This window comes from Desulfurellaceae bacterium (assembly GCA_021296095.1).
Taxonomy (GTDB): Bacteria; Desulfobacterota; Binatia; order Bin18; family Bin18; genus JAAXHF01.
The window spans coordinates 1-50,824 of record JAGWBB010000007.1 but is presented as its reverse complement, the minus strand read 5'-3'; the positions used below and the strand labels follow the sequence as shown (position 1 = coordinate 50,824).

Here is a 50,824-nt window from a genome sequence, read left to right as displayed (position 1 = left end):
GGTTCAGCACTAGAGTTCGCCCAGCGCCTGGACTGCGGCGCCGATTCCACACCCGACAAGGAGCCACGCAATGACGACATCCGCCCCAGGGCGCAGCGCGCTGATGGCCGGCTACCGGGTTCTCGACCTGAGCGACGAAAAAGGCATGCTGTGCGGGAAAATGTTTGCCGATATGGGCGCCGAGGTGATTAAGATAGAGCCGCCGGGCGGGGACGCGGCGCGGAGCCTGCCGCCCTTTTATCACGACGAGGCGGACCCCGAGAAAAGCCTGTTCTGGTTCGCCTATAACGCCGGCAAAAAAGGCGTCACCCTCGACCTGGAAACGGCCGACGGGCGGGCCGTGTTGCGCGATCTGGTCGCGGTCTCGGACTTTGTGATCGAGACCTTTCCGGTCGGCTATCTGGACGAGCTGGGTCTCGGCTACGCAGCCCTGTCGCAGTGCAACCCGCGCATCATCCTGACCTCGATTACCCCGTTTGGCGATACCGAAGCCGGGCGCGACCAGCAGGCTGACGACCTGATCGCCTGGGCAACCGGCGGAGCCATGGCCATCATGGGCGAGAAGGACCGCGGGCCGGCCCGCATCAACCTGTTGCAGAGCTATTTTCACGCCAGCGCCGAAGCGGCGGTCGGCTCGATGACCGCCCACTATCCGCGTGAGATTAGCGGCGAGGGCCAACACGTTGTGGTCAACATGCAGGCCTGCGTGGTCTGGACGCTGATGAACGAGCAGGCGTTTCCGATCCTGCACGGCAACTCGGTCGAGCGTAACGGCGTGTTTGCCGGCTCTGAGGGCATGCGCCAACGCCTCGTCTTTCCGTGCAAGGACGGCTATATCACGCTGCTGGTCGCCGGCGGCCCCCTCACCCCGTCGCTCACGGCATTCATCGGCTGGATGGACGAAAAAGGCCTGGCCCCGCAGTGGATGCTCGACAAAGACTGGACCCAGTGGGGACCGGCCACCTTCATGAACGCCAGGGGCGACGAGGTCCAGAAGGAGATTGACGAGATTGAGGCGGCGATTACCGCGTTTCTGAAGACCCTGACCAAGGCCGAGATCTACGCCGGCGCCCTGAAGCGGCGCATTCTGCTCGCCCCGGTCGCCACCGCGGAAGACATCACCGCCAGCGAGCAGCTGGCCGCCCGCGAATTTTTCGTGCCGGTCGAGCACGAAGATCTGGGCGCGACAATTCCCTATCCGGGGCCGTTTGCCAAACTCAGCCACACCCCGCTGTCGGTCGCCGGGCGCGCCCCGCACATCGGGGAGCACAATGCCGAGGTCTACGGCGAACTGCTGGGCTATGGCCGGGAAAAGCTGGCCGTCCTGCGGACGGTCGGAGCCGTCTGAGCCGCCACCGCTTTTGAGGAGACACCGCATGGAGCGCCGTTACGCATTCGAAGGCATCAAAGTCGCTGACTTCGCCTGGGTCGGCGTTGGCCCCATTACCGCCAAATACCTGGCCGACCATGGGGCGACAGTCGTCAGGGTCGAGTCCCACGCCCGGCCCGACATTCTGCGCCAAGCCCCGCCCTGGACGGACGGCCAGCCCGGCCTCGACCGCAGCCAGTTCTTTGCCAGTTTCAACACCAGCAAGCACGGCATCACCCTCGACCTCAGCAAGCCCAAGGCGCAGGAACTGGCCAAGCAGCTGATCGCCTGGGCCGATGTTGTGCTGGAGAGCTTTACCCCCAAGGCGATGCGCAACTGGGGACTGGATTATGAGAACCTGCGCAAGCTCAATCCCGAGCTGATCATGCTGTCTACCTGTCAGCAGGGTCAGACCGGACCCCACGCGCTCTACCCCGGCTTCGGCAATCTGATGGCCTCGCTGACCGGCTACTACCATATCTCGGGCTGGCCCGACCGTGACCCGGCCCCGCCCTACGGCGCCTACACCGACTTCATCGCCCCCCGTTTTGGCGCGACCGCGCTCATGGCGGCGCTCGACTACCGGCGACGGACCGGCAAGGGCCAGTACATCGACATGGCCCAGTACGAGGCCGCCCTCCACTTTTTATCACCCGCCCTGCTCGACTACCGGGTCAACGGTCGGGTGCTGAACCGCGAGGGCAATCGCTCGGTTCGTGCCGCCCCGCACGGGGTGTACCAATGTCAGGGAGAAGACCGCTGGCTGGCCGTCTCGGTCAGCACCGACGCTCAGTGGCAGGGCCTGCTCGACGTGCTGGGCAAGCCCGACTGGGGCGATGAGGTGCGCTTTGCCACCCAGACCGAGCGCCTCGAAAACGCCGAGGCGCTCGACGAGGTGCTCGGCGCCTGGGCGGCCGAGCAGGAAGCCGAGGCTGCGGCGGACCGCTTGCAGCAGGCCGGCGTTCCGGCCGGGGTGGTCCAGAACTGCCTGGATTTGCACCAGGACCCGCGCCTGGCCGCCTGGAACATGTTCCAGTATCTCGATCACAAGGAGATGGGGCCGTCTCCCTATGAGGGCCATCAGTTTCACCTGTCCAAGACTCCGGGTGAACTACGCTGGCCCGCCCCGGTCATGGGCCAGCACAACGCCTATGTGTTTGGAGAAATCCTGGGCCTGAGCGAGTCGGAGATCGCCCAACTGACCGAGGAGAAGGTCATTTACTGAATGCCGAGCCAGGGTCCGCTGACTGTGCATCTGGTCCGTCACGGCGAGACCGAGTGGAACCGTGACGGACGCTGCCAGGGCATCACCGATATTCCGCTGACGCCAAAAGGCTTGAGCCAGGCCGAGGCGGTCGCCGCCACCTTTGCCGCCAAGCGTCCCGGCCTGATTCTGTCCAGCCCCCTGCAGCGCGCCTTGGAAACCGCGCGCCGGATTGCCGAGCCGCACGGCCTGGGCTGTGAGACCGTCGCCGCCCTGCGGGAGTGGGATCAGGGCGAGCTTGAGGGCCTGACCGGCGCGCAGCTGCTGGGCGAACACACCGAGTTCTTCCACCGCTGGCAACAAGACCCGGCCCACACCCCACCGCCGGGCGGCGAGACCTTGGAAACCTTGCAGAGCCGCGCCTGGCCGGTTGTTGATCGGCTGCGCGAGCAGGCGTGTGACGGCTCGGTGGTAGTGGTGAGTCACACGATGACGATTGCCACGATTCTGTGCGCGGCGCTCGGCCTCGACCTGGGCAACATCCACCACCTCAAGATCGACCTGGCGTCACGCAGCACCATCGTCTTCAGTCAGTTTGGCTTATTTTCGCTGTGGCGCCTGGCCTCGCTGAACGACCGGCATCATCTAGCGGACCGGCTGCGCTGAGCCAGGATTTGTCCCCGCAACCGGACCATGTCAAGGTAACCTTGACAATCTTCAAACGTCAAGATATCCTTGACTCATCAACTGCGAGGAGGCCACTATGCCAGCAAGCGCAAAAAAGGAAGCGCTGCTTTACTGCTCCTTCTGCCAAAAAGACTCAGAGACCGTGAACAAGCTCATTGGCGGACCAGGGGTCTATATCTGTGACGCCTGCGTCGAGGTGTGCAACAACATCCTGGACAGCGAGGCAGCCCCACCCCAGCCGAGCGACGCTCATGGCAACCACTGAGACGAACCTTCTGTTCTGCTCCTTCTGCCGAAAAGATTCAGAGACCGTGAGCAAGCTCATTGGCGGGCCAGGGGTCTATATCTGCGACGTCTGCGTGGCGGTGTGTAACAACATCCTGGACGGCGAGGCAGCCCCGGTCTTTCCGGGCTGGGATTCTCTCACCGATGCTGAACTCCTGCGTACTCTAGGCCCGGCGGCCGTCACTGTTCGCTCGGTGGCAGACACCCTCAAGCAGCATGTCCACACCCTCCGTAAGAGAGGGGTCACCTGGACACAAATCGGAAAGGCTCTGGGTGTGAGTCGGCAAGCCGCCTGGGAGCGATTTTCGTGAGCTGTTCCAAGCCTCGTCTTGGCGAATTTTAGACGGCATGAACGCAGGTCATGGGGCGAGTTAGCGGGGCACAACCCGCCTTCCTCTCTCAATAGCCGTGCGATTCGCTGCCTTCTATGCGGCAAAGTCGAGCATCTCAAGGGCGACGCCGCGTCTTGCTTCCTCTTGAGCTTGGCGAAGAAGGGCTTCATTCACCGCAGCGGAAACGTATTCTTCCCCGCAAGTGCTACAGATTTTTGCCGGGACTTTCTTGAAGACTACGGTTGTCTGGGCGCGTTCCAGGACGATGGTCGTGTAGCCATCCGCAGTCCGTCCATGCTGGCAAATAGCGCATTTCATAACGTGAATTTTCTATTTCAGAGATAACTTGATATATGGATATCCTTGATCAAATTTCGCATCGTAGAGGGGATTATCACGATGGTAGTAAGGGTGAGCCTCTCCTACGTAAGAGAACAAAAAGTACACCTCATCAATCTGATCAACTGGTCCGAATGATTGTTCTGAGAAAAGCTTCTTGTATTCAAAGCGCCCACTGATGAGAGCGTCTTCGTCAGTGAAGATAAGAAGAATTTTCTTTGCGTAGGGTCCACCCTTGAATGTCTTACCGTCCTTCTTTCGGATGATACGCTTGATCTTCTCGATTACCTCATTCGGCTCCCAGCGTCGATAGATGGAGTCCCGCCACGTCTTTTGCGGATCTCTCTTTATCCTCCAATTTCTCTTAATCGCCTCTTCCGACACAAATTCTGTAACTTCGACAGCTACCGGCTTACCGTCGCCGTCAGAAACCACGCAGTCTGGTGGATCACCGAGGGATGGAGGTCGAACGGGGCCAAAATATTGTTCCTCGCCCCTCGATTTCATTGAGCGTAACAATTCCTGCACGATGAATTTCTCAACGATGAACCGCTCCTCAGGAGTGTCTTTGGGCCCTTCGAAGTGTGTCGCATATCCCCGCTGAAGCGACCGACGAATTTTTTCAAGACGTTCTACACTCATAAAAGATTTTCCTTAGAAAGCCGAGCAGACGGGGTCAGCTGAGGCAGTTGATAGTAGTCGGCCGTAGCGTGTGGCTGCTCCACATCAAAGAGCAAAGCCCTCGGAGAAAGCTCAGAGCCGAAGCACTTCTTTGCGAACTGGCCAACTACTTGACAAGCTATTGCGTCAACCGTTCCACCAACAAGCCCTCCGATGATCGGGACTGCCTTAGTAAAATTGACGACTCCCCGTTCCCCGGCCTTGGTCAGTAATCGAAAACCAACTTTTTTGTTGATTTCGATCAACACCCGTCCAGGAATCTTTTTTATCAGCGCAAGAGTCACGCGCCGGCCGATTTTGATTCCGGCCTGTCGCATAACCTCTTTGCCGGCATCGCCCAGCAATGTCAAAAGAACGAAGGTCCGAACGCGATCTTCGTGGACATCATAACCATGGATCACTGCGGTCGCAGCGCTCATACGAGCCTGAATGGCCCATGAGGCTCCCAGCGCTGCTGGGACGCTGGCGGGCAGTGTTGTGAGACCGCCAAGACCAGTTAAGAAGCCTGAGCCGAAATTTTTACTTGTTTCCCAACGGATAAGAGCGTCCACCCGCTCATCGTTGCTGGAGTAGGAGCTATCATTAAGATATTCCTGGGCAAGCTCCTTCGCTGAACTCAGTGGTCCTACGCCATCTATACCGTAAGCCGCGATTGTCTGGACAACTTGCAGCGCCTTCATGTTGACACCTCCTCCTTTGCGTGCCAGATTGCACTTTTCATAGTTATATACATCCCATAGGGAGCTTCCAATGGGAGGATATTAGGAGATGCCTCTCTTCTTGTCAAGACTCAAATTTAAATTTTTGATCCACGCCTTACGAGCCGTCCCCCTCCAGCAGAGCGATTGTCCTGCACCGTGGGAGCGCGTAGTATCTGAGGCGTTGCAGTCGAAGCGATGAGAAGACACGTTGCCCGAGACGGTTGATTACCGGATGCGGTACGTCTCTTTGAACTTTCTACCGTTGACCTTGCCCTGGTGCCTGACAGTGCTACCGGGAAATCGCTCAATTGTCCCCTTGTGGCGATTGCCGAGACTGTCTTTGTACTTGTACGTATGCCGCTGGTAACGGCCGATATGGTAGCTCTTACTCTGCGACTTGTACGTGTAGTCCGGCCACAATCGGCTTCTAGGCGAACTGCGGTATTTGCCCTTGGTCGCGGTCGTACCACCGGGCAGCACCCGTGTCCTGCTCTTATGGCGGTTACCAAAACTGTCTCTGTATTTATAGGTGTATCGACCGTAACCGTCTGGGCGAGAGCCATCGCTGTACGATTTGTACGTGTAGTCCGGCAATGCTGGGCTCGTGTACAAGGGGCTACTGTAGAGCCTGGAGTACGGCAGATAGTAAGGGTCGGCCAACGCTAGCCCAGGAACAATTACGAATGCAGCCACAACTATCTGCGCCACAATCTTCACTGGGGCCTCCCTTCTCAGTTCCTCCGAATCGGCTGGTACCGTTTGCCGGCTGCGGCGAGACACTGCCGTCTTCCTCGCATTATTGTACATACCGCCGGGTGCTGGACTTGTCAGTGATTTGCGAGACACTGCCGTCTTCCTCGCGGCTGTCATCTGTCCCCTGGATATCAGCGTCTTCCTCGTCGGCAAGCAGCCAACCTAGCCCGGCTGCGGCGACCGCACCAACCAGACCTAAACTTAATAGGCTCGCACCGGTGGCGACCGCACCAACTCCCAAACCCATCATTGGCCTCGGCTTGACGAGATTTTTCAGGATTCTCTCAGCTCCCTCAGTTCCAGCTTCTACTTCACGGGCTGTCCGGTACAATAGATCAATGCGTTTCGCTTGCTTCCCTCTCGGCTGGACCTCATCGTTCAGCCAGCGAAATATCGAGGACTGAGCAACTCCGAAAATTCTGGCTAAGTTGGCTGGCCCAGATTCCACACCCAGCCTTGCTAGCGTCTTCTGAATTGCCTCCAGCTTCGCTTTCACTGACGTTTCCTTCTTTTTCACATCATCATCCTATATAGACATTGCATTGGGAGCATCAAGGCACGGCCATGGACAAATTGCAACACCCCTCAGGGCGATTGTCCTGCACCGTGGGAGCACGTAGTATTCAGGGCGTTGCGGCCGAAGCATTGGGAGACACGTTCACAGGCAGGAGAGAGGCGAGCTATGGCGACTTCTTCACAGACCACGCAGGCGGCCGACACGGGGCCGGACGAGCAGTTTGACGCGATCATTATTGGCGCCGGTATTGCCGGGCTGTATCAGCTGTACCGGCTGCGGGAGCTGGGGCTGTCGGTGCGGGTGTATGAGAGCGGCACCGGGGTGGGCGGCACCTGGTACTGGAACCGCTATCCTGGCGCGCGTTTCGATTCCGAGAGCTACAGCTACGGCTACTCGTTCTCCGAAGAACTCTTGCAGGAGTGGGACTGGAGCGAGCACTTCTCCCCCCAGCCGGAGACCGAGCGCTATCTCAACTACGTGGCGGATAAATTCGACCTGCGCCGCGACATCCGGTTCAGCACCCGCGTTGCCGCCGCCACGTATGACGAGGCCACCACCTGCTGGCAGGTCCAGACCGACGATGGCCGGCAGGCACGGGCGCGCTTTCTCATCACCGCCATCGGGGTCTTGTCTGCGCCGTATATCCCGGATTTTGCCGGACGCGACAGCTTCGAGGGCGAGAGCTTTCACACCGCCCAGTGGCCCAAGGAAGGTCGGGACTTCAGCGGCAAGCGGGTGGCGGTCATCGGCACCGGGGCAACTGCGGTCCAACTCATCACCGAAGTCGCCAAGCAGGTCGGCCAGCTGACCGTCTTTCAGCGCACGGCCAACTACTGCGCACCCTTACGAAACGGCCCGATAGACCCGCACACCCAGCAGCAGATCAAAAAGAGCTATCCTGAAATCTTCCAGAAATGCCGCGCGTCCTTTGGTGGCTTCATCCACGACTTTGACCCGCGCTCGGCGCTTGAACTCTCGGAGGAAGAGCGGCTGGCCCGCTATGAGGAACTGTGGTCCCAGCCCGGTTTCGGCAAATGGCTGGGCAACTTTGGCGATATCATGACCGATCTTGAGGCCAACGCCACGTTCAGCGAGTTCGTCCGCAACAAGATCCGCGAGCGGGTCACAGACCCGGCGGTGGCGGAAAAGCTGGTGCCCAAAGACCACCCGTTCGGCACCAAGCGGGTGCCCCTGGAGAGCGGCTACTACGAGGCTTACAACCGGGACAACGTCTCGCTGGTCGATCTCCACGAGACACCGATTGAGCGCATCACCCCGCAGGGGATCAAGACCAGCGCTGCCGAGTACGCCTTTGACACGATCATTTACGCCACGGGCTTCGACGCCGTGACCGGCGCCTTTGACAGGATCGACATTCGCGGGCAGGACGGACACACGCTCAAGGACAAGTGGGCCGAGGGACCGCGCACCTATCTGGGCTTGCAGAGCGCGGGCTTCCCCAACCTGTTCACCCTGGTCGGCCCCCACAACGGCGCCACCTTTTGCAATATCCCGCGCTGTATAGAGCAGAACGTCGAGTGGGTGACCGACTGCCTGCGCCATATGCGCGAGCACGACTATCGCCGCATCGTGGCCACGCCCGAGGCCGAAGACGTGTGGACCGCCCACGTCAACGAGGTGGCGGCCGACACCCTTTTGTTGCATACTGACTCGTGGTTTGTCGGGGCGAATATTCCCGGTAAGAAGCGGACTTTCCTGATGTACGCCGGCGGTTCGCCCGCCTATCGGGACAAGTGCGACGAGGTAGCGACCAGGGGCTATGCAGGGTTTCGGCTGAGTCAGTAGGCTAGCTCGGAGACAGCGCTCCTCCCCTCAGACACAAGGAGAGACGGGATGATTGAGACAGGCGGGGCAATACGTGACCTGCTGGCCAAGCCAGTCGGCACCGCAGTCGAGGCCCGGGGCTGGGTCAGAACCCACCGCCGCAGCAAGCGGGTCCACTTTCTCCAGCTGAACGACGGCTCGTGTTTTGAGACGCTTCAGGTCGTGGCCGACGCCGACCGGATTGCCGATGACACGCTCGACCGGGCGACCACCGGCGCTTGCGTCCGGGTGACGGGTGAGTTGGTCGCCTCTCCCGGCAAGGGCCAGGCGGTCGAGCTGCAAGCCCACGCCATCCAGGTCTATGGGTCTGCCGACGCGGCCAGCTATCCGCTCCAGAAAAAGGGCCACAGCATGGAGTTTCTGCGCGAGATCGCCCATCTGCGGCCGCGCAGCAATACCTTCGGCGCTGTCTTTCGGGTGCGCAACGCGCTGTCGTTTGCCATTCATCGCTTTTTTCAGGAGCGGGGCTTTTTGTATATTCACACCCCGGTCATCACCGGCTCGGACGCCGAGGGCGCGGGCGAAATGTTCGGCGTCACCACCCTCGACCTGCTCAACCTGCCCCGTACGCCGTCGGGGGAGATCGATCACAGCCAGGACTTTTTTGGCCAGCCGGTCTTTCTGACGGTCAGCGGTCAGCTCGAAGCCGAGATCTTCGCCCTGGCCTTCTCCAACGTGTATACCTTTGGGCCGACGTTTCGGGCCGAGAACTCCAACACCCCGCGCCACCTGGCCGAGTTCTGGATGGTCGAACCGGAGATTGCGTTTTGCGATCTTGACGACAACTGCCGGGTCGCCGAAGATTTCTTGAAATACGTCATCGGCGCGGTGCTCGACAGCTGCCAGTCCGACCTGGAATTCTTCAACCAGCGCATCGACAACAGCGTGCTGGAAACCCTGGAACATGTGGTCGGCAGCCCGTTTGAGCGGGTGGCCTACACTGAGGCGATCCGGCTGCTGGAGCGGGCGACCGACCAGGGCCGGAGTTGGGAGTTTCCCGTTTCGTGGGGCGTGGATCTCCATGCCGAGCACGAGCGCTACCTGACCGAGGAGGTGTTCAAGCGGCCGATCATCGTGACCGACTACCCGCAGGACATCAAAGCCTTTTATATGCGTAGAAATGACGACGGCCGCACCGTCCGGGCCATGGATGTCCTGGTGCCGCGGATCGGCGAAATCATCGGCGGCAGCCAGCGCGAGGAGCGCCACGATGTCCTGCTCAACACCATCCGTGAACAGGGCCTCCAGGAGGACCACTACTGGTGGTATCTGGAGCTGCGCAAATACGGTACCGTGCCCCACGCGGGTTTCGGCCTCGGCCTGGAGCGGATGATGATGTATCTGACGGGCATGAAGAACATCCGCGACGTGATTCCGTTTCCCCGCACCCCGGGTTCAGCGGCGTTTTGATGAGAACCTGAATTCTCAGGCGTGGCGGTCTTTGGGGTTCCGAATCCCCCGTTGTTTCAACTCGAGGAGGAGAAACCAGAAGAAGACGGGCGTTGCCAGCACGAAAAGGACGAGTCCGAGCCACTCCAAGGTGTTAGTCGGCATCATGACGGTGCCCCTCCAGCAAATAGGCGGCAGCAAACGTGTATCCGGCCAAGAGCAAATACAGCGCAATGTACGTTAATCGGAGTCTGTCCGTTGCCGCTCCAACCGCGACGGCAAGTAAGAGCCCCTTGCTCACGTCAGACAAATATTTGGAGACGAATTCCCTCTGACGTGCGTTCATGATGGGGAGTCTAGCATGGGGAGAGCAACAACAACAGCTGCGGCGCTTGCCTCGTTCCTGTGGTGGGGCTGGACGGCCGCACTTGAGGCCGCGCCCTTCGCCTATATCCCGAACCGAACGACCGCAAACGTATCGGTCATCGACCTGGCCACCAACAGCGTACACGGCAACCCGATTCCGGTCGGTCGAGGCCCAACCGGGGTGGCGGTCAGCCCGGACGGCAGCCGGATATACGTGACCAATCAGTTCGACGGCACGCTGTCGATTATTGACGCCGCGACCCACACCACGCTTGGCCCGGCGGTCCGGGTCGGTGACCAGCCGTTCGGGGTGGGTGTTCATCCCACGGGTCGCTTTGTGTACGTCGCCAACAACGCCTCGGCCAGCGTGTCGGTTGTCGATACCGCGGCCCAGCCTCCGGTCAGCACCCGGCTGCGGGTCGGCCGAGCCCCGACCGGCCTGGTGGTCCATCCCGACGGCGAGACCGTCTACGTGACCAACAGCAGCGACGACACGCTGTCGGTCATTGACACCCGCAGCCACACCGTCCGGCCCCAGACCGTCCCGGTCGGACGCGCTCCTTTCGGCATCGCCATTCATCCCGACGGCTCTCACCTGTATGTAGCGAACCGGATTGACGACAGCGTATCGGTCATTGACACTGCAAACCACAGTCCTGTCGGCAGCCCGATTGCGGTTCAGAACCGGCCGTTTGGACTGAGCGTCCATCCCAGCGGCGCCTACGTCTACGTCACCAATAATACCAGCCGGTCGGTGTCCGTGATTGGCACCACCCGCCACGCCGAGTTCGGTCCTCCGATCCCGACCGCCCACGCCCCGGCCGGCATCAGCGTCCATCCCGACGGTTCACAGGTCTACGTCACCCAGGCCAGCAACGCGCTGGCCATCATCGAGGTCAGGACCCACCAGGTGCTGGAAACGCTGATTCCGGTCGCCGGCGCACCTATCGCGCTCGGACACTTCATCGGCCCGGCCGCGCCGCCGCGCTGAAGCGGCACGGGCTGCCTGCGGCGAATCCGCTCCAGACCGCAAGCGCCTTCCCTCCCCCCCGCTCTTTCTGGTAAGCTACCGGCCAGACCCGCAACGGGAGGCGTACACATGGGCGGAACAAAGATTGGAATCGGCTTCGGGCTCTGGGAACTCGGCATGCCAGACCCGGATACAGTCATCAATTATGCGGTCAGCGCCGAAGCGGTCGGTATTGATTCAATCTGGCTGTCCGATCATGTGGTGTCGCGCAACCCTTCGCTCGATACCAGCTGTGTGATGGCGGCCTGGTCGGCCAGAACCAAGAAGATCAAGATGGGCCCGAGCGTTCTCACCCTGCCCGCCCGCGACCCCGTTCAGGTTGCCAAAACCTACGCCACCCTGGACTATATCTCGGGCGGCAAGAACCGGGTCATCATGGCGGTCGGCATCGGGGCCAACCCCAAGGACTGTCTGGCTAGCGGGATCGACCCGTCCGAGCGCGCCAGACGCATGGAAGAAGGCGTACAGGTCATGCGCAAGCTGTGGGCCGAGCCCAACGTCAGCTTTGAGGGCCAGTACTATCAGTTCGAGGATGTCACTATCGAGCCCCGGCCCAAAAAAGGCACGCTCGACGTGTGGATTGGCGGCAAGACCGATCAGGCTCTGAAACGCACCGCCCGCTACGGCGACGGCTGGTTTCCCTCGTTTGTCAGCCCGGACGAATTCCGGGCTGGGATGGACAAACTGCACGCCTACGGCGACCAGTACGGACGCGAGATCGACCCCCGCGAGGCCGGGGTGCTGATCCTGACCTGTGTCGATACCGACCGCAAACGCGCCCAGGACATTGCCGGTCGGTTTCTCCAGGGCTTTCCCCTGCCCCAGGAAGCCATGGTTGCCCGGTGTGCGATCGGGACGCCGGAAGAGTGTATTGACAAGGTCCAGTCCTACGTCGATGTCGGCTGCTCCAAGTTTGTCCTGTGGCCGATCGTGCCGCCGGACGAACTCATCCCGCAGGTTGAGCTGTACGGGAAAGACGTGATTCCCCACTTTGCATAAGCGGATGGATACCCTCGACTGCATTCGGACCCGCCCGGCGGTACGTGGTTTTCTGCCCGACCCGATTCCGCACGCGGTGGTGCGCACCATCCTTGAGGCCGGACGGCAGGCGCACTCGCAGCGCAACCGTCAGCCGTGGCGGTTCATCGTCATTCAGGACAAACAGACGCTGACCCAACTCGGCGCCCTGGCCTCGTCCGGGTCTTTTCTCGCCCAGGCGCCGCTGGCGATTGCCGTCGCTGTAGAGGGCGCCAAGAACCCACCGGTGGACGGCACCCGGGCGGTCGAATGCCTGATGCTGGCCGCCTGGAGTGAGGGGGTCGGGTCGTGTTGGGTGGGCGGGCTGAACCGACCCCAGGCCAAGGCCCTGCTCGGCATTCCGGACGCGGCCGAACTCATCACGGTGGTGCCGTTCGGCTATCCAACAGCCGAGGAGCAGGCGCACAAGAAAGTCCGCAAACGGCTGAGTCGGCTCGTCTACGGCGAACGCTACGGCCAAACCTACCAGGGCTGACACGCGCGCCGGTGGCTCCCAAGCCGACCTGTTCCGCGTCAGAAAGACACCCCCAGCATGGATCGTATCGAAAGTAAAATTCAGACCAGCAGCCCCGAGTTTCAGGCCAACCGCGAGCACATGAGCGGTCTGGTGTCGGAACTCAAAGAACGGCTCGTCCAGGCCCAGCTCGGCGGCTCGGAAGCGTCCCGCCAGCGTCACAAGGCGCGCGGCAAACTCCTGGCCCGCGAGCGGATTGAGACTCTGGTCGATCCCAACACTCCGCTGCTCGAACTCTCGCCGCTGGCCGCCGACGGCATGTACGACGACCCGCCGTCGGCCGGCATTGCGACCGCCATCGGCCTGATCCAGGGGCGGGAGGCCGTCATCGTCTCAAACGACGCCACGGTCAAGGGCGGCACGTATTATCCGATCACCGTCAAAAAACATCTGCGCGCCCAGGAGATTGCCCAGGAGAACCGGTTGCCGTGTGTCTACCTGGTGGACTCCGGCGGGGCCAACCTGCCGTTCCAGGCCGATATTTTTCCCGACCGCGAGCACTTCGGCCGGATCTTTTACAACGAGGCGCGCATGTCGGCCCAGGGCATTCCCCAGATCGCCGTGGTCATGGGTTCGTGTACGGCCGGCGGGGCGTATGTGCCGGCCATGGCCGACGAAAATATCATCGTCAAGAATCGAGGGACCATCTTTCTGGGCGGCCCGCCGCTGGTCAAGGCGGCGACCGGCGAGGAAGTGTCGGCCGAGGAGTTGGGCGGCGGTGACGTTCACACCCGCATCTCGGGGGTGTCCGATCATCTGGCCGAGGATGACGAGGACGCCCTGGCCATCACCCGTTCGATTTTTGAGAATTTCCCCCGTTCCGAGAAATTTCCGCTCGACCGCGAGGCGCCCCAGGACCCGGCCTACGATCCGGCCGAACTGTACGGCGTGATCCCCCACGACACCCGGGTGCCGTACGATGTGCACGAGGTCATTGCCCGCCTGGTCGACGGCAGCCGCCTGCACGAGTTCAAGCCCCGCTACAGCCAGACTATCGTGACCGGCTTCGCCCGTATTCATGGCTATCTGGTCGGTATTGTGGCCAACAATGGGGTGTTGTTCTCGGAGTCGGCGCTCAAGGCGACCCATTTCATCGAGATGTGCAGTCAGCGCAAGGTACCGCTGCTGTTCCTGCAAAACATCACCGGCTTCATGGTCGGCAAAAAATACGAACAGGGCGGGATTGCCAAAGACGGGGCCAAGATGGTCCACGCGGTGGCCAACGCCCAGGTGCCGAAGTTCACCGTGATCATCGGCGCCTCAAACGGGGCCGGCAACTACGGCATGTGTGGCCGCGCCTATTCGCCCCGGCTGCTGTTCATGTGGCCCAATTCACGCATCTCGGTGATGGGCGGCGAGCAGGCCGCAGGCGTGCTGCTGACGGTCAAGCTGCAACAGCTGGCGGCTGCGGGCGAGACCATGACCGATGAGGAACAGCAGGCTTTCAGCGCGCCGACCCTGGCCAAATACGAACAGGAGGGCAGCCCCTACTATTCGACCGCCCGCCTGTGGGACGACGGCATTCTCGATCCGCAAGAGACCCGGACCGTGTTGGGGCTGAGCCTGGCCATGGCGCTGAACGCCCCCATTGCCGACCATCAGGTCGGCGTGTTTCGGATGTAAAGCTACACGACAAGGAGTAGAAGACCTCGATGAGCAATCCGCGTGTGACCGCACTCAAAGACAGTCCCCAGCCCGAGGCCGCAGCGCAGAACACCTCCCCGGCCTCGACCGGCGGCCTCGAAGACACGATTCGCAAGATTCTCGAACACATGGGCGAAGACCCCGACCGGGAGGGACTGGTCAGAACGCCCTACCGGGTCGCCCGCGCCTTTGAATACCTGGCCAAGGGCTACGCCCAGGATCCCAGAGCGGTCATCGGCCAGGCGATTTTCACCGAGGAAGACTATCAGGAAATGGTCGTGGTCAGGGACATTGATTTCTACTCGCTGTGCGAGCATCACATCCTGCCCTTTTTCGGTCGGGCCAACGTGGCCTATATTCCGAAACACCACATTGTCGGGTTGAGCAAAATACCGCGCCTGGTCGAGGTGTTCTCCCGCCGTTTGCAGGTCCAGGAACGGCTGACGACCCAGATCGCCAACACCCTCATGGAAGAGCTGGATCCCCTGGGGGTGGGGGTGATTATCCGCGCCGAACATCTGTGCATGCGCATGCGCGGGGTCGAGAAACAAAACTCCCTTGTCACCACCAGTGCGATGCTGGGCGCCTTCCGCAGTCAGCAGGCGACCCGCGAAGAGTTCATGACCCTGGTCAACGGTCAGCGCTGAGGCATAGAGTCGGCGGCAAACACGCCGGTCGTCTGCTGGAGACGCAGCAGGGCAATCTGGTACGCGTAGGTCTGATCGGTCAGCTGGGTGCGAACCTGATTCAGAGCGTTCAGGGCGGTGTTGACATCCAGGCTGGTGGACAGGCCGACGCGGTACTGTTTTGAGGTGATGGTGTAGTTCTCCTGGGCCAGACTGACCTCTTTTTCCAGGGTCTGGAGCGTCGAGCCGAGCGTTTCGACGGTCAGCAGGGCGCCTCTGACCTCGACCTGGATTTCCTTGCGCAACTGATCGACGCGCAGCTGGGCCTGAGCCAGCCGCTCGTTTTCTTCCAGCAGGTCCAACTCCCGCGCCCCCCCATCAAACAGCGGCACCTCGAAGTTCAGAAACAGGGTCCAGAACTTGTCCCGCTCGGCAAAGGTCTCGGCGTCCAGCCGAGGGAAATCCCACCGGGCATTCACCCGTGGCGCATAGCGGGCGATGACCAGATTCTTGCGCTGCGTGGCAATTTCTACCCCGATCTCCTGGGCACGGAAATCCTGGCGCTGGCTGTAGGCCTGGTCCAGCAGCCGGTCGTAGGGCACCGGGCTGTAGGCAACCGGCTCGGGCTGGGCGACGCCGAGCGGCTCGGGGACGCCAATCGCCCTGGCCAAGGTCGTGAAGGCCAGCCGCAAACGGTTGTGGTCCATCACCAGCTGGCGGCGCGCCTGCTCAACCGCGACCTCGGCCCGCAGCACGTCGGTCTTGGTGACTTCGCCGACTCGAAACCGGACCTGGGCCTGACGGAGTTCGTCTTGAGTCAGGCCCAGGGTGTCTCGGACGATCTGCATCTGGGCTTGGGAGCGCAGCGCGCCGTAGTAGGCCCGGGCAACGCCGAACAAGACCTCCCGGATGGTGAACTCATAGCGTTCGGCACTCTCTCGAACGGATGCCTTGCCCAGCTGGCGGGAGGCAAAAAAAGCCGGCTCTAATATGGGCTGGGTGATCCGAAAGATCCCTGTCCAGCGCTCCAGCGGGCGAATGGCAGAACCGGTCGAAAAGAAACTGGCGGCTCCCTCCGGCAGAATGTTATCCGACACAAACGAGATCTCGTCCTTATTCCGGCTATACGTGCCCTGAATATCGGCCCGGGGCGTGAGATGGGTCAGGGCGCGCCACGGCAGCAGGCGGGCTTTGCCCAGTTCATGGCTGGCGATCTTGATCCGCTCCTCATTCTGTACGGCTAAACGGTAGGCTTCGGCCAGGGGAATGAGCGGGCCTTGTTGAGGCTCCGCAGCGGTCGCTGGCCCAAGGTCCAACTCCGGCTCAGGCTCTGGAGCGGACTGTGGTGCGGGCTCGGGAGTGGCCGGTGGGGTGGGCTCTAGCGTCGGAGCAGGCTCTGGGGCGGGTGGCGGTGCGGCCGGCGAGCCGGACGAGACCGTCACGCCGGGTTGCGAATCGGACGCGCTCACGACGCGAAACGGCGGAGCATCGGTGATCGACACCTCGGCAACGGCCGCCAACCGGATAGGCGATGCTGATGATACGGGCTCGGTTCTTGCGACTCGCACAACGAGCCGGTACGGCTTGGTGAGGACGCGGACCTGGCACGCGCGCTCGGCGGCCAGGTCGAGTACTACCCGGGCGGTATCCGGACGGAACTGGGCGACCCGAACACGCTGGACCTCCCCCTGTCGGATGTTCAGGCTTGACAGGACACGCTCGCCCAGCCTGGCCGGGGCAATATCCACATAGCAGCGGTACGGCCGGTGATGGCTCGGGTCGGCCTTGAGACTCGCCTGTCGAAAGCTGGCCGGGGCGGACAGGGCGATAGAGATCTGCTCGGCCGTGGCCGATACGGTCTCAACGACCGCGCTTTCGGCAGCCTGGAGACCCGCTTGTCGGTCCAGACACAGCGCACAGATCAACAGGCACAGGAGACGGGGCAAGGCATGGGTCGGGCGGACGCTCTGGTCTGGCATGGAGTTCTTTCCCTGGCGCTCTGGGAGATGGGGGAGGAGAGGAGATCGGTAAGCCGGATTCTGTTCCCCGGTGTAACGCACCGGGACCATGGTCATTCCTCTTGGCAGCACGTTGCCGTGCTGCTCCAGCGACCGAACCCGGAAGACGGAGTGGGGCGACTCCTGCCCGCCAGCGGGCTCCTTCCTATTTGGTCTTGCTCCGGGTGGGGTTTGCCCAGCACCCCCAATCTCTCGGGAGCCTGGTGAGCTCTTACCTCACCTTTTCACCCTTGCTGAGAACGATCCCAGGACCGCTCCAGCGGTCTCTTTTCTGTGGCACTTTCCCTGCCTCGCGGCCGGCCGCTGTTAGCGGCCACCCTATCCCAAGGAGTCCGGACTTTCCTCGGACCTGGCACGCAGGCCCGCGACCACGCAATCTCCTCTCACACTGACGACCCAGGTCAGGCTTGGTGTTCCTCCTCGGCAGCCTGCGGCCAGTAGATAATCCGCGTACAGTGCGGACAGTAATAAATTTTTTCAGACTGCTGAAGCTGACTGCTCTGGATCTGATTGCACAGCTGGGGTGGTAGCCGCATATGGCAGCCCTGACACGTCCCCTGCTGGATCTGCACCACGGCAAGCCCGCCGCATTTGGCAAAAATGCGCTCGTAACGGCTCTGGAGTGTCGGGTCAAGAGAGCCGATCAGACCGACGCGCTCCTCGCGCTGCCGGCGCGATTCAGCTTCCAAGCCCGTGATTTGGCTGTCTGTCCGCTCCACTTCCTGCCGGTGCTGGACCTGAAGTTCCCCCAAGCGGGTCCGGCTCTGGCTCAGGCCCTCGTTCTCCTGTTCTATCTGTTCAAGCAGCAGCAGCGTACCCTCTTCCAGCTTGCCCTTTTCCTCCCGCATCAACTCGATTTCTCGCTGAGCGGCGAGCATTTCACGCTCATTGCGAATGCGGTTCAGGCGGACCCGCTTTTCCTTGATTTTGTCTTCTTCGAGTTTGAGTCGTCCTTCGCTCTCACGGTGCTGAGCCTCAAGTTCCTGCAGTTTCTGGGATTGGGCTTCCGCCTCCTGCTCTGTTTTTGCCATCTCCGAGCCGATAGCGGTCACGTGCTGGCGCAGGTCTTGCAGAAGCTGTTCTTTTCGATACAGCCCTTGGTCAAGCTCCTGAAGCGCAGCCAGCACATCGATCTGTGTGGCCAACGAATACCCCCTTTCGCTTGTCTGCCGGTGTTGAGTGGGCCGAGACCGCAGAGTTCAGCGTATGGGCCCACCAGGACTCGAACCTGGGACCAGCCGGTTATGAGCCGGCCGCTCTAACCAACTGAGCTATGGGCCCCGGAATCACCCGAACTCTGTTTGCGCTCCTCCATATCATACGCCCGGGACTCTGCCTACTACTCGCCCCGGTTCGTCCTTTCTCATCCCAGCTGCTGCAACTGCTGGAGACCGCGGCGGACGGCCTCGTCATCGCCTCTCGACTCGGCTTCCCGAATCTGTTGCTGGAGCCGCTCGCGAGCAGATTTCCGCTGGGTGGTTTGCAGACGCCGCACACAATCGACAAACAGCTGCTCCCGCTGCTCGCTGTCCTGCTCGGACGGTCCGTGGACATCGGCCCGACTGACCCGAGCGGCCAGGCCCGCAAGTTCCTGGGGCAGGGTGTCGAGCACGCTGCCGACATCGATCTGGTCGTGTTCCTGCCAGGCCGCCACAATACGGGAGGCCAGCGCTCCCCAGTGTTGAAACGCCGCAACAATGCCCTCGCTGGCGGCCCGCAGGGCGAGCCGGCGGTCAATCAGCAGCAGATACAACAGCTCTGTCTCGGCCGCCGCCTGGGGCGAGGAGGCGGGCTGACGACGCGGCTGGGGACGGGGCGACGCGGCTGGGGACGGACGGGCGTCGGCGGCCGAGCGGCGGAGTTCTTCTTCGTTTACCCCGAAATGCTGAGCAACCCGGGTCAGCAGCGCGCCACGCAGCATGGTATCGCTCGGGTTCAGCTCGGACAGCGCGTCGCGGGCGGCCTGGGCTCGCTGAAAAGCCGAGGCCCCAGGAGGCAGGGCGTGACGACGCAGGTAGAAATCCTGGAGCGACGCGGCTCGCTCAACCAGGCTGTCCAGCCCAGCCTGCCCGTGCCCACGGACAAAGGAGTCGGGGTCCTCGCCCTGGGGCAGGAAAATGCCTCGGCCGTTCACGCCGGCCTCCAGGCACAGGGGGTAGGCTCGGGTTGCCGCCCGTCGGCCGGCCTCGTCGCCGTCGAAAAAGAAGTAGACCTCGCGGCTGAAACGACGCACCTGCCTGAGCTGATCAACGGTCAGGGCCGTTCCCAGGACGGCAACCGTCTCGGCATGACCGTGCTGGACAAGCGCCAGCAGGTCGATATAGCCCTCCACGAGCAGGGCGCGTTCACAGCTTTTGATGGCGGCCTTGGCCTGGGCCAAGCCGTAGACCAGCGCCCCTTTTTTATACACCGGCGAATCCGACGAATTGATGTATTTGGGCAGCGGCCGGCGTGACGCCGACCGGATCTGTTCAGCCTGGGGCAGCAGCCGCCCGCCAAAGCCGACTGGCTGGCCGACCACATCGGTAATCGGAAACATCAGACGGTGGCGGAACTTGTCGTAATAGCCGCCCCGTTCCTGCCGGCCGATGAGCCCGAGCCGCGCGGCCCGGCCGAGGTCGGCCCGTTGCTGGGTCAGAAAGCGGACCAAGCCATCGCGGACGGGCGGGGCAAAGCCCAGCCGGAACTGGTTGGCGATGTCGGGCTGCAACCCGCGTTGGGCCAGGTAGTGGCGGGCCTCACCCCCGTCCGGACCGGCCAGACAGCGCTGGAAATAGACGCTGGCCAGTTCGTTGAGGCGGTACAGACGGGCGCGTTCCTGAGCCTGGGGGTCACGGTTCTGGGGTAGGGTCACACCGGCCTGTTTGGCCAGACGGCGCACGGCTTCGGGAAACGTCAGGCCCTCGATCTTGGAGACAAAGGTAAACACATTGCCGCTGACGTTACAGCCAAAGCAGTGAAAGAATCCGCGTTCTTCGTGCACGCTGAAGGAGGGGGTCTTCTCGGCATGAAACGGACACAGACCCATATGGTTGCGGCCCGATTTGCTCAGGGCGACGTAGCCCGAGATCACGTCAACAATGCTGATTCGGGCGCGGATCTCGGCCAAACTGGCCTCGGGAATCCGGTCTGCCATGGCGGCGGCCTCTTAGTCGGGGTGCAGTATGACAGCTGTCCTGTCCCGCGTAAAACAAAACACCCACCCGGACTCGGGTGGGTGTAGAGAGACGCGACGCGGACGGGGCGGCGCGGTGAGGGTTAGTAGAAGGAACGGCTGGCCCGGCGCAAAGCGCGTTTTCTGGCGGCCACGGCTTTGCGTTTGCGGCGCACGCTCGGTTTTTCATAGTGTTCGCGTTTTTTGAGTTCCTGGAGAATACCGGCCTTCTCGCACTGCTTCTTAAAGCGGCGGATGGCGCTTTCTATGGGTTCATTTTCTTTGACTCGAACACCTGCCATGGGCTCATCACCTCCTCCCGGCGGGCAATCAGGATAAACGCTCGTCCGAGAAAGTCAAGCGTTTCCCCCTAAAGTGGACAAGCCGAGTTGGATAGCACACAATGAGTCATGGCCGAGGCCGCTCCTCCCGAACCCAGTCTGAGCAGCAGGCTCTTTAGCCTGCTGCAAACCCGTCAGCAGAGCGCCAACATTGTGCTGGCGTGCGTGGTCGGGCTGCTGGTCGGCGTGGTGGCAATCGGCTTTCACGAGTTGCTGCACCTCGTTCAGCGCATCGCCCTCGGCTCGACCTCTCCGCTGGCCATCCTGCCGACCCTGCCGTGGTATTGGAAGCTGTGTCTGCCGGCTATCGGCGGCCTGCTCGTCACCCCGATTGTCACCCGCTGGGCGGTTGAGGCCAAGGGGCACGGCGTACCGGAGGTCATGGAGGCCGTTGCCCTGCGGGGCGGCATCATCCGTGCCCGGGTGGCGCTGGCCAAGGCTGTGGCGTCGGCGGTGACGATCGGCACAGGTGGCTCGACCGGCCGCGAAGGCCCCGTCATTCAGATCGGCTCGGCCCTGGGATCGAGCTGCGGACAGCTGCTGCGGCTGTCGCCGGACCAGATACGGACGCTGGTCGGCTGTGGGGCAGCGGGCGGCATTGCGGCGACCTTCAACGCCCCGATTGCCGGGGCATTCTTTGCCCTCGAGGTCATTCTGGGCAATTTTGCCGTGCCCGCCTTTGCGCCCATCGTGCTCTCGTCCGTGCTGGCGACCGCGGTCTCACGCGCCTATATGGGCAATGTCCCGGCCTTTCAGATTCCCCAGTACTCCCTGCTCCACTATGGCGAGGTGCCGCTGTACGCCCTGCTGGGTATCCTGATGGGCGTGGTGGCCGTGATCTTCATCCGCGTCCTGTATAAGAGCGAGGACCTGTTTGAGAACAGCCCGATTCCACCTGCCCTGCGGACCACGGTCGGCGGTCTGCTGGTCGGCGTCCTGCTGCTGTACTGGCCCGAGGTGTATGGGACGGGCTTTGAGGCCATGTATCGCCTGCTGCACGAAGCGACCGACTGGCAGGTGTTGGCCCTGCTGTTCGGCATCAAGCTCGTCGCCACCTGCACCACCCTGGGCTCGGGCGCGTCGGGTGGCATCTTCTCACCGTCCCTGTTTCTGGGCGTAGTGGCCGGGGGCCTGTTCGGGCAGGTCGTTCACGCCGTCCTGCCCGGCCTGACGGCCGAACCCGAGGCGTATGCCATGGTCGGCATGGGGGCGGTCGTGGCCGGCACGACCCACGCCCCGGTCACCGCGATCCTCATGCTGTTTGAGCTGACCGGGGACTATCATATTATTCTGCCGGTGATGGTGGCGTGTACCCTGAGTACCGTCACCGCTCGTTATCTGTACAGCCACTCCATCTATACGCTGAAACTCTCGCGCAAGGGCGTCTCCCTGCTGCGGGGACGGGAAGAGACGGTCATGCAGTCCTTCCGGGTGGCGGATGTCATGCGCAGCCCGGCCCCGACCCTGCCGCAAGAAGCCCCGTTTCAGGAACTGGTCGATTCCTTTCTGGACTCCCAAGAGCCGCACTACTATCTGGTCGATCATGAGACGCACCTGACCGGGGTGATTCATCTCCACGATATCAAAGGCTTTCTGAGCGAGGGAGGACTCGACGGGCTGATCATTGCCCGCGATGTGGCCCACCCCGTCTCGGTCATGACCCATCCCGGCGAAACGCTGGCCGAGTGCCTGGAAAAGTTCAGCGGCAACGCTACCGAGCGTCTGCCGGTTGTTGACTCGGCCTCGACACGCAAGGTCGTCGGCGTTGTTGCCCAGCAAGACGTGATTGACCTGTATAACCGTGAGGTCTTGCGCAAAGAGTTTCTGGGCACCGTGCCCATCGATTCAACCCAGCGGCGCGGTGCGCTCACTCTACCGCCCCAGTACACCGTTGTACCGCTCCGTCTGCCCATGGCATTCAGCGGCAGAACGCTCAAAGACCTCGATTTGCGCGCCCGGTACGACGTGACTGTCCTGGCCGTGCGGACGCCTGCAAACTCAGGCTCACGTGATTATCTGCCCCAGCCCGACCAGCCCCTGCAAGCTACCGACACCCTGATCCTGGCCGGTCATCAGCAGGCGCTGGATACCTTCCAGCGGCGTTTCTCCACAAGCGGGGAGATAGACCAGGGATAGGTAGCCTCATACCTCGGCTGACGGGGAGTTGCTCTCCGCAGCCTCGCTCCGCTCGATGCACTCCCAGAACAGCCGGTGCCAGTTCGTTATCGTGCGGAACTGCTGCACATAGGCTTCCAGACCGAGCAGGGCGCGCACCAGAAACAGGCGGTGACCGGGGGCGTTGAAGATGCGGTGCTCCAGACTCAGGGCCGTGACCGCCATACTCTTCTCGGCCGAATGATAGTCGTGGGGGTCATAGACCCGGTCTTCCAGCACCGGCTCAAAGATCAGATACATGATCTGGATCAGCGGGGCAGGATCAACCTCGGCGTCCAGGAAGCCGAGATCGACAAAACACTCCGCCATGGTCTGCTCATCGCGCTCGACAATGGCCCGCGCCAGCGCCAGATAGGACCGCCGAACGGCCGAGGGAAAGATCCGCACGCTGCCAAAATCGAGCATGCTGATCTTGGGGTGATAGGTCACCAGATAATTCCCCGGCTGGGGATCGGTATGCAGCACGCCAAAGTCAAAAATCTGTCGCCAGGTGATCTGAAAGTATTTGATCGCCACCCAGTCCTTGAGGTCCTTGTCCACGCCCGGGGCCAGAATGGCCTGGAAGGTGTAGCCGTCCACATAGTCCATGGTCAGCACCCGTCGGGACGAAAACTTGGGGAACACCCGGGGGATGATCAGCTCGTCGTCATCGGCAAACAGGCGCCGGAAGCGCCTGATATTCTCGGCCTCGTGCAGGTAATCGAGTTCTTCGTGCAGCCGCGCCGCCATCTCGTCGTAGATTTCATCCATCTCAAACGGCTGGCGCAAGATATCGCGGGTCAGCAGGGTCAACACCCGGAGCAGCGCCTGCATGTTTTTGAGGTCTTGTTCAACCGTCTTATCCACGCCGGGATACTGGATTTTGACGACCACCTGCCGGCCGTTCCTGAGCCTCGCCCGATGGACCTGACCGAGCGAGGCGGCGGCAAACGCCTCGGGCTCGAAGTGGGCGAACAGCTGCTCGGGCCAGGCTCCGAGTTCTGCCCTGAGCTGCCCGCGGATGAGGGCGGAGTCCATTGGCGGGAGAGACGACTGGACAACCGACAGGACGTCAATCACCTCAGACGGCAGCAGGTCGCCGCGCATGCTGAGCATCTGGACGAGCTTCATGAACGCCCCGCGCAGTTCGCGCGAACGCTCGACAAGACGCAGCGCATTCTTGAGGTGCAGGGCGAACAGCGCCTGCTCGTTTTTGTCCGCAGACTGGAACAGCCGGGTGAGGGCATGCCAGGCATAGCTGCCGCCCACCGCCGAGGTCAGCGAGCCAACCTGCAAGGCGCGTTTTGCCCGGCCCTGAATCAGGTCCGTGGGTTTGGCTGACACGTCAGGCGATTCATCAGCGTTGCCGCGGCCGCAGCGCCAAAGCCGTTATCGATATTCACCACGGTGATGCCGCTTGCGCACGAGTTGAGCATGGCCAGCAGGGCAGCCAGGCCCTGAAAGCTGGCGCCATAGCCGACGCTGGTCGGCACGGCGATCACCGGCCGCTCGACGAGTCCGCCAACGACGCTCGGCAAGGCGCCTTCCATGCCGGCCACCACAATCAACACGCTGGCCGCCCGGAGCCGGCCGAGGCTGGCCAGCAGGCGGTGCAGGCCCGCAACCCCGACATCGTACAGACGCTCCACCCGGTTGCCCAGCAGTTCGGCCGAGACCGCCGCCTCTTCAGCAACGGGAAAATCGGCCGTCCCGGCCGCAACGACCAGCAGACTGCCCTGTTCGGACGGCGGGCTGGGCGGCTGCCCAAGGCTGGCCAGCCGTCCCTCGGCGTAGTAGCGCAGCGCCGGTAGCAGGCTGCGCAACGCGTCCGCCCTGTCGGCCTCAAGCCGGGTCATCAGCACGTGGTGGCCGCCGGCGCTCAGGCGCCGGGCAATCGCCGCGATCTGGTCCACGGTTTTGCCCGGACTGAAAATGACCTCGGGGAGTCCGGTGCGCAGCCGACGGTGGTGGTCAACCCGGGCAAAGCCAAGGTCTTCAAACGGCAGGGTTTTCAGCGTTTCGACGGCCTGCTCGACCGCCATCTGTCCGTTGCTGACCCGGGACAATAAGTCGTGCAAACGCGCGGTATCCATAGCGGTCCAGGCTATCAGGCGCGGCGGAAATGATCGTGGCCGACCTGTGTTGGAAGATACGGCTCACCGGCCGCGTCAAGCACCCGGCTACCGTCCCGCTCGGGGACAATCGTTCCGATTCGGGTCAGCGCACAGCCACAGGTTTCGGCCACCGCTCGCAGCGCGTCGCGCTGGGCGGGTGGGGCACAGAACAGCAACTCATAGTCTTCGCCGCCGGTCAGCGCCAGATCCCAGGCCTGGGGACCCAGCAGGCTGCGGTAGGCATCAGACACAGGCAGCCGGGACGCCTCGATGCGTGCCCCCACCCGGCTCTCTTCGCACAAGTGACCCAGATCCTGGAGCAGCCCGTCGCTCACATCCAGCATCGCGCTGACAAGGCTCTGGGCGGTAATGGCTCGGGCCAGCTCAAAACGCAGCTGCGGACACACAAAACGGTCTTTTGGGCCCTGGGCGACGGCGTCATCCCGACCGTCCTGGAAGAGCCGCAGGCCCAGCGCCGCGTCGCCCAGGCTGCCGGTGACATACACGTCATCGCCGACCCGCGCCCCGGACCGGGTCACAATCCCGTGCGGCGCGCGGCCGAGCAGGGTGACCGACACCGTCAGACACGGTCCGGCGCTCATATTGCCGCCAATCAGGGCGACCTGTCGCTCGCCAGCCGCCGCCAGAAAGCCGTCAAAGAAGGCGTCGAGATCTTCGACCCGATCATCCTGGGGCGTACACACGCTGAGCAGGGCGAAAGTCGGTTCGCCGCCCATGGCAATGATATCGCTGGCATTGACCGCAAACGCTTTTGCCCCCAGGCTCACAAAGGGGGTCCATTCGCGCCGAAAGTGGACGTTTTCGACCAGGGCGTCGGTGGTCAGCAGGGTCGTGCCGGACAGGCTGAGCGCTGCGCAGTCATCGCCCATACCGAGGGTGACGCGTGGGTCGGCAGCCACGCGCCCGCGCAGACGACGGATGAACGGGAACTCCCCAAGGTCGCGAATCTGCATCGGCACTGCTCTCGTCGGCCCGCGACCGGCTCAGCCAAAGAGTTCCTTGACCTTGTCAAAAAAGCCGCGACTCTGCGGATGACCATCCGCTCCGTCAAGCTCGGCAAATTCCTGGAGCAATTCCCGCTGGCGGCCGGTCAATTTACGCGGCGTTTCCACCGTCACCCGCACGAGTTGATCGCCACGTCCGCCGCCGCGCAGATCGACAATGCCCTTGCCGCGCAGACGAAACACATTGCCCGACTGGGTTCCGGCCGGAATCTTCATCTTGAGCTTGCCCTCAAGCGTCGGCACCTCGATATCCGCTCCGAGCGCGGCCTGCGGAAAACTGATCGGCACCTCACACACCACCTCGGTATTCGCCCGCTCGAACAGCGGGTGCTCGCGCACCCGAATCAGGACGTACAGATCTCCGGGAGCGCTGGCCCCCGGGCTGTGCTCGCCCTCTCCCCGCAGTTTGAGACGAGAGCCCGTATCAACCCCGGCCGGGATCTTCACCTGCAGGGTCGAGGTCTTGCGGACCGAGCCGCTGCCGTGACAAGTCGGACAGGGATCGGTCACCACCGAGCCCTGCCCGCCGCACTGATTACACGTCCGGGCAATGGTGAAGAAGCCCTGTTGAAAGCGAACCTGGCCGGTCCCGTGACAGCCCGAACAGGTCGCCGGACGGGTGCCCGGTTTGGCCCCGCTCCCCCCGCACGGCTGACAGACGCTGGTGCGGGGGATGGAGATGGTTTTTTCCGCCCCAAAAGCGGCTTCCTCAAAAGAAATCTCAAGACTGTAGCTCAGGTCTTGCCCGCGACGGGCACGACTCCGCCCGCCACGACCACCCGTGCCAAAGAAGTCGCCAAAAATATCGCCGAAAATATCTTCGAAATTTCCGCTGAAATCGAAGCCGCCGCCCCCCATCCCGGCCTGCTCAAACGCGGCGTGCCCATAGCGATCATACTGGACGCGCTTCTCACCATCGCTCAAGACCTGGTAGGCTTCCGAGAGTTCCTTGAACTTCTCCTCGGCGGCTTTATCTCCGGGGTTGCGATCCGGGTGGTACTGTAGGGCGGCTTTGCGGTAGGCCTTCTTGATGTCGTCCGCCCCCGCATCCCGACTGACCCCGAGCAGTTCATAATAGTCGGCTTTCGATGCCATACCCCGTCCTCTGCCCGTTCAATAAAAAGCCCCCACTCCTCCTATCGCGGCGGAGTGGGGGCCCGTACAGGCACGGTTTGTTCGCGTTGTCCGCCGCCGTTTATTTGACCTCTTCGAAGTCCGCGTCCACGATATTGTCCCGGTCTTTTGTCTGGCCTCCGCCACCCGCGCCCGCCTGGGGCCCGTCCGATCCGGCCGTGCCGTCCTGCGCATTGGCCTGCTGCTGTTCCTTGGCCGCCCGGGCATACATCGCCTCGGCCAGCTTATGGGAGGCTTGGGTCAGCTCTTCGGTCGCGGCCTTGAGGGCCTCAAGATCGTCGCCGTCCAAGACCTGTTTGGCCTTTTCCAGGGCCACGTCGATGTTTTTCGCGGCCTCGGCGTCAACATCGTCCCGATGGTCGGCGAGCGACTTTTCAGTGGAGTAGATCAGCGAGTCGAGCTGGTTGCGAGCCTCGATTCGCTCGCGGCGCTGTTTATCCTCGTCGGCGTGCGTTTCGGCGTCTTTGACCATCTGCTGGATTTCGTCCTCGGACAGGCCGCTCGAGGCCGTGATCTGGATCGACTGCTCCTTGCCGGTGCCGAGATCTTTGGCGTTGACGTGGACGATGCCGTTGGCGTCAATATCAAACATGACCTCAACCTGGGGTATGCCGCGCGGGGCGGGCGGAATCCCGACCAGATCGAACTGGCCCAGCAGTTTGTTGGCGTTGGCCATCTCCCGTTCGCCCTGGTGGACGCGGATGGTCACCGCCGTCTGACTGTCGGCCGCAGTCGAGAACACCTGGCTCTTTTTGGTCGGGATGGTGGTATTCTTCTCGATCAGCCGGGTGAACACACCGCCCAGCGTCTCAATGCCCAGCGACAGCGGGGTCACGTCGAGCAGGAGCACGTCTTTGACATCGCCGGTCAGGACCGCGCCCTGAATCGCGGCGCCGATGGCCACCACCTCGTCAGGGTTGACCCCCTTGTGGGGGTCTTTGCCAAAGATTTTCTTGACCCGCTCCTGAACGGCCGGCATGCGGGTCATGCCGCCGACCAGGACCACCTCCTTGATCTGGCTGGCGGACAGGCCGGAGTCCTTCAGCGCAGTCAAACACGGCGCCTCAAGCCGGTCGAGCAGGTCGGCGCACAGGGCTTCGAGCTTGGCCCGAGACAGCTTCATCGTCAGATGCTTGGGACCGCTCTGGTCGGCCGTGATAAACGGCAGGTTGACCTCCGTCTCCATGGACGACGACAGCTCGCACTTGGCCTTTTCGGCCGCCTCTTTGAGCCGCTGGAGCGCCATGCGGTCGTCGCGCAGATCCACGCCCTGATCCTTCCTGAATTCGTCGGCCAGATAATCGATGATCCGCTGGTCAAAATCGTCGCCGCCCAGAAAGGTGTCGCCGTTGGTCGATTTGACCTCAAACACGCCGTCACCGACCTCCAGGATGGAGATGTCAAACGTCCCGCCACCCAGGTCAAACACCGCAATTTTTTCGTCGGTCTTCTTGTCCAGACCATAGGCCAGCGAAGCTGCGGTCGGCTCGTTGATGATGCGTTTGACGTCCAGTCCGGCAATCCGTCCGGCGTCTTTTGTGGCCTGGCGTTGGGAGTCATTGAAATAGGCCGGAACAGTGATGACGGCCTCGGTCACGCTCTCGCCCAAGTAGTCCTCAGCCGTCTGCTTCATCTTCTGCAAGATAAAGGCCGAGACTTCCGGCGGGCTGTAGTTCTTGTCCCGGATTTCGACCCAGGCGTCGCCGTCCGACTCGGTCACGTGGTAGGGCAGCACCTCTCTGGCTTTGGTGACCATCGGGTCCTGGTAGCGATTGCCCATCAGGCGTTTGATCGAGAAGATCGTATTTTCGGGATTGGTGATAGCCTGGCGTCTGGCGATCTGCCCGACGAGGCGCTCTCCGCTATCGGTGAAAGCGGCTACCGAAGGCGTGATGCGGCTCCCCTCGGCATTGGTGATCACCGTCGGTTCGCCGCCTTCCATGACCGCGACGACCGAGTTTGTCGTTCCTAAGTCGATGCCAATTACCTTTGCCATGCCTCGTCTCCTTACGAAAAAACCTCAGCCTCCCAGCTACCCCTCCAGAGCTTAGTTAATCACCCCCTCACGGCTTGGCAACCGTCAGTCCTCAGATTTTTTGTCGGCAGCGTCTGGCCCATTTTCGATATCCGCTGCCGCGACCGGGGCTTTTGATACGCTGACCATGGAGGCCCGCAGCAGACGGTCGTGCAGGCTGTAGCCCGGCGTATGCTCCTCGGCCACGCTATTCGGGGGCAGGTCCTCGGTTTCGACCTGGGCCACGGCCTCATGTCGGGTCGGATCAAAGGGCTCGCCGGTGGCGCTCACCCGCGTCACGCCGTGCTTTTCCAGAACATCCAGAAACGCGCGCAAGACCAGCTGTACGCCCTCAATCAAGGGCTGGCCGTTGCCGCCCTCCTGAGCGTGGACAATGGCCCGTTCCAGGTTATCCACTACCGGCAGCAAGTCCCGGACCAGCGGCTCGTTGGCGAATCGCAGGGCCTCAGACTTGTCCCGTTGCATACGGCGTTTGAAATTCTCCAGTTCGGCCCGCTCACGCAGAAAAAGCTCGTAGTTTGCCCTGGCTTCAGCCTCTTTCTGACCGAGTTCGGCCTGAAATTCGGTCTGGAGTGCGGCGCGGTCGTCGGCTGCGGCCGGGTCAGCCTGCTGGGCCTCGGCCTCTGTTTGAGCCGCATCAGGCGATGGTGCCTGTTGGGCCGCCTCCTCAGCCTCCTCGGCGTGCTGCTGTCCGTCCTTGTCTTCCACAGCCACTTCACTCTCGTCGTGGTCGGTTTTCTGCATGCTGCGCCTCGTATATGGTGTAGGATACGCTCGAAAGAAGCGTGTGAATCATGTGTCCAGAAAAACTAAGAACCCGCCTGCGGACTGTCAAGCGGATGATTGAGCAAGATGGGCTACAATGAGAGAAGAGCGCAGCCCAGCTATCGTCCTCCGAACGCGTGCCCACGCCGAATCGGACAAAATTGTGACCTGTCTGTCGCGGGATTGGGGGAAGATCAGCGCCATCGCTAAAGGCGCAAAACGCTCACGACGCCGCTTCGTCAATGTGCTGGAGCCGTTCAGCCATATTCAGCTGCGCGTTCGGCCGAGTCGCAGCGAGGAGCTGCTGTTCCTCCTGGGCGCCGAACTGATACAGGCGTTTCGGCGTCCGAGCGATGACCTGGAGCGGTTTGCCCTGGCCAACTATATTGTCGAGTTGGCGGATGTGATGACCGCCGGACGTGAGGCCGGACAGGATCTGTATCAGCTCGTGCTGAGCGGGCTCGGCACCCTCGAAGTCCGGTCCGAGCTGTCGCCGCTGTTCGCCCCGCTGTTCGCCCTGCAAATCCTGCGCCAGGTTGGTTATGCGCCCGACTTCAGCACCTGTCAGCGGTGTGGAGCAAGCCTGGCCGAACAGGCTCAAGACGGCGCGGGCATCGCCCTGTCTTCCCAGCTGGGCGGGCTGCTGTGTCCGGGCTGTCATGGTCAGGGCGGCACGCTGTTGCGGCTGTCTCCGGAAACCGTCGCCGTCTTACGGGCGTATCACGATCCGCCGGCCGGGATATCGCCACGGACCAGGCAGGAAGTGCCGGCGCTGGTCACCCGCCTGTTGTCCCAACACCTGACCAGACCGCTGAAATCACTCGCTTTTCTGGATCAGGTGGGAGCGTGGGGCATGCGCCCTGAAGCCAGTGCATCCGAGCCGCCCAGAAATTGACCCTCCCCAGGCCGGATGCTAGGCTGTTTGCTTGTTCTCTTGACAAAGTCGCTCCAGGCGGTACCGGAACGGCACCACACGTCGCCGAGCGTATCGCGAGTAGAGCAGGAGACCGGCATGGACACTCCGAGGCCGAACGGCAGGATAAAAAAACCCCGCGAGAAGCGCTATGTGTATTCGTTTGGGGGTGGCAAGGCCGACGGCAAAGCCAGCCTCAACTGGCTGCTGGGCGGGAAAGGGGCCAATCTGGCCGAGATCGCCGGATTAGGCTTGCCCGTCCCACCCGGTCTCACGATTACCACCGAGGTGTGCTCCTACTATTACGGACACGGACGCACCTATCCCGAAGAGCTGCCCAATCAGGTCCGAACCGGCCTCAAGCGCATTGAGCGAATCATCAAGCGCCGTTTTGGCGACGCTAAGCGGCCCCTGTTGTTGTCCGTCCGGTCTGGAGCGCGCGTGTCCATGCCGGGCATGATGGACACGGTGTTGAATCTCGGACTCAACGACACCACGGTCCAGGGCCTGATTCGGCAGTCCGGCGATACGCGCTTTGCCTACGATTGTTATCGGCGCTTCGTGCAGATGTACGGTGATGTGGTGCTGGGGCTCAAACCCGAAACCCAGACTGCGGTCGATCCCTTTGAGCAGCTGCTGGAGCAGAAAAAAGCCGACAAAGGGGTGGAAAACGATACGGACCTCGACGCCCAGGATCTCCAGGAGCTTGTCATTGCATTCAAGAATCTGATCCGCGACCGGCTTGATGTCACCTTCCCCGAAGATCCGCACGACCAGCTGTGGGGAGCGATCGGGGCGGTGTTCGGCTCGTGGAACAATCCCCGGGCGGTGACGTATCGTCGGATCGAGAATATTCCCAGCGAGTGGGGCACGGCCGTCACGGTCCAGGCCATGGTCTTTGGCAATCTGGGCGAGGACTGCGCCACTGGGGTCGCCTTTACCCGGGATTTATCGACCGGCAAAAACGAGTTGAACGGCGATTTTCTGCTGAACGCTCAGGGCGAAGATGTGGTCGCCGGTATCCGTACTCCGCAGCAGATCACCCTGGCCGCGTCACGCCAGCGCGCCCAACGCGAGGGACGTTCCGAAGAGGAACGCAAAACCGCGTACCCGTCTCTCGAAGAACAGATGCCGGAGTGTTTCTCCCAGCTCCGGGAGGTGGCCGGGGTTCTCGAAACCCACTACACCGACGCCCAGGATATCGAGTTCACCGCAGAACGCGGCACGTTATGGCTGCTGCAAACGCGGGCCGGGAAGCGGACGGCCGCCGCGGCGGTGCAGATTGCGGCCGACATGGTCTATGAGGGACGGATAGACGAGGCTACCGCGATTCTGCGCGTCGCCCCGACCCAGCTCGACCAGTTGCTCCACCCAACCCTGGCTGCGGATGCGCCCAGGAAGCTGCTGGCCCGGGGGCTGCCGGCCTCGCCCGGCGCGGTCAGCGGCGAGGTGGTGTTTTCCGCCGAAGACGCCGAAGCGGCCGCCGGAGCCAGTCGCAAAACGATCCTGGTCCGGCTGGAAACCTCGCCCGAAGACATCAACGGCATGCACGCCGCCGAGGGCATCCTGACCGCCCGCGGCGGCGCCAGCTCGCACGCCGCCCTGGTCAGTCGCGGCATGGGAAAATGCGCGATTGTCGGCTGCGAGGCGCTTGAAATCGACTACGAGCGCCAGGAATTCCGTATTCCGGCCAGACAGCTGGTCGTCCACGCCGGCGAGTTCATCACCCTCGACGGGTCAACCGGCGAGGTCTTTCGGGGTCAGGTCCCCACCAGCGCACCGCAAATTGAAAGCCCGGCCTACCAGGCGCTGATGGCCTGGGCCGACCGGCGACGGCGGCTGCAGGTCAGGGCCAATGCCGATACACCGGCCGACGCCCAGACGGCCCGCGCCTTTGGGGCTGAGGGTATTGGTCTGTGCCGGACCGAACACATGTTCTTTGAGGGCGACCGGATCGACGCCGTGCGCGAGATGATCCTGGCCGAGAATACCGCCGGACGTGTCCGCGCCCTGAATAAAATCATGCCGATGCAGAAAGCGGATTTCATCGGTATTTTGCGGGCCATGGCCGGCCTGCCGGTGACGATCCGCCTGTTCGACCCTCCCCTCCACGAATTTTTGCCCACCACCAAGGAAGAGATCGCCGATCTGGCCAAAAAAATGGACGTGTCGGCCGAGCGCCTGCGGGTCAAGCGTAACGTCTTGCACGAACTCAACCCGATGCTTGGGCACCGGGGCTGTCGTCTGGGCGTGACCTTTCCCGAGATCTATGAGACCCAAACCCGGGCGATCATGGAGGCCGCCTGCGAACTGGCCCGGCAAAACGTCGAGGTATTCCCGGAAATCATGGTGCCGCTGGTCGGCTTTCAAAAAGAGCTGGAAATTCTGCGCGCCCGGATTGAGCAGGTGTGCCTGAGCGTCACGGCCAGCCACGGCCTCAAGATTCCGTACTCGATCGGCACGATGATCGAGGTTCCCCGAGCCGCCCTGAGAGCCGACCGGATTGCGCTGGCGGCCGACTTCTTTTCCTTTGGGACGAATGACCTGACCCAGATGACGCTCGGTTTAAGCCGCGATGACGCGGGCAAGTTTCTGCCCGACTATGTCAGCCAGGGCATTTTTGCCCAGGATCCGTTTGTCTCGCTGGATGAAGAGGGGGTTGGCTCGTTGGTCGAGCTGGCCGTCGAGCGCGGTCGGATGGCTAAGGCCGACCTCAAGATCGGGGTGTGCGGCGAACACGGCGGCGATCCGGCCTCGGTTGATTTCTGTCACCGCGTCGGCCTCGACTACGTCTCGTGCTCGCCCTACCGGGTGCCGATTGCGCGCCTGGCCGCAGCCCACGCCGTGCTCCATAACCCACCCGCACCGGTCCGTCCAGCACTGCGAACCCGTCGGGAGACGGCCCAGCCTGCGGCCAAGTAGGGCGGTTCGGGCTGCAGGGCATGGCACGCCACACGATTGACGGACACACCCGGACGGTCGGGATCTTCGGCGACCCGATTGCCCACACCCGTTCGCCGGCCATGCACAATGCGGCCTTTCAGGCCCTGGGGCTGCCGTATGTGTATCTCCCGTTTCACGTGCGTCCGGCCGATCTGGTCAAAGCCGTGCACGGTGTGCGCGCCCTGGGTCTTCTCGGCCTGAACGTCACCGTTCCGCATAAAGAGCGTATCGTCCGCTGCCTCGACGGCCTCAGTCCCGAAGCCGAGCTGTGCGGCGCGGTGAATACGGTCGTGAATCAGGACGGCCAGCTGTTTGGTGACAATACGGACGGCCGCGGTTTTTTGAACTCGCTGCAAGAGGCCAAGCTCGCTCCACGCGGCATTGAGGTCGTTCTGATCGGCGCGGGCGGTTCAGCCCGGGCCGTCCTGGTGTCTCTCATCCGGGCGCGGTGTGCCGTGGTCAGGATTGTCAACCGCACCCAGGCCAACGCGCGCAAACTCGTCCGTACCTACCGTCGGACGGGTGAAACCCGGCTTGAGGCTTTACCGCTCGACGCCCTGCGCGACCCGACCGTTGTGTCCGGGGCCGGGCTGGTCATCAACGCAAGCGCGGTTGGCCTCCACGACGACGAATTTCTTCCCCTGGCCTACACCGCAACCCAGGCCAGCTGCCTGTTCTACGATCTCCTGTATCGCCCCGACCGGACGCCTTTCCTCAGACACGCCCGGGCGGCCGGGCGGCCGGTGATGGACGGACGACGGATGCTGCTACATCAGGGCACGCTTGCTTTTTCCCTGTGGACAGGCCGTCCCGCCCCCCTGGAGGTGATGGACCGGGCTCTGCAACGCGCTCTGCGACAGACCGCCTGAAGTGAGGAATCGGTATGCCGATCTTTCGTTGGCAGGGGGTCGGCCCCCGGGGCGAACGGCTGACGGGTGAAATGGACGCGGCGAGCCCGGCTGTGGTCAGGTCGCGGCTGCGGGCCGAGCGCATCCGACCGCTGGACCAGACCATACGCCCCAAGCGGCCGCGGTTTGGAGCGGGACTCTCCATTCCCGGCCTAGGACACAAAGTCCGTCAAAAAGACCTGGTCGTTTTCACCCGGCAATTTGCCACCATGATTGACGCCGGCCTGCCTCTCATACGCGGGCTCGACATCGTCGCCCGACAGACAGACAACACCGCCTTGCAGGACATTCTCAGACAGGTTCGCCACGACGTTGCAAACGGCACGCCGCTGGCCGAGGCAATGGCCAAGCACCCCAAAATCTTCACCGATCTGTACACCAGTATGGTCTCGGCCGGGGAGGTCGGCGGCATCCTGGATACCATTCTGACCCGCCTGGCCGGCTCTCTGGAAAAGGCGCTCCGCCTCAAGAGCAGCCTGACCGGCGCCCTGATCTATCCGCTGAGTATTATCACCGTGGCCATGGCGGTCAGCGCGGTGTTGCTCATCTTTGTGGTTCCGGTTTTTGCCCGCATGTTTGCCAGCTTCGGTCAGGCCCTGCCGCTCCCGACCCAGCTCGCGATTCAGCTCAGCGATTTTCTGCAGACCTACATTTCCCAGTTGCTCATTCTGCTGGTCGGACTCATCCTTGGCCTGCGCAGCCTGTATCGCACCCAAGCCGGACGCTCCGTCATTGACCGTGGCGTACTGCGCTTCCCCCTCTTTGGTCCGCTCATTCGCAAAGCGGCTGTCGCCCGCTTCACCCGGACCCTGGCCACCCTGCTGTCGTCCGGCGTACCACTGCCCGAAGCGCTACTGGTGACCGGCAGCAGCGCGGGCAACACCGTTGTTGAGCGAGCCGTGCTGGCCGCCCACCACGCCATTCGTCAGGGCAAAGCCCTGTCCGAACCGCTGGCCGCAAGCCAAGTCTTTCCGCCCATGGTCTCCCACATGATTGAGGTCGGCGAGCAGACCGGCGCGCTTGACCGCATGCTGGAGAAGATTGCCGACTTCTACGAACAAGAGGTAGACGCGACGGTGGCCAACCTCAGCGCGCTGCTCGAACCCGTGGTCATCGTCTTCCTGGGGCTCGTTATCGGCGGCCTGGTCGTTGCCATGTACCTGCCGATTTTCACTCTTGGTGCGGCGATGATGGGCTAGGCAGACGGGAGGATTCAGGACGGCCCAGCCGGTGCTCAGCCTTCGATCAGCGCTTCCAACTCGGTCCGCTCAAGCGTGAACCGGGTGTTACAAAACTCGCAGGTGACCTGGGCCACGCCCTGTGTGTCGAGCAGGTCCTGGACCTCGTCCCGACCCAGAGCGACCAGCGCGCCCAGGACGCGATCCCGACTGCACCGACACACAAAACGCACTATCTGTTCCTCGATTACCGACGGGCTGAACGCACCCACCACCTCGTGCAGGATGTCGTGGGCAGTGGCGCCACGGCGCACCATGTCGCTGACCGGTCGGGTCTTCGCAACCGTGTTTTCGAGCTGCCTGATGAGATCGTCGGGCGCCCCGGGCATGGCCTGAATCACAAAGCCACCCGCCGCGCTCACGCTCTCGTCGGGCTGGACAAACACGCCGAGGCTGACTGCCGAGGGGATTTGTTCCGAATTCAGCAGATAGTGGGCGACATCCTGGCCGATCTCTCCCGACACGATGGGCAGAATGCTGCGGTGGGGGGCGGTCAGCCACGGCTGAGAGCGCATGACCACAAAGGTCCCGCTGCCGACCGCCCCGCCGACATCGAGCTTGCCGTTGCGGGAGGGCAGATGCGTCCGCGGGTGATACACAAAGCCGCGCACGTCGCCGCGGGCGTTGGCGTCAACAAAAATTCCGCGCAACGGCCCCTTGCCGACAAACTGCAAGGAGATCGTCTCGTCCTCTCGCAACAGACTGCCCAGCAGCAGGCCAGCCGTCATTGTGCGACCCAGAGCGGCGCTGGCGGTCGGGGCTGTGCGGTGACGCCGACGCGCCTCATCCACCAACTGGGTGGTGACGGCCGCCACGGCTCGGATTGCCCGCCCGGCTGCGGTTGTCCTGACTAAGCCATCGGCGCTGTCCATGCTGTCCTTCCCGACGCCCTCCTGCAAGGCCGCCTATGCGGAAGCCCGGGTCTGGCGCGAGCGGACCGACTTCTTTTTGGTCTTGGCCGGGGTCTGGGGGGTCGCCTTATTCAGCGGAACACATTCCACAATCTCCAGACCGTAGCCGGGGAGACTCACCAGGCGTCGTGGCGAATTGGTCAGCAAACGCATCTTGCGGACGCCAAGGCTGCGCAGGATTTGCGCCCCGATCCCGTAATCGCGAAAATCGTTCGGCTGCGAGCCCGGTCCGGAGACGACAGCCTCGCGGGCCGCACTGCCGCGTTTCCTCGGCGACGCTTTTTCACGCAGCAGCTGTGCCCCCTGTCCCTCCTGTCTGAGATACAGAATCACCCCTTTGCCCTCGGCTTCAATCAGTTCCATTGAGCGTCTGATCAGCGCGCTGGTATTGGCCGCGCTATAGCCAAAGACATCGCCAAACACATATTCGGTATGGGCTCGGACCAAGACCGGCTCCTCGGGTGAAATCTCGCCCTTGACCAGCACCAGGTGCTCCTGATCATCAACATCGCTGGTATACACGTGGGCGGCAAAATCTCCCCCCGAGCGCGTTGGCAGGCGGGCCTCGTCCACGTGATGGACGAGAGAGTCGTGACGCAACCGATACTGGATCAGGTCGGCAATCGTTGCGATTTTCAGATTATGCGTCGCCGCGAATTCTTCCAGGTCGGGTAGGCGGGCCATGGTGCCGTCATCACGCATGATCTCACAGATGACGCCCAGGGGCTTGAAACCGGCCAGACGGGACAAATCGACCGCCCCCTCGGTCTGACCGGTCCGCACCAGCACGCCCCCCCGACGGGCGCGCAGGGGAAAAACGTGGCCGGGCATGACAAAGTCTTCAGACCGCGCACCGTCCCGCGTTGCGGCTAAGATAGTCACCGCCCGATCCTCGGCCGAAATCCCACGTCCGACACCGTTTTTGGCGTCAAAGGAGACGGTAAAGGCGGTCCCCAGCGGAGCCGTGTTCTTGTCCACCATCATGGACAGGCCCAGCGCATCGGTCTGCTCCTCGGCCATCGGCATGCAGATCAGGCCCCGGCCGTATTTGGCCATGAAGTTAATCGCCTCGGGGGTGACGGCCTCGGCCGCCATACACAGATCGCCCTCATTTTCCCGATCTTCGTCATCCATCAGAATAATCATCCGACCGGCCCGGATTTCTTCGATCGCGTCTTCTATCGAGGTAATGTATGGGCTGGTATGATCCGGCGGGCTTGGGGGGGGAACGGAAAACATACTGGCGCTCCTTCACAATCTGAGATGTTCGGTGGTCGGACCGAGCGGGCTCACCAGCCAGCTTGTGTGTGCTTATACACCCTCGCCTCGGGACCTGTAAAGTGGCGGCCGGCAAATCGGCCCGGCCGCCGGCTGAGCCATACGTCACCGGCTTGACCGGCTGGTGCGGCGCGGCTAGAGTGGGACCGTCAACAGGGGAGTCTGTGGAGGGCAGACACGCGCATCGTCTTCATCCCATGACCTGGGAAGACGCCACACGCCAAAGAGGATTGGGGACTGAGCACTCTGCGGCCAGCCTGTCAGCGTAAGGAGAGGGTTGATGCCACACGTCACCATCCTGGGAGCGGTTGACCTCCGCCAAATCATCATCCGCCGGCCAGAAATGTTTCTCCGAGACCCGGAGGGCATCAAGCGGGTCAGCGAGTACTACACCAATACCGATTGCAGCAAACTGCTCCTCGAAGCGCTCGTTATTGAGCCGGGGAAAAAACAACAGTTCTTTTTCCAGGTCAACAAGAAGGCCAACGGGGCCGTCGTGCGGCTCGATCCCATCAGCGATGCGGAGAAAACGACCGGCGTCAAGCGTCTGCTGGGCCAGGTAGCGTTCGCCATCAAATCGCTGTTTCCGGGCTCGCGCTACGGCAAGACCAATATCGCCGATTTCATTCCCGATCACGAGCGCCCGAGCAGGGCACGCGGCAAGAAACTTCGGGCGGTGGCCTAGACGCCGACCGGTGTTTCACCAGCCGAGCCGTCCCCGCCGCCAGGCGGATGCGGCGAGCCCGATCTTATACCAGCTGCTGAGGCTGATACGCCGACCGAAGACCCGAAACTTCTGGGCCACGATCTCGTCGAGCAGGCGGCGGTAGATGAAGTGCATGGCTTCTGCCGCCGCCAGGCTGCGCCGGTCTTCTTCGGCCAGCGTGGCTGCGGCCCGCCGATAGTACTCTCGGGCTCGCTCCTGCTCAAAACCCATCAGCCGGACAAAGGCCTCGTTGTACACCCCGGCGCACAATTCCTGTTCGCTGTAGCCGTGGGCGACGATGTCCTCGGCCGGCAGATAAATCCGCCCCCGTTCGGCGTCCTCGCCCACGTCACGCAGGATATTCGTCAGCTGGAGCGCCAGACCCAGGTTCACGGCGTAGTCGGGGGTCTGAGGATTGCGGTAGCCAAAGATCTCAATGCAGATCAGTCCCACCAGGCAGGCCACATGGTAGCAGTAGTCACGCAGCTCATCGAAGGTCTGGTAGCGTGTGCGGTGCAAATCCATCTCCACGCCGTCGATAATTCCAGCCAGGTGCTGACGCTGAATGGGAAAGCGCTGGATCGCATCGGCCAGCGCGTGGGAGATGGGATGGCGGGGTTTCTGGGTGTAGCAATAGTCCAGCTCTTCCCGCCACAGGTTGAGCAGCCGGGCTAGGGTCTGGGTCCGACTGTCGCGTGTCTCGGGCGCGGTTTCGGCGGCACGGCCGCCACGCCGCGTCGCGCCCGTCGGTGCGGCGGGCTGATCGGTGATATCGTCCATGAACCGACAGAAGGCATAGGTCGCGTACAAGGCGTTGCGGCGTTCCTTGGACAGCAGACGAAACGCGTAATAGAAGTTTGAGGAACTCTGGCGGGTCACCCGGCGGCAGTAGGCATACGCTTCGGCAAGGGAAGAGACAGGGCGAGACGGGCTAAAAGGATCGTATTCCTCGGATCGGGGCGGGGTCTGACTCACCGTGGGCCTTCGGGATCGTCTCAATACGCGTGTGTCTTCAGACCGGCTCGCTTACGCCGCCGCCCCGGGCTGTAAGCGCGTGATCAGCTGCCGGGCCTGGGTACGCGCCCAGCTGTCGGCTTCGAGCAGGCTGTCGAGGTCGGTCACCGGAGCAGGCGTGTGGGCGTCCAACACCCGCTCATTGAGCGCGGCAATATCGGGGAAGCGCAGCTGCCCGTTCAGGAAGTGCTCAACCGTCACCTCATTGGCCGCATTCAGCACGGCCGGACACGTCCCCCCCTGCCGCAGAGCCGCATAGGCCAAGCCCAGGCACGGGAATTTGTCAAAATCGGGGGCAAAAAATTCGAGTTGCGCCACCGCAGTCAGATCCAAACTGGGCAAGTGTTTGAGCGGCAGGCGGTCAGGATAAGCCAAGATATACGAAATCGGGACGGCCATATCGGGAATCCCGAGCTGGGCCAGTACCGAGCCGTCCATATATTCGACCATCGAATGGACAATGCTCTGCGGATGGACGATCACCGACACCTGTTCCGGCGGCAGATCAAACAGCCAGCGCGCCTCAATTACCTCAAGCCCTTTATTCATCAGGGTCGCCGAGTCGATCGTGATCTTGTTGCCCATCTTCCAGGTCGGATGCTGGAGCGCCTCTTCGACACTCACGTCGGCCAGCTCGGCAGTCGGACGTTGTCGGAAGGGACCGCCCGAGGCGGTCAGCAGAATGCGCTTGACCCGCTCGCGGGTCTGCCCCTGGAGGGCCTGGAAAATCGCGTTGTGCTCGCTATCCACCGGCAGCAGGCTTACGCCGGACCGCTTTGCCTCGCGCGTCATCAACTCGCCGGCAATGACCAGGGCTTCTTTGTTGGCCAGCGCAATGGTTTTGCCGGCCCGTATACCGGCCAGGGTCGGCGGGAGTCCGACAGCTCCGACCAGGGCGGCCATCAGCATGTCGGCCTCGGGATGGGTGGCCGTCGCCAGCAGTCCTTCCGCCCCGCACAGGACCGTGCCGCCAAACTGGGGCAGCTGGTCTTTCAACGCGCGTGCGTCATCTTCAGTGGCCAGGGACACCAGATCGGGCTGAAAACGCCGCACCTGCTCCACCAGTTTGGCCACATTCCGGCCTGCGGCCAGTGCCACCACCTGAAACTGCTCAGGAAACCGTTCGGCAACGGCGAGGGTTGTCACGCCGATAGAACCGGTTGAGCCCAGTACGGCCAGCTTTCTCATCACCGTCCCTCACCTGCTCAGAGCGGCGCCTCGCCATTCTCGCCGGCCCCGCTCTGTTGATCGAACTGTTGTCCACGGCTCAGAGGAAGCTGGGGCGCGTCACCAATCCCCATAAACTGCATGCGAACCGAGCGGGGACGGGGACCGTCGAGTTCGGCGAAAACAATACGCTGAAACTGGCCCAACACCAACTCTCCGTTTTCCACCTGCAGGGCCAATGAGCCGCCCAGCATGATGGCCCGCAGGTGGGCGGCCGCGTTCTTGCGCTCGCAATCGGACAGCATCGGATCGTTATGCTTGTAACCCGTCTTGTCGGTCACCACCCGACGCAGGAAAGCATCCACGTCATCCCACAGAGCATCCTGGGTCTCGGTATAAAAGACACCGGTCGTGGTATGCAGGGTGGACACCACCCCCATACCATTGCTTACCCCACTCTCAGCCACAAACTCCTTGACCTGTTGGGTCAGATCGAACAGCTGGACCTGGGTTCGGGTGTCAAGCTGGATTGTCTTGGACCGAATAATCATGCAACACCTCTCCATACGCTATCAGCCGCGCTCACCCCAAAACCATCCTCCGGCGTTTTTGAGGCAGCCGTTATGGGTCGTTTTTTGAGCCGCCTGTTCCTTCCCAACAAGACGGGAGACAGCAGCCTGCTCTCCCCCCGGATTTCATGCTGCTGCTACTAACCGCTCGGTCAGGAGACGACAAAAAAAGAGAGGGAGTCCTTCCTCTCTCTGCGTTTCACCCGGCGATCATAGAGACTGAGACTGGGCCTGTCAATCGCCACCCCGCGCTCCGTCCTCCGGTTCCTCGCCGGCCATAACTTTGGTACCCTGGGGGCCGGATTGCAGCCTGACAGGGAGGGTTTGCATGCCTGATCATTCGACATTTCGCCAGGGTCTGTGTGTCGCCCTCTTCGTCGCTCTCCTGTCCGTGCCAGGTAGACACGCCACGGCCGAGCCGGATCGGATCGCCTACATCCATCATACCGGAGACCTGTATACGATCAGGCCGGACGGCACCGACCGCCGGCAGCTGGCCTCCGGCGAGCTGTTGCAGCCCGTCTCGGGCGCTGTCCCGTCTTCCTTCTCCGTCTCCCCTGCCCAGTCCCGACCGGCGAGTCGGGCGGCGTATAGCTGGCCGCTGTGGTCACCCCGGGGAGAACGGCTGGCCTGTTTTCGGATCGTCCTCGACGAGCACGGCCAGACCGGAGAGCTGTATATTTTCGACGTGGCCAGCTCACGGGTGCTCAACGCCTACACCGAGCCCGGGCTGCGGCCCATCTACGCCTACTGGGCTCCCAACGGACACCAGCTGGCGGTGTTGCGCAACCGGGCCGACACCTTATCCCTGGATCTGTGGCCCGCTGTGGGCTGGCAGGCGCCCACCATGATCGCCCGGGGCGCACCGTTCTATTTTGACTGGCGCGCGGATGCGGCGGCACTCCTGGTCCACCACGGCCCGAGCGGCCAGACTGAGCAGCCCGGCGGCCATGCGGTCGGCCTGCTCGATATTGAGAGCGGCCAACGCAAAACCGTGTCCCACAGCCCGGCGTCTTTTGGCGCGCCGTCGTGGTCTTTCGACAGCCAGTGGATGGCTTACGGCGATGACCGACAGCGGCCGGTCTCGCTCATGATCGCTCCGGCCGACGGCGGCAGTCCCAAGCCGTTTGCCAGCGTCTCGCAACGCATCGCTATCGGCTGGTCTCCAACCCAGACGCTGGTGGCGGTGGCCACGACCTCACTGCCGGGGGGAGCGGTGTTCGAAGAACTGCGGCTCATCGACATTGCCAGCGGCCAGATCCGCCGCTTGGTCACAGAGCCTTTCGTCGCCTATTTCTGGTCGCCGGACGGGAAACGGATCGTGTACGCCCGGCGCCGCCCCGGCAGCCGGCTCAGCACCTGGGTGGTTGTCAGCGTGGCCAGCGGACAGACGAGCGAGGTCGTTGACTTTGCCCCGTCTCGGACGCTGAACCAGGTGTTCCGCTACTTCGATCAGTATGCCCTGTCGCATCGGCTCTGGTCGCCCGATAGCCAGCGGTTCGTCTTTGCCGGCAGCGCCGGCTCAGACGCCCACCCTCTCCTCGGTATCCGCCATCCCCGGGTGTATGTGGTGGAAGCAAAAGCACGAGCCATCCCCCAGGTCGTGGCCGACGGCCACATCGCCTTCTGGTCCCCACGCTGAAAACCGGCGCCTCGCCCATCGTTTGCCTAAAAAGTCAGCAATGCCTATCATTTGCCCAGAAGAATCCTGGCTTGGGGAAAAAATGCGACAGTTTCCTTGCCGGATCGTCTCGTCCAGTCTGGCACCCACTTTGCTGAGGTTAGGGAGGGGCCCGGTCGCCGTGTTGACCACGAGCGCCTGTATTTTCGCTCTGGAAGGAGAGAGGACATGACGCGCAGCAGGAGTATCGGAAGGTATTTGGCAAGACGGTTGGCAAGACGGTTCGGCTTGGGATTGGCAGGCAGTCTCGGTCTTGTGATGTACGGTCCAGCTCAGGCTTTGGCCCAGGAGACGGCATCGATTGACAGCGGAGACACCACCTGGCTGCTGACCTCTTCGGCCATCGTCCTGATGATGACCGCCCCGGGCTTGGCCCTGTTCTATGGGGGCCTCGTCCGTCGCAAGAACAGCCTGTCAACCATTATGCAGAGTTTCATCCTGATGGCCGTGATGAGCGTCCAGTGGGTATTGTGGGGCTATACCTTGGCCTTCGGGCCGGATATCGGCAGTCTCATCGGCGGTCTGGACTGGCTGGGGCTGGTCGGGGTCGGCGGCGAGCCGAGCGATTACGCCCCGACCGTTCCCCACCAGGCATTCATGATCTTCCAGGGCATGTTTGCCATCATCACCCCGGCGCTCATCACCGGGGCGGTTGCCGACCGCATGAAGTTCAGCGGTTTCCTGGTCTTCATAGTCCTGTGGGCCACCTTTGTGTACGACCCCCTGGCTCACTGGGTGTGGGGCGGCGGCTGGATCGGCGCCATGGGTGCCCTGGACTTTGCCGGAGGAACGGTGGTCCACATCAGCTCGGGCATTTCGGCGCTGGCCGCAGCCATCGTCCTGGGCAAACGGCGCGGCTATCCCCAGGAGCCGATGCCGCCCCACAATCTGCCCTTCACCGTCATCGGAGCGGCCCTGCTGTGGGTCGGCTGGTTCGGTTTTAATGCCGGCAGCGCCCTGGCCGCCGACGCCATTGCCACCAGCGCTTTTGTGGCGACCAATACCGCTGCGGCGGCCGCAACCCTGGGCTGGATGTTCACCGAGTGGGCGGTTCGGGGCAAGCCGACCGTGCTGGGTGCGGCCAGCGGCGCGGTGGCCGGCTTGGTCGGCATTACGCCGGGAGCGGGCTTCGTGACTCCCCTGGCCGCGCTCGTCATCGGGGCGATCGCCGGGGTATTGTGCTTCTTCGCCTGTAATCTCAAGAGCCGTCTGGGCTATGACGATTCGCTCGATGTGGTCGGGATTCACGGCGTCGGCGGAACGGTCGGAGCGCTGCTCACCGGTGTCTTTGCCTCACCGGCCGTCAACTCGGCCGGCGTGGGACTGCTGTACGGCAATCCCGGCCAGCTATGGACCCAGTTCGTGTCCGTCCTGGCCACAATCGTCTACTGCTTTGTGGTCGCCTTTATTCTGCTCAAGATAGTCGACACGCTCATCGGTCTGCGGGTGGACGAAGAGGACGAAGACCTGGGGCTCGACCTGTCCCAGCACGGCGAGAACGCCTACACCATTTGAATCATCGGTATCCCGCCGGTCGTCCGTGCGGCGCGGCGGGTGCCCTCCCCGCCGCGCAAGACGAGGCCACCGGCTCTCTCTTGCCTCTGACCTCAGCCCTCGACCGTCACCCGGTAGCCGGCGAATTTGCGGACGTTGAGCACCCCCGTATCGAACAGCAGATACTGCCCTTTGACGCCGGTCAGCGTCCCCTCGACCTCGGGCCGCTTGTCAAGATTGTGGGCGACCAGCTTGTCGGCATAGCGCTGCACGGGAAACCTGAAGCGGCGCGCTGGCGCGGCCGGCAGCGGGACGATCCGCCCCTCACCCGCAGTCGTGGCAATGCGCTCCAGCTCGTCCTGACACCGCTCAATCAGGGCGTCGCGCTGCGCCGACAGGTCACACGGCGGGGGTTCGCCGCTGAGCATCTTGCGCCAATCGGTTCGGTCGGCAACGTGTTTTTTCAGCACCACCTCGATCAGGCCCGCCAGATAGCGGCTGGCGACCCGGAAAACAGGCAGGGCCTGGACCGCTCCCTGATCCAGCCAGCGGGTGGGAATCTGGCTTGCCCGGGTAATGCCGACCTTGAGCCCCGAGGAGTTGGCCAGATAGACATAGTGGGGTTGCATGCAGTGGGCCAGGCCCCAGTCCGGCTGCCGGCAGGTTCCGGCCGCATAGTGGCACAGCTCGGGTTTCACAATGCACATGTCACAGCTGGCCAGGCTCTGGGAACACGGATAGCAGTGGCCCTGCTGAAAGCTCTTTTTTGTCCTGCGGCCGCAGGCAACACAAAAAATCTCCCCCTGGAAGCGTATCCGCAGTCTCGAGCCCAGCAGTCCGTTCAGCGCCAGCCCTTCCCCACCGACCGGCAGGGTATAGGAGACCGGAGTCGTCGCAGCCGTACGCATCTTGGCCAACTCTCCGTGCAGCGTCCTCATCCCCTGCCTGCCTTTCTGAACGTCTATCGGTGTGACTACTTCCCCCGCCATACGGGTTTGCGCTTGTCCACAAACGCGCGGACTCCTTCTCGGAAATCCTGGCTCATATAGGCGCGGATAATCAGGTCCTCGCCCAGCTCGCCCTGCGGCAGGCTACGCCGGTAGTGCTGCAAACGGCGGATCGCTTCCTTTGTCACCTGCAGGGTGATGGGGGCGTGGCCGGCAATCTCCTCGGCCACCTCTCGGACGTAGTCGTACAGGCCTTCGGCCGGCACGATGTCATTCACCAGCCCGGCCTGGCGCGCCTCGTCCGCGCCGACCAGCCGGGCACGAAACAGCAAGTCTTTTGTGCGCGCCGGTCCCAGCACGTCCAGCAGGCGGGCATGGACCGCCACCGACAGACAGTTGCCCAGGGTCCGGGCAATCGGCACCCCGATGCGGCTATCGGGCGTGCAGTAGCGCAGATCGCAGGCCAGGGCCAGGGCCGCGCCACCGCCGACCGCCACCCCCTCGATAGCAGCGATGGTCGGCTTATTGACCGCTTCGACCCGAGCCAGGACGCGCTCCAGCCGGCGTTCGTACTCAATCGCGTCGTCCGCCGTCCGAAAGGTCTGGAACTGGCTGATATCCGTCCCGGCCACAAACGCCTTGCCCCCAGCCCCGCGGACGACCAACACCCGGATATCAGCCTCGGCATCGACCCGCTCGCAGGCCTCAAGCAGGCCGTCATACATGGCCCAGGTCATGGCATTCCGAAACTCCGGCCGGTTAAAGGTCACCAGCGCAACCGGTCCCTGTCGCTCAAACACGATCTCAGCTTGGTTCACACGCACGCCCTCCCCTGTTCGGACCGCCGGACTCCTCGCTTGTTCAGCTCTGTCTCTTCCGATACTGCCTCAGCCATGCATTTTTTCAACACGTCTCCCGGACGGCTCGTCCTGCTGAGCATCGGGGTGGCGACAATTTCGACCGCCGCGCCGCTGATTAAGCTCATCCCCGAGGTGCCGAGCGTGCTGGTGGCGGCCTCCCGGCTCGGTTTCGCCAGCCTGATCCTGCTGCCCCTGGGCTGGCGACACCGCCACGCCGTCGGTCGCCAGCGGCCGGCCCTGGTGCTGGCGGCCGGTCTGTGCCTGGCCCTGCATTTTGTCAGCTGGATCGCCTCGCTGCGCTACACCTCGGTGGCCAGTTCGGTCATCCTGGTCACGCTCACCCCCCTGCTGCTGGTCCCGGCCGGCTATCTGATGTGGGGCGAGCGGCTGACCCGTCGGCTGGGTCTCGGGATCGGGCTGGCCATAGGCGGCAGCGTGTGCATCGCCTGGAACGATTTTCAGCTCAGCCCGCCGCAGGCCCTGTACGGTGACCTGCTGGCCCTGGGAGGGGCGGTCATGATGGCAGCCTATCTGGTGTGTGGACGGCTGGTCCGACCCAGCGTTCCGCTGCCGCTGTACGCCGGTCTGGTGTACGCCAGCGCGGCGCTATGCCTGTGGGCGGTGTGTCTGCTCAGCCCGGTGTCCATCCTCGGCTATGCCGGCTCGGCCTATCTGATCCTGTTGCTGCTGGGCCTCGGTCCCCAGCTCATCGGCCATACGGTTGTGAACTGGGCGCTGGCCTACCTGTCGCCCACCATCGTCGCCGTCGTCCTGCTGGCCGAACCGGTAGGCGCCTCCCTGCTGGCCTGGCTATGGCTCGGCGAGTCGGTGTCGTGGCTACAGGGCGGGGGCGGCGTCCTCATTCTGAGCGGGATCGGGCTGGTCAACGTTCAGGCCCAGCCCGCCGCAGCTCCACGATGAGCAACACAAAGGCCACGGCGCCCAGCAGCTCAAAGGCTTCCTCAACATACGGATCTTTAGTCGCCCGATCATAGATCCGTATCCCCCAATCGCGCTGGAAGGCGGTCGCCTTATCCCAGATCTGGCCCAGCCCGAAACACGCCAGGGTCAGCCCGGCCCATACCAGGCTGGCGGCCCGGCCAGAGTGCCGCAGCCCGGCCACCAGCAGCGGCGCCCGCCACGCCACATAGCCCCCCCAGGCCAGGCTCAGCCCGATTGAGGGCAGGCCGAGGATGAGCTTGGTGCTGAGCGGCACGCTGTCCCGAAACAGATACGCCCACGAAAACATCCGATCAGCGAAAAACTCCTGGTCCAGGTCCAGCTCTCGCCACACAAAGAAGAAGGCAAAGCCCAGGATAAAGACCCAGAACACGCGCGCCTGGCCCTCGGCCCGCCACAGGCTCAGCAGGCCCAGGCCCAGCGCCAGACCCAGCACCCCGGCCTGGACGTTCTGGAACAGGCCGTACTCCCGCATACTGAGCCACGCCCCGGCGTCGAGCAGGCCCAGCACCAGGGTTGCCAGACCGCAGCCGGCAAAAACGGCCAGCTGGGAGCCGGCGATGTTTCTTGACAAGATCCCATCCTCCTCGCACTATGCCTGCATAATACAGGAGGCCGTATGTCAAGCGAACACAACAAAGCCGTTGTCCGAAAAGCCATTGATGCCCTCAGCCGCGGCGACATGACCGGCTTTCTGGCCGATGCCGCCGACGACGTGTCCTTCACCCTGATCGGCTCCACCCCGCTGTCGGGCACGATTCGGGGCAAAAACACGATTGAGCAGGGGCTGACCAACATCCTGGGCGAGCGCCTCGAAGGCGGAGCAATCGCCATGACGATTGAGAATCTGATTGCCGACGGCGAGTACGTCGCCGAGCAGGCCAGCGGCGTATCCCGCACCCACGCCGGCAAGGACTACAACAATACCTACTGCCGGGTGTGGCGGATTGTGGACGGGAAAATTCACTCTCTGACCGAATACCTCGACACCGAACTCGTCAGCGACGCCCTGTGTGACTGAGGAGCGGCAGAATGGATTTTGGGATTTGTACCGCCTCGAAGATCGACGAGATCGGCTATATCACCCACGCCGAGAACCTGGGCTACTCGCACGCCTGGATAGCCGACAGTCAGATGATCTGGTCGGACTGTTACGCGGTTCTGGCCCTGGCCGCCCAGCAGACCCGCCGCATGAAGATTGGAACCGGGGTGTCGGTTGCCGGCACCCGCCTGGCGCCGGTCACGGCCAACAGCATCGCCACCATCAACCAGCTGGCTCCGGGCCGGACCTTCCTGGGCATCGGCACCGGCAACACAGCCACCCGGCTGATGGGTCACAAGCCGATGAAACTCAAGGAGTTTGCCGAGTACCTGCGGGTGCTGCGCGCCCTGTTGCGCGGCCAGGAGGTCGATTTCACCTGGCAGGGCCAGACCCATCCGGTCCAGTTTTTGATGCAGGACCACAAGTTCATCAATGTCGAGGAACCGATTCCGCTGTACGTGTCCGGTTTCGGTCCCAAGGCCCAGGCTCTGGCCGGGGAGTACGGCGAGGGCCTGGTCATGTCGGTGCCGCCCAACCCCGGCTTCATGCACCGCGCCCTGCAAAACGCCGAGGCCGGAGCCCAGCGCGCCGGGCGGAGCCTGGCCGACGACTTTTATACGGCCTCGCTGACCACGGTGGTGATGTTACGGCCGGGCGAATCCCTCGCCTCCGAGCGCGTGCTGCGCGAGTGCGGCGCGTTTGTGATCGCCTCCATCCACTACCTGTACGACAAGATTCGCCAGTTCGGCGGCGACCCGCCGGGCCACCTGCGCCAGATATGGGACGAGTACAGCGCCCAGGTCGAGGCCACCCCCGAGACCCACCGGCATATGCGCATCCACGCCGGGCACTGTACCTATCTGCTGCCCGAAGAGGCCAAATTCGTGACGCCTGAGCTGATCAAATCGACGTGTCTGGCCGGCAGCCCGGAGGAGATTATCGATCAGGTTCGCGGGTTGGAGCAGGCCGGGCTCAAGCAGCTCATGCTGCTGCCGTCGTTTGAGACCCAGTACCAGGTCATCGAGGATTTCGCCCACCAGGTGATGGACAAGCTGTGAGAGCGGCGGCGCTCAAAAGGCCCGGTGCAGCAGCGCCTCACCCCGCACATAGCGCCCCAGGTTATCCAGCCAGATGTCTGCCACGCGGGGCACGTACAGGGGTGAGGACCAGGCGTTATGCGGGGTCAGGAACAGATTCGGTGTCTCCCACAGGGGGTCGTCTTTTGGCCACGGCTCGGTCGGCAGCACGTCCAGACACGCCTGGCCAAGCTGCCCCGCCACCAGGGCGTCGCGGACCGCTCCGGTATCCACAATCGCCCCACGGGCAATGTTGATCAGGGTCGCACCCGGCTTCATCCGGGCCAGCTGTGTCCGGCCGATCAGTCCCCGGGTCTGGGGCGTGAGCGGTAGCGCCACCACCACAAAATCGGCCTCGGGCAAGAACGTCTCCAGCTCTGCCAGCGTCCCCTGCCGGTCGACCTGCTCGACCGCAGCCGCAGACTGCCTCAGCCCCAGCACCCGCATGCCAAAGCCCTTGGCGTAGCGCGCAACGCGACTGCCGATCGCGCCCAGGCCAATGACCAGCAGCGTCTTGTCGCTCAGGCTTTGCAGATCGAGCAGCCGCCACTCGCGGGCCCGCTGCTGGGCCTGCAAGTCACCCAACCGCTTGGCCGTCCACAGGATGAAACTCAGCGCAAACTCGGCCACCTCGGGCGCGTTGGCCCCCGGGCTGTGGGTCAGCATCACGCCCTTGGCGCGCATGGCGTCATAAAAAGGCCCGTCCACGCCGGCGTCTTCGGTGTGCGCCCAGCGCGGTTCGGGCAGGGCCGAGACCGTGTCGACAAACGCCCGGGTGTAGGCATCGCCGGCCAGGACGATCAGCTCACACGCGTCGGGCGGCTCTGACCACGAGCCGTCCGCTTCCAGCAGGGCCCAGCCGATATCCGGCGCAATTTGCCGGGCCGACGCGCCATAGCGCTCAAAAAATCCACGTCCGGTGGCGACTTTCATGGCAAAACTGGCCTGTCCGATCGAATGTCATCGCAGAACCCGCGCCCAAACGGCGACATCCGCGTGTGCCGAGTCAAGCACAGAATTCTCCAAAAGAACAGGAGGACAAGGCCGGCGCGTGGCA

46 protein-coding genes, 1 tRNA gene and 1 other RNA gene are annotated in these 50,824 nt (G+C 62.9%); 23 read left to right on the top strand and 25 right to left on the bottom strand.

The window, feature by feature from the left end; all coding sequences use genetic code 11:
- The first annotated feature begins 70 nt into the window (after positions 1–70).
- The 5 genes from J4F42_03325 (at position 71) to J4F42_03305 (ending at position 3,856) form a co-directional block, all read left to right on the top strand.
- Positions 71–1,348 (top strand): CoA transferase, encoded by a 1,278-nt coding sequence (locus J4F42_03325; protein MCE2484520.1) that lies wholly within the window; start codon positions 71–73, stop codon positions 1,346–1,348.
- Positions 1,349–1,376: 28 nt separating this feature from the next.
- Positions 1,377–2,594, top strand: a complete 1,218-nt coding sequence (locus tag J4F42_03320; GenBank protein MCE2484519.1) for a CoA transferase — start codon at positions 1,377–1,379, stop codon at positions 2,592–2,594.
- Positions 2,595–3,239 carry a histidine phosphatase family protein gene (locus tag J4F42_03315; GenBank protein ID MCE2484518.1) on the top strand — a complete coding sequence of 215 codons (645 nt, stop codon included), beginning with the start codon at positions 2,595–2,597 and terminating at the stop codon, positions 3,237–3,239.
- Between the two features lie 97 nt (positions 3,240–3,336).
- Complete coding sequence (locus J4F42_03310) at positions 3,337–3,525, top strand: hypothetical protein (GenBank protein ID MCE2484517.1); 189 nt, start codon at positions 3,337–3,339, stop codon at positions 3,523–3,525.
- Positions 3,512–3,856: a hypothetical protein gene (locus tag J4F42_03305; GenBank protein ID MCE2484516.1), complete on the top strand. Its 345-nt coding sequence runs from the start codon at positions 3,512–3,514 to the stop codon at positions 3,854–3,856. Before J4F42_03310 ends, J4F42_03305 begins: the two co-directional genes overlap by 14 nt.
- 114 nt (positions 3,857–3,970) lie before the next feature.
- Here J4F42_03305 and J4F42_03300 read toward each other — a convergent pair whose 3' ends face one another.
- The 4 genes from J4F42_03300 to J4F42_03285 form a co-directional block, all read right to left on the bottom strand.
- Positions 3,971–4,195, bottom strand: a complete 225-nt coding sequence (locus tag J4F42_03300) for a type II toxin-antitoxin system MqsA family antitoxin (protein MCE2484515.1) — start codon at positions 4,193–4,195, stop codon at positions 3,971–3,973.
- A 12-nt stretch (positions 4,196–4,207) separates the two neighbouring features.
- Positions 4,208–4,858, bottom strand: coding sequence for a hypothetical protein (locus J4F42_03295; protein MCE2484514.1), 651 nt, complete (start codon positions 4,856–4,858; stop codon positions 4,208–4,210).
- Positions 4,855–5,577 carry an EcsC family protein gene (locus J4F42_03290; GenBank protein ID MCE2484513.1) on the bottom strand — a complete coding sequence of 241 codons (723 nt, stop codon included), beginning with the start codon at positions 5,575–5,577 and terminating at the stop codon, positions 4,855–4,857. The genes J4F42_03295 and J4F42_03290 overlap by 4 nt, the downstream gene beginning before the upstream one ends.
- 817 nt (positions 5,578–6,394) lie before the next feature.
- Positions 6,395–6,868, bottom strand: a complete 474-nt coding sequence (locus tag J4F42_03285; protein ID MCE2484512.1) for a hypothetical protein — start codon at positions 6,866–6,868, stop codon at positions 6,395–6,397.
- Between the two features lie 165 nt (positions 6,869–7,033).
- Here J4F42_03285 and J4F42_03280 point away from each other — a divergent pair, with 165 nt between their 5' ends.
- The 7 genes from J4F42_03280 to folE all read left to right on the top strand — a co-directional run bounded on the left by J4F42_03280 (position 7,034) and on the right by folE (position 15,341).
- Positions 7,034–8,674, top strand: a complete 1,641-nt coding sequence (locus tag J4F42_03280) for an NAD(P)/FAD-dependent oxidoreductase (GenBank protein ID MCE2484511.1) — start codon at positions 7,034–7,036, stop codon at positions 8,672–8,674.
- A 48-nt stretch (positions 8,675–8,722) separates the two neighbouring features.
- Positions 8,723–10,123, top strand: coding sequence for an asparagine--tRNA ligase (gene asnS / locus J4F42_03275; GenBank protein ID MCE2484510.1), 1,401 nt, complete (start codon positions 8,723–8,725; stop codon positions 10,121–10,123).
- A 340-nt stretch (positions 10,124–10,463) separates the two neighbouring features.
- A complete protein-coding gene (locus J4F42_03270; protein ID MCE2484509.1) occupies positions 10,464–11,459 on the top strand; it encodes a YncE family protein in 996 nt (331 codons plus the stop codon).
- A gap of 108 nt (positions 11,460–11,567) precedes the next feature.
- Entirely contained in the window at positions 11,568–12,497 is a 930-nt protein-coding gene (locus tag J4F42_03265) for an LLM class flavin-dependent oxidoreductase (protein MCE2484508.1), read from the top strand.
- A 4-nt stretch (positions 12,498–12,501) separates the two neighbouring features.
- On the top strand, positions 12,502–13,011 hold the full coding sequence (locus J4F42_03260) for a nitroreductase family protein (GenBank protein MCE2484507.1): 510 nt from the start codon (positions 12,502–12,504) through the stop codon (positions 13,009–13,011).
- 57 nt (positions 13,012–13,068) lie between these two features.
- Positions 13,069–14,673: a hypothetical protein gene (locus J4F42_03255; protein MCE2484506.1), complete on the top strand. Its 1,605-nt coding sequence runs from the start codon at positions 13,069–13,071 to the stop codon at positions 14,671–14,673.
- 29 nt (positions 14,674–14,702) lie between these two features.
- Complete coding sequence (gene folE / locus J4F42_03250) at positions 14,703–15,341, top strand: GTP cyclohydrolase I FolE (protein MCE2484505.1); 639 nt, start codon at positions 14,703–14,705, stop codon at positions 15,339–15,341.
- Here folE and J4F42_03245 read toward each other — a convergent pair.
- From J4F42_03245 to rpsU, 6 genes are all read right to left on the bottom strand, one after another.
- Positions 15,332–17,299 (bottom strand): TolC family protein, encoded by a 1,968-nt coding sequence (locus J4F42_03245; protein ID MCE2484504.1) that lies wholly within the window; start codon positions 17,297–17,299, stop codon positions 15,332–15,334. The two genes, folE and J4F42_03245, sit on opposite strands and share 10 nt — an antisense overlap.
- Positions 17,300–17,332: 33 nt before the next feature.
- Positions 17,333–17,722: RNase P RNA component class A (gene rnpB / locus J4F42_03240), an RNA gene on the bottom strand.
- Positions 17,723–17,739: 17 nt separating this feature from the next.
- Positions 17,740–18,483, bottom strand: coding sequence for a hypothetical protein (locus J4F42_03235; protein MCE2484503.1), 744 nt, complete (start codon positions 18,481–18,483; stop codon positions 17,740–17,742).
- Positions 18,484–18,545: 62 nt separating this feature from the next.
- Positions 18,546–18,619: transfer RNA gene (locus J4F42_03230), tRNA-Ile, on the bottom strand.
- Positions 18,620–18,701: 82 nt separating this feature from the next.
- Positions 18,702–20,474 carry a DNA primase gene (dnaG, locus tag J4F42_03225; protein ID MCE2484502.1) on the bottom strand — a complete coding sequence of 591 codons (1,773 nt, stop codon included), beginning with the start codon at positions 20,472–20,474 and terminating at the stop codon, positions 18,702–18,704.
- Positions 20,475–20,596: 122 nt separating this feature from the next.
- The gene (gene rpsU / locus J4F42_03220) at positions 20,597–20,794 is read right to left on the bottom strand and encodes a 30S ribosomal protein S21 (GenBank protein ID MCE2484501.1); all 198 of its coding nucleotides are present in this window, start codon (positions 20,792–20,794) and stop codon (positions 20,597–20,599) included.
- A gap of 108 nt (positions 20,795–20,902) precedes the next feature.
- Between rpsU and J4F42_03215 the strand changes: the two genes are divergently transcribed.
- Positions 20,903–22,969, top strand: coding sequence for a chloride channel protein (locus J4F42_03215; GenBank protein ID MCE2484500.1), 2,067 nt, complete (start codon positions 20,903–20,905; stop codon positions 22,967–22,969).
- 6 nt (positions 22,970–22,975) lie between these two features.
- Here the strand turns inward: J4F42_03215 and J4F42_03210 are convergent, their stop codons facing one another.
- The 6 genes from J4F42_03210 to grpE all read right to left on the bottom strand — a co-directional run bounded on the left by J4F42_03210 (position 22,976) and on the right by grpE (position 30,039).
- Positions 22,976–24,331: an AarF/ABC1/UbiB kinase family protein gene (locus J4F42_03210; GenBank protein MCE2484499.1), complete on the bottom strand. Its 1,356-nt coding sequence runs from the start codon at positions 24,329–24,331 to the stop codon at positions 22,976–22,978.
- Positions 24,307–25,080: a nickel pincer cofactor biosynthesis protein LarB gene (gene larB, locus J4F42_03205; protein ID MCE2484498.1), complete on the bottom strand. Its 774-nt coding sequence runs from the start codon at positions 25,078–25,080 to the stop codon at positions 24,307–24,309. Before larB ends, J4F42_03210 begins: the two co-directional genes overlap by 25 nt.
- A 14-nt stretch (positions 25,081–25,094) precedes the next feature.
- Positions 25,095–26,075, bottom strand: coding sequence for a thiamine-phosphate kinase (gene thiL / locus J4F42_03200; GenBank protein MCE2484497.1), 981 nt, complete (start codon positions 26,073–26,075; stop codon positions 25,095–25,097).
- A gap of 30 nt (positions 26,076–26,105) precedes the next feature.
- Positions 26,106–27,221 (bottom strand): molecular chaperone DnaJ, encoded by a 1,116-nt coding sequence (gene dnaJ, locus J4F42_03195; GenBank protein ID MCE2484496.1) that lies wholly within the window; start codon positions 27,219–27,221, stop codon positions 26,106–26,108.
- A 100-nt stretch (positions 27,222–27,321) separates the two neighbouring features.
- Positions 27,322–29,256 (bottom strand): molecular chaperone DnaK, encoded by a 1,935-nt coding sequence (gene dnaK, locus J4F42_03190; protein ID MCE2484495.1) that lies wholly within the window; start codon positions 29,254–29,256, stop codon positions 27,322–27,324.
- Between the two features lie 84 nt (positions 29,257–29,340).
- Positions 29,341–30,039, bottom strand: a complete 699-nt coding sequence (gene grpE, locus J4F42_03185) for a nucleotide exchange factor GrpE (GenBank protein ID MCE2484494.1) — start codon at positions 30,037–30,039, stop codon at positions 29,341–29,343.
- A 118-nt stretch (positions 30,040–30,157) separates the two neighbouring features.
- Here grpE and recO point away from each other — a divergent pair, with 118 nt between their 5' ends.
- From recO to J4F42_03165, 4 genes are all read left to right on the top strand, one after another.
- Entirely contained in the window at positions 30,158–30,955 is a 798-nt protein-coding gene (gene recO, locus J4F42_03180; GenBank protein MCE2484493.1) for a DNA repair protein RecO, read from the top strand.
- 117 nt (positions 30,956–31,072) lie between these two features.
- Positions 31,073–33,895 (top strand): pyruvate, phosphate dikinase, encoded by a 2,823-nt coding sequence (ppdK, locus tag J4F42_03175; protein MCE2484492.1) that lies wholly within the window; start codon positions 31,073–31,075, stop codon positions 33,893–33,895.
- Positions 33,896–33,915: 20 nt separating this feature from the next.
- The gene (locus tag J4F42_03170) at positions 33,916–34,785 is read left to right on the top strand and encodes a shikimate dehydrogenase (GenBank protein MCE2484491.1); all 870 of its coding nucleotides are present in this window, start codon (positions 33,916–33,918) and stop codon (positions 34,783–34,785) included.
- A 14-nt stretch (positions 34,786–34,799) separates the two neighbouring features.
- The gene (locus tag J4F42_03165) at positions 34,800–36,023 is read left to right on the top strand and encodes a type II secretion system F family protein (GenBank protein MCE2484490.1); all 1,224 of its coding nucleotides are present in this window, start codon (positions 34,800–34,802) and stop codon (positions 36,021–36,023) included.
- Between the two features lie 35 nt (positions 36,024–36,058).
- On the opposite strand, the gene hslO is transcribed toward J4F42_03165, so the two are convergent.
- Positions 36,059–36,934, bottom strand: a complete 876-nt coding sequence (gene hslO, locus J4F42_03160; GenBank protein ID MCE2484489.1) for an Hsp33 family molecular chaperone HslO — start codon at positions 36,932–36,934, stop codon at positions 36,059–36,061.
- Between the two features lie 33 nt (positions 36,935–36,967).
- On the bottom strand, positions 36,968–38,212 hold the full coding sequence (gene ribB / locus J4F42_03155) for a 3,4-dihydroxy-2-butanone-4-phosphate synthase (GenBank protein MCE2484488.1): 1,245 nt from the start codon (positions 38,210–38,212) through the stop codon (positions 36,968–36,970).
- Positions 38,213–38,531: 319 nt separating this feature from the next.
- Here ribB and J4F42_03150 point away from each other — a divergent pair, with 319 nt between their 5' ends.
- On the top strand, positions 38,532–38,936 hold the full coding sequence (locus tag J4F42_03150) for a hypothetical protein (protein MCE2484487.1): 405 nt from the start codon (positions 38,532–38,534) through the stop codon (positions 38,934–38,936).
- A 15-nt stretch (positions 38,937–38,951) separates the two neighbouring features.
- On the opposite strand, the gene J4F42_03145 is transcribed toward J4F42_03150, so the two are convergent.
- Genes J4F42_03145 through J4F42_03135 form a run of 3 tightly spaced genes read right to left on the bottom strand, consistent with a single transcriptional unit; the run spans position 38,952 to position 41,689 of the window.
- Positions 38,952–39,932 carry a squalene/phytoene synthase family protein gene (locus J4F42_03145; protein ID MCE2484486.1) on the bottom strand — a complete coding sequence of 327 codons (981 nt, stop codon included), beginning with the start codon at positions 39,930–39,932 and terminating at the stop codon, positions 38,952–38,954.
- A 51-nt stretch (positions 39,933–39,983) separates the two neighbouring features.
- Positions 39,984–41,159, bottom strand: coding sequence for a 1-deoxy-D-xylulose-5-phosphate reductoisomerase (locus J4F42_03140; protein MCE2484485.1), 1,176 nt, complete (start codon positions 41,157–41,159; stop codon positions 39,984–39,986).
- 17 nt (positions 41,160–41,176) lie between these two features.
- Positions 41,177–41,689 (bottom strand): secondary thiamine-phosphate synthase enzyme YjbQ, encoded by a 513-nt coding sequence (locus J4F42_03135; protein MCE2484484.1) that lies wholly within the window; start codon positions 41,687–41,689, stop codon positions 41,177–41,179.
- 346 nt (positions 41,690–42,035) lie between these two features.
- Here J4F42_03135 and J4F42_03130 point away from each other — a divergent pair, with 346 nt between their 5' ends.
- Positions 42,036–43,349: a PD40 domain-containing protein gene (locus tag J4F42_03130; protein ID MCE2484483.1), complete on the top strand. Its 1,314-nt coding sequence runs from the start codon at positions 42,036–42,038 to the stop codon at positions 43,347–43,349.
- 339 nt (positions 43,350–43,688) lie between these two features.
- Positions 43,689–44,903, top strand: coding sequence for an ammonium transporter (locus J4F42_03125; GenBank protein MCE2484482.1), 1,215 nt, complete (start codon positions 43,689–43,691; stop codon positions 44,901–44,903).
- A 92-nt stretch (positions 44,904–44,995) separates the two neighbouring features.
- Here the strand turns inward: J4F42_03125 and J4F42_03120 are convergent, their stop codons facing one another.
- Together J4F42_03120 and J4F42_03115 are read right to left on the bottom strand one after the other, a co-directional pair.
- Positions 44,996–45,820 carry a DUF2797 domain-containing protein gene (locus tag J4F42_03120; GenBank protein ID MCE2484481.1) on the bottom strand — a complete coding sequence of 275 codons (825 nt, stop codon included), beginning with the start codon at positions 45,818–45,820 and terminating at the stop codon, positions 44,996–44,998.
- Positions 45,821–45,855: 35 nt separating this feature from the next.
- Positions 45,856–46,647, bottom strand: a complete 792-nt coding sequence (locus tag J4F42_03115; GenBank protein MCE2484480.1) for an enoyl-CoA hydratase/isomerase family protein — start codon at positions 46,645–46,647, stop codon at positions 45,856–45,858.
- Between the two features lie 75 nt (positions 46,648–46,722).
- On the opposite strand from J4F42_03115, the gene J4F42_03110 reads away from it, so the two are divergent.
- On the top strand, positions 46,723–47,610 hold the full coding sequence (locus J4F42_03110; GenBank protein MCE2484479.1) for a DMT family transporter: 888 nt from the start codon (positions 46,723–46,725) through the stop codon (positions 47,608–47,610).
- Here J4F42_03110 and J4F42_03105 read toward each other — a convergent pair.
- Positions 47,573–48,223, bottom strand: a complete 651-nt coding sequence (locus J4F42_03105) for a hypothetical protein (GenBank protein MCE2484478.1) — start codon at positions 48,221–48,223, stop codon at positions 47,573–47,575. The genes J4F42_03110 and J4F42_03105 overlap by 38 nt on opposite strands.
- Positions 48,224–48,268: 45 nt before the next feature.
- Here J4F42_03105 and J4F42_03100 point away from each other — a divergent pair, with 45 nt between their 5' ends.
- Positions 48,269–48,670: a nuclear transport factor 2 family protein gene (locus J4F42_03100; GenBank protein MCE2484477.1), complete on the top strand. Its 402-nt coding sequence runs from the start codon at positions 48,269–48,271 to the stop codon at positions 48,668–48,670.
- 11 nt (positions 48,671–48,681) lie between these two features.
- Positions 48,682–49,749 (top strand): LLM class flavin-dependent oxidoreductase, encoded by a 1,068-nt coding sequence (locus tag J4F42_03095; GenBank protein ID MCE2484476.1) that lies wholly within the window; start codon positions 48,682–48,684, stop codon positions 49,747–49,749.
- A gap of 12 nt (positions 49,750–49,761) precedes the next feature.
- Here the strand turns inward: J4F42_03095 and J4F42_03090 are convergent, their stop codons facing one another.
- On the bottom strand, positions 49,762–50,700 hold the full coding sequence (locus J4F42_03090; protein ID MCE2484475.1) for a D-2-hydroxyacid dehydrogenase: 939 nt from the start codon (positions 50,698–50,700) through the stop codon (positions 49,762–49,764).
- Positions 50,701–50,824 lie beyond the last annotated feature (124 nt).

Excerpts from the sequence above, each read along its gene's own strand:
- J4F42_03325 (MCE2484520.1), top strand. The coding sequence starts at position 71 with ATGACGACATCCGCCCCAGGGCGCAGCGCGCTGATGGCCGGCTACCGG.
- J4F42_03320 (MCE2484519.1), top strand. The coding sequence starts at position 1,377 with ATGGAGCGCCGTTACGCATTCGAAGGCATCAAAGTCGCTGACTTCGCC.
- J4F42_03315 (MCE2484518.1), top strand. The coding sequence starts at position 2,595 with ATGCCGAGCCAGGGTCCGCTGACTGTGCATCTGGTCCGTCACGGCGAG.
- J4F42_03310 (MCE2484517.1), top strand. The coding sequence starts at position 3,337 with ATGCCAGCAAGCGCAAAAAAGGAAGCGCTGCTTTACTGCTCCTTCTGC.
- J4F42_03305 (MCE2484516.1), top strand. The coding sequence starts at position 3,512 with ATGGCAACCACTGAGACGAACCTTCTGTTCTGCTCCTTCTGCCGAAAA.
- J4F42_03300 (MCE2484515.1), bottom strand. The coding sequence starts at position 4,195 with ATGAAATGCGCTATTTGCCAGCATGGACGGACTGCGGATGGCTACACG.
- J4F42_03295 (MCE2484514.1), bottom strand. The coding sequence starts at position 4,858 with ATGAGTGTAGAACGTCTTGAAAAAATTCGTCGGTCGCTTCAGCGGGGA.
- J4F42_03290 (MCE2484513.1), bottom strand. The coding sequence starts at position 5,577 with ATGAAGGCGCTGCAAGTTGTCCAGACAATCGCGGCTTACGGTATAGAT.
- J4F42_03280 (MCE2484511.1), top strand. The coding sequence starts at position 7,034 with ATGGCGACTTCTTCACAGACCACGCAGGCGGCCGACACGGGGCCGGAC.
- asnS (MCE2484510.1), top strand. The coding sequence starts at position 8,723 with ATGATTGAGACAGGCGGGGCAATACGTGACCTGCTGGCCAAGCCAGTC.
- J4F42_03270 (MCE2484509.1), top strand. The coding sequence starts at position 10,464 with ATGGGGAGAGCAACAACAACAGCTGCGGCGCTTGCCTCGTTCCTGTGG.
- J4F42_03265 (MCE2484508.1), top strand. The coding sequence starts at position 11,568 with ATGGGCGGAACAAAGATTGGAATCGGCTTCGGGCTCTGGGAACTCGGC.
- J4F42_03260 (MCE2484507.1), top strand. The coding sequence starts at position 12,502 with ATGGATACCCTCGACTGCATTCGGACCCGCCCGGCGGTACGTGGTTTT.
- J4F42_03255 (MCE2484506.1), top strand. The coding sequence starts at position 13,069 with ATGGATCGTATCGAAAGTAAAATTCAGACCAGCAGCCCCGAGTTTCAG.
- folE (MCE2484505.1), top strand. The coding sequence starts at position 14,703 with ATGAGCAATCCGCGTGTGACCGCACTCAAAGACAGTCCCCAGCCCGAG.
- J4F42_03245 (MCE2484504.1), bottom strand. The coding sequence starts at position 17,299 with ATGCCAGACCAGAGCGTCCGCCCGACCCATGCCTTGCCCCGTCTCCTG.
- dnaG (MCE2484502.1), bottom strand. The coding sequence starts at position 20,474 with ATGGCAGACCGGATTCCCGAGGCCAGTTTGGCCGAGATCCGCGCCCGA.
- rpsU (MCE2484501.1), bottom strand. The coding sequence starts at position 20,794 with ATGGCAGGTGTTCGAGTCAAAGAAAATGAACCCATAGAAAGCGCCATC.
- J4F42_03215 (MCE2484500.1), top strand. The coding sequence starts at position 20,903 with ATGGCCGAGGCCGCTCCTCCCGAACCCAGTCTGAGCAGCAGGCTCTTT.
- larB (MCE2484498.1), bottom strand. The coding sequence starts at position 25,080 with ATGGATACCGCGCGTTTGCACGACTTATTGTCCCGGGTCAGCAACGGA.
- thiL (MCE2484497.1), bottom strand. The coding sequence starts at position 26,075 with ATGCAGATTCGCGACCTTGGGGAGTTCCCGTTCATCCGTCGTCTGCGC.
- dnaJ (MCE2484496.1), bottom strand. The coding sequence starts at position 27,221 with ATGGCATCGAAAGCCGACTATTATGAACTGCTCGGGGTCAGTCGGGAT.
- dnaK (MCE2484495.1), bottom strand. The coding sequence starts at position 29,256 with ATGGCAAAGGTAATTGGCATCGACTTAGGAACGACAAACTCGGTCGTC.
- grpE (MCE2484494.1), bottom strand. The coding sequence starts at position 30,039 with ATGCAGAAAACCGACCACGACGAGAGTGAAGTGGCTGTGGAAGACAAG.
- recO (MCE2484493.1), top strand. The coding sequence starts at position 30,158 with ATGAGAGAAGAGCGCAGCCCAGCTATCGTCCTCCGAACGCGTGCCCAC.
- ppdK (MCE2484492.1), top strand. The coding sequence starts at position 31,073 with ATGGACACTCCGAGGCCGAACGGCAGGATAAAAAAACCCCGCGAGAAG.
- J4F42_03170 (MCE2484491.1), top strand. The coding sequence starts at position 33,916 with ATGGCACGCCACACGATTGACGGACACACCCGGACGGTCGGGATCTTC.
- J4F42_03165 (MCE2484490.1), top strand. The coding sequence starts at position 34,800 with ATGCCGATCTTTCGTTGGCAGGGGGTCGGCCCCCGGGGCGAACGGCTG.
- hslO (MCE2484489.1), bottom strand. The coding sequence starts at position 36,934 with ATGGACAGCGCCGATGGCTTAGTCAGGACAACCGCAGCCGGGCGGGCA.
- ribB (MCE2484488.1), bottom strand. The coding sequence starts at position 38,212 with ATGTTTTCCGTTCCCCCCCCAAGCCCGCCGGATCATACCAGCCCATAC.
- J4F42_03150 (MCE2484487.1), top strand. The coding sequence starts at position 38,532 with ATGCCACACGTCACCATCCTGGGAGCGGTTGACCTCCGCCAAATCATC.
- J4F42_03140 (MCE2484485.1), bottom strand. The coding sequence starts at position 41,159 with ATGAGAAAGCTGGCCGTACTGGGCTCAACCGGTTCTATCGGCGTGACA.
- J4F42_03135 (MCE2484484.1), bottom strand. The coding sequence starts at position 41,689 with ATGATTATTCGGTCCAAGACAATCCAGCTTGACACCCGAACCCAGGTC.
- J4F42_03130 (MCE2484483.1), top strand. The coding sequence starts at position 42,036 with ATGCCTGATCATTCGACATTTCGCCAGGGTCTGTGTGTCGCCCTCTTC.
- J4F42_03120 (MCE2484481.1), bottom strand. The coding sequence starts at position 45,820 with ATGAGGACGCTGCACGGAGAGTTGGCCAAGATGCGTACGGCTGCGACG.
- J4F42_03110 (MCE2484479.1), top strand. The coding sequence starts at position 46,723 with ATGCATTTTTTCAACACGTCTCCCGGACGGCTCGTCCTGCTGAGCATC.
- J4F42_03100 (MCE2484477.1), top strand. The coding sequence starts at position 48,269 with ATGTCAAGCGAACACAACAAAGCCGTTGTCCGAAAAGCCATTGATGCC.
- J4F42_03095 (MCE2484476.1), top strand. The coding sequence starts at position 48,682 with ATGGATTTTGGGATTTGTACCGCCTCGAAGATCGACGAGATCGGCTAT.
- J4F42_03090 (MCE2484475.1), bottom strand. The coding sequence starts at position 50,700 with ATGAAAGTCGCCACCGGACGTGGATTTTTTGAGCGCTATGGCGCGTCG.